Below are 57,671 nucleotides of genomic sequence, written 5' to 3'. Positions count from 1 at the left end.
CTGTGAGCTTTTTTAGCTGAGTGCCTAAACCAGTCCCGTAAAAAATATTATCGCCCAGTATCAATGCCACTTTATCATTGCCTATAAATTCAGCGCCAATTACAAAAGCCTGTGCTAATCCGTTGGGTACTTCCTGAACCGCGTATTCGAACCTGCAGCCAATGCGCGAACCATCGCCCAATAGTCTTTTAAAACTAGGGTTATCTTCCGGCGTAGTAATAATCAAAACTTCATTTATCCCTGCCATCATCAAAACAGACAACGGATAATAGATCATTGGCTTATCATAAATAGGCATTAACTGCTTACTTATTGCCTTAGTTATCGGATACAATCGTGTGCCGGAACCGCCGGCGAGAATAATGCCTTTCATTTTTTTAATCTAATTTTGCGAATGAAATACGAATTATTGCGAATGGTTGTCGCGGATGTTGGGGTTAATGATTCTTTTATAAACGAGTGATTTTTCACCAAAATTCACCAATAGTCCTAACCTTTTGTTTGATGCTTTCAGGTAATTTAACACTTGTCTTTCAAAGTCTTTTATCAGGAAACTAACTGCTTTAATTTCAAGTAAAATATCTTCATAACAAACAAAGTCTATCTTAAAATACTTATCCAACCATACATTTCCAAAAAGTATCCGCAGTTTCTTTTCTTTTTCAAACACGATGCCTGAACTTTCAAGTTCTTTTCCTAAAGCTTCTACATAAACCGATTCTAAAAACCCAGCACCTAATGCTGAATGAACACGCATACAAGCCCCGATTATAGCATGACTTTCTTCTTTATATATAATTTCGGAAGCCATTTCGCATTAATTCGTTTTAATTTGCTTCATTCGCATATTGTCCCTCATAATATTTCTGGTAATCGCCGCTTGTTACATTGTTGAGCCATTCCTTGTTCTCCAAAAACCAGTCGATAGTTTTGGAAAGGCCTTCTTCAAATGTTACTGATGGTGACCAGCCCAGTTCTTTATTTATTTTTGTAGCATCAATTGCGTATCTTAAATCATGCCCCGGACGGTCTTTTACAAAGGTGATCAACTTTTGGCTCTCGCCTGCTTCACGTCCCAGTTTTTCATCCATTTGCTTGCAAAGCAATTGCACCAGGTCAATATTCTTCCATTCATTAAATCCGCCAACATTATATTTTTCAGCATTTTTACCTTCATGAAAAACAAGATCGATCGCCCGCGCATGATCGATTACGTACAGCCAGTCGCGCGTATATTTTCCATCACCGTAAACGGGAAGTGGCTTGTGATTGATGATATTATGAATCATCAGCGGAATTAGTTTTTCCGGAAAATGATTCGGACCATAATTGTTAGAACAATTCGTCAGCACAATTGGCAACCCATAAGTATCAGCGTAAGCATATACAAAATGGTCTGACGACGCTTTGGATGCGGAATAAGGCGAATGTGGATCGTAAGCTGTCTCTTCAGTAAAAAAACCCGTATCGCCTAAAGCACCGTAAACCTCATCCGTTGAAACATGGTGAAATCTTTTGCCTTCAAAATTATCCTTCCATTGTTCTTTAGCAGCGTTGAGTAAATTTACGGTACCTATCACATTGGTGTAAACAAAATCCAAAGGAGATGTAATTGACCGGTCAACGTGGCTTTCAGCGGCCAGATGTATAATTCCATCCGGCTTATGTTTGTCAAACACAGCCTTTACAGCATCAGCATCTACAATATTTACTTTTTCAAAAGTATAATTCGGCTTGTCTTCAATATCTTTTAAATTTTCAAGATTGCCGGCATACGTAAGCGCATCCAGGTTTACTATCTTGTAATCAGGATATTTATTCACAAACAAACGGACAACATGGGAACCGATAAATCCAGCACCGCCGGTAATAAGAATGGTCTTGTTAGGCATAATATTAAACTAATTTTTATACAGGACAGGTTGCAAATATAATAGTAAGACACCTGTAATGTGCATATTTATGCAGCCTTAACCTCATTTTATTAAAATGAATCTTGCGTATATTTATAATCTGTCCTTTAATAGTAAAATAAACAAATGAAACGTCCATGATAAATTATTTCTCACACAGAAAAATGTATGTGACGTCATTCGACCAAAATCGCAGCGAAGCTGCAAACTAAAAAGTATACGAATGAAAGTACGTTACCGCTCTTTAGACATATTCAGAGGTGCAACCGTTTGCCTCATGATTTTGGTAAATAATCCGGGAAGCTGGTCGCATATATACGGCCCTTTAAAACATGCGCCCTGGCACGGATTAACCCCAACCGACCTCGTTTTCCCCTTTTTTCTTTTTGCTGTGGGAAACGCAATGGCATTTGTAATTCCGAAATTAAAAGAAGCCGGAGACTCCGTTTTTTGGAAAAAAATATTAAAAAGAACATTGCTCATTTTTGGCATAGGGCTTTTTTAAACTGGTATCCATTTATGCGATGGCATGAAGGAAGCCTTGAATTTATTGGATGGGTAAATCAACATAATCCCGAAAAGGGTGTGCGTATTTTTGGTGTGCTACAGCGTATTGCTGTCTGTTACTTTTTCGCATCGGTTATTGTGTATTATCTAAAACCAAAAGCCGCCTGGCTTTTTTCCCTTTTATTTCTTTTACTTTACTGGGTTATTTGTGTTTTAGGAAATCCTGCTGATCCCTTTAGCCTCAATAGCTGGATTGGAACTGATATTGATAAAGCGATTCTACACATTCCTCACATGTATAAAGGAGAAGGTATTCCGTTCGATCCCGAAGGCCTATTAAGCACCATTCCGGCTATTGTTGAAGTTGTGCTGGGTTTTTTCATCGGAACTTATATTAAAAACAACGCTGTTTTAGTTGAACCAAACGCTATTTACAAAATGCTTACCGGGTTGTTTATTACAGGAATCACTTTACTTATCACCGGCCTTTGCTGGGACATGGTTTTTCCTATCAATAAAAAATATGGACCAGCTCCTATACCATTTATACTATTGGACTTGCTGTTATTACTTTAGCAACGATGATCTATTTAATAGAAGTAAAAAATTATCGAGGCTTTCCAACCAGCTTTTTTGAAGTATTTGGCAAGAACCCATTATTCATTTTTGCCTTGAGTGCTTTTCTGCCGAAAACAGCAGCTTTGTTTACTTCGGATGATGGAGTCAATTTTTGGAACGGGCTTTATAAAAATGTATTCATACATATTCCTGGCGACCCACGGCTAGGCTCACTGGCCTACGCCCTAACGATCATTGTTTTTATGTGGGCTATTTGCTGGTGGCTGGATAAAAAAGAATTTATATCAAAGTATAATTTTTCACACACTGATCAGCATATTCTGAAATTCCATTCTTCTGAGTATTTGCCAACTGCTAAATCCTTCCATCCTTTTCAGCAGCAACATTTCATTGGCTATATATGTGGCTGAAAACGATTTTCGTTCATACACTTTCCAGCTTTTTGAAACCTGGAATGGCAGCAACCTTTTTGCAAGGGTGATGCGCGGATGTGGATTAAAGCGTGCGTCCTGAACATAGGAAAGATTATCTTTTATCTGTCCGATAAGCATTTTCAATGCGGCTTGTTCTTCAACTTCTATAAATATCTCCCCGCTTTCAATGTGTCCAAAATTTTTCAAATGCATTTTAAAGGGCATAAATCCCAGCGCAATCTTATTTAAAATATCAACCACCGAATCCTCTTTTGATTCAGTTTGTGCAAAGGATGCCAAATAAACAAAAGGATCTCCACCAGGTATTACTAACCCTTTATAATCAGCATCAAACTCAACTTTAATATCAGCGATTTTCCTTTTAACCGACGCTGGCAAATCAACTATCAAGCGATAATCATTCAAGCTGTCATATGTGTTAATAATATTTTTCACAACCAATTACATATAAGTATATAACAATACGTATGCCATTTAGTAGTTAAAAAATGCTAAAAAACCTTCCTAAACATTGCTACACTTATTTTTGCAAAACTTATGCTTAGTAAAAAAATAATTATGAACCCAACAGCAGTACTACTATTGGGCAATCTTGCGTCGCACTCTTCAACAGCAGTAATTCTTATCAGCAGAAAAAGAGCATCAGGCTCTTAAAGTTCTTTGCAATTATGATTGTAATTGCCGGCTTTACATCCTGTATGCAGAACGACGTAAAGGAAGACGACGTTCCTAAAAAATATTTCGATGAAAATAAACTGAATGGCTGCTTTGCACTCTATAATAACGGCACGGGTGTATTTACTGTTTACAACCTGAAAAGGTATCGCGACAGTGCTTTTTTACCTGCATCTACATTTAAAATCGTTAATTCACTTATTGGCTTGCAAACCGGGAAAATCTCCAGCGATAGCATGGTAATTGCCTGGGATGGTGTTAAACGCCCAATTGAAGCATGGAATAAAGACCTGAACATGTACCAGGCGTTTCGCGCATCGGCAGTTCCCTATTATCAGGAAGTAGCTCGCCGAATAGGAAAAGATACGATGCAGTTTTGGCTTGATTCTCTTCAATACGGCGCAGGAAAAGATAAAAAGAATTATAAAATATCAACTATCGACACTTTCTGGCTCGATAATTCCTTAAAAATAACTCCAGATCAAAACCTTGGCGTTGTAAAACAATTATATTTTGATGAGCTTCCTTTTTCAAAGTGTATCAGCAAAAAGTAAAGCATATGCTATGCTGTTCGAAGATAATTCCAACTACAAATTATCTTATAAAACAGGTTGGGCGCAAACAGAAAAAGGCCATGCATTGGGATGGATTGTTGGGTGGATAGAGGAAAATAAACATCCCTATTTTTTCGTTTTAAATGTAGAATCTCCTGATCCGGATTTTGACATGTCAACAGTACGGTTAAAAATGCTGAAAGACATTTTAAAAGAATATGGTTTTTTTGAAGGAAGGATGTAGGAAGAGTCGATAGTCAATGGACAATGGTCGATGGACTATAAACCTATAATTTATGAACAACTTTCAATTCCAATACAGTTTTTTTATCTGGCTTTTACTGGCCGTTATCATTTTTTTATTGCTCTTCATCGGCATTAAAAAATGGAAGAGGCGTGTTGTTAAAAAGATAGGAACTCCGTCATTAGTAAAGGCTATGTTGCACCGTTATAGTCCCCGGCGTTTTACACTAAAGTTTGTTTTGATTTGTATCGCTTTCATCATGGGTGTTTTAGCAGTAATGAATTTACGAAAGCCCGGCGGCAGCGATGGTATTACACGCGAAGGCATTGATGTGGTTTTTGCGTTGGATGTGAGCAGAAGTATGCTGGCCGAAGATATTGAACCGAATCGTTTAGAACGGGCGAAACAACTTATCAGCAAGTTGATGGACGCGTTGCCCGAAAGCCGCGTGGGGCTTATTCTTTTTGCGGGGAAAGCTTATGTACAAATGCCGCTCAGTTCTGATCATGGCGCTGCGCAGATGTTTGTAAGCGAAGCTTCGCCGGATGCGGTGCCCATGAAAGGAACAGTAATAAGCGATGCGTTGCAGGAAAGCCTCAATGCTTTTGGCGAGCGTGATACAAAATACAGAGCCGTGGTTCTCATTTCCGACGGGGAAGATCATGATGAAGAAAGTCTTGATCTATCGAAAGAATTAGCACAGCGTGGATTGATGGTGAATACTGTTGGCATTGGTTCTCCAGCAGGAAGTTTTATACCAGACGATTCTACAAAAGGGCACAAAATAGATGAAGAAACAGGCGTGGAAATTATTTCTAAATTAAATGAACAAGAGCTAAAGCAGATAGCAAATAACACAAAAGGCATATATGTTCATTTGGAGAACAGCGATGATGCAGTAAAGCAAATAACGGCCAACCTTTCTCAAATAGATAAAAAAGTTACCGGCGACACGAGCCTGATGAGCTTCTCTTACTACTTCTGGATTTTTGTAGGTATCATGCTTGTATTATTAATTTGGGAACAATTATTGCCTGAAGGAAGAAGAAAGAAAAGTGGAAAGTTGAGCGTTGACAGATGACAGTTTTCAAGACCTCCGAGGTTTTAAAAACCTCGGAGGTCTAAGCAACAGAGAATGAATAGGATGCCATATATTCATCAGTACAAGGGAGTGACACAACAAAGATGAGTTATGTTCATTAGCCGGTTCAATAAAATATAATGCGAAAGAATTTACTATTCATATTGTTTTTATTTATTGCGAAGCTTTCATTGGCTCAAAACCAGGAAAGTTATATCAAAGAAGGAAATGAGTTTTTTAAAAAGGTCAACTGGCCGAAGCCATTTCCAGCTATGATAAAGTAACAAACGAACCCTTGAAATACACCGCGCTGATAAACAAAGGAACCGCCTTGTTTAAGCAAAAAAATTTGAGGAAGCAACAAAGGTTTATCAACAAATAAACGCGTCTAAAACAGCAAGTTCGGTTTTAAAATCGGGAGCTTATTATAATACAGGTGTTGTTTATAGCAATCAGACCAAAGTAGAAGAAAGTATTGAGGCTTATAAGGCAGCATTACGTCTAAATCCAAAAGACAATAAAGCCAGAGAAAATTTGCAAAAGGCTTTATCCGAACTCAAGAAAAGTGGCGGTGGCTCAGATAAACCTCAGCAAGCGCAAGAATCCAAATTAAATAAAGATCAGGCAAGACAACAACTGGACAGATTAGAACAGAAAGAAAAAAACACGCAAAGCAAAGTGGCGAACAAAAAAACGCCATTTGGCGGCAGCGTAGGAAAAGACTGGTAGAAACGGAAAATGTTTAATGTTGAATTTACAAGCGCTGATAAAAACTTATTGCACAGGCGGCTTTACTGCCTGACGCGCCAATAAAATCCATTTAGTTCCCTGCTTTTGCCACACGGTCATTACTTTTAAAGTAACGTGTCCGGGCTTATTGTTATCATTAGTATCCGCATCAAATAGGTGACGAATAATAGCTGTATTACCTGTAATATCAACTGTTTGATCGGTAATATTGATTTTTACAAAATCGGAAGCGCCCGTTTTAAATGTCTGTAAAAATTGTTCCTTATTTTCTATTTTCCCGCTGGAATGGCCATAAGTAAGTTTGGGAGACGCCATGCCGTTTAATGCTTTCAGGTCGCTATCTTCTAAAGCCTTTACAAATTGAGATACAGTTTTTTCAACCTGGCCTGCGTAACTATGTTGTGCATTGGTATTAATACAAAAGACAATTGCAATAATGAATAAGATATGTTTCATCTGTTCTGTTTTTAATTTTACCAATGAGCAATTTCTGTAATGCCGCCTACAGCAACATCGCCAATTTTTACCTTTATGTCTGCATTTAAAGGCAGCAATAAATCTACACGAGAACCAAATTTAATGAACCCCATTTCACCAGCCTGGGTCACTTTATCACCGACAGACAAATAATTTACAATACGTTTAGCTAGCGCTCCCGCAATTTGTTTGGTTAATACCTCCTTGTCACCTACGCGATAAACATTGCTGTGGCGCTCATTTTCGGTAGATGATTTAGGATGCCAGGCTACTAAATATTTCCCTTTGTGGTATTGATTATACACCACTTCGCCCGCCACCGGATTTCTGTTCACATGCACATTTAATGGACTCATAAAAATAGAAACCTGAATGCGTCTGTCACTAAAATATTCATCGGCCTGCACTTCTTCAATAACCACAACTTTGCCGTCGCATGGCGCAACAACTGCGCTTGGATTAATGGTGTAGTTTCTGTTGGGTATCCTGAAAAAGGAAATGACCAATCCTAAAACCACCAAAGTAACAATCAACAAAAAATAAAAAATAATGGGATAAGACGGGTATAAAAATTTATAAGTAAGAAAATTTATCAGCAGAAATAAAATCACTGCTATTATTATGGAACCTTTTCCTTCTCGATGCAACGTCATGTAATAATTTTTTTGTGTTGCAAATTTAAGTGATAATGCCACGAATACACGAATAAGAAAAAATATTCGTGCATTTGTGGCAAACTGTTTCGGCACAGCAAACCATGTTAATCTTATTGCTCTACCACCTGAAAAGTTATGGGTTGCTTTCGATAGGCTTTTACCTCGTGACTATTTTGAAAAGCAGGTTTCCATTTTCCTGATCTTTTGATAACACGCATGGCTTCTTGTTCCATACCAAATCCTTTATTAGTAAGAGGTTTAATGTTACTTACGTTTCCTTGTTTATCAACAATAAATTCTATAATAACCGTATAAAGCCCTGGCGCTGCACCATTGTCTACGGCCACCTCACCGGAAAGATTTCTTTCCAGAAAACGTCTCCAGTCGCCGATATATGAAGCTTCTATTTCTACTTTTATAAAAGTTTTATCATCGTCTTCTTTAGGCCTTGATGACGTTATTAAACCTCTGTCTCCGTCCAGCGATTCGGGAGGCACTACAATATTTGCGTTTGCAATACCATCCTGCGTAATATTACTGATTTTTGTATCGACAAGATCAGTCTGCGTAGGTGGCGGCTCTACGATTGGCTCGTTAGTTAAAACGGGCGTTGTATAATCAATTGTTTTAATTTTTGGTACTTCTACTTTCGGTGCTGGCGGCGGTGGTGGCGGTGGGGGAAGTTCTTCTTCAATGGGCTCAACATTTGATATGGTAACATCAGGAATAATCCTTAATACATCGCTTTCAACCGTTTTGGCAAAAGTGCTTTTTAACCAGGCTCCACCACCAATAGTAATGCAAATGCCTGCTGTAATTAAAAGTGCCTTCGTCATCCGTTGCCGATAATGCCTCCGTAGTTCGTAAGCGCCGTAACTTTTGTTTCGTCCATCAAATACAATGTCGAGTAAATCTGCTGTGAGAATTTTTGCTGTTTCCATGATTTTTTAATTTGTGATTTGAGATTTGTTGTTGAGATTTTATGTATTGTTGGTCAGCCGGAGACCGTCAGACCAGGTAGCGCTGTCATCTGCCATTTGTCAGCTATTTGCCGTGCATACCAATCCCGTTATCCTTTTGGATTTATTTTTTTAACCTTAAATGAATTGAATTTTTATTTTACGCTTTCCAATGCTGCCAGTTCTATTTCGTCAGGATCAACAAGTGCATATCGAGCGATCCGATTGATCGTCATTTCATCTAATAACGACACAATTGTTTGGTAATCTGCATTGATCGTTGGCTTAATTAAAATGGTAAGATTCTTTTGCCTGCAATCATCTATATCGGTTTTGTTAGCAACGGCCTTTGCTTCGCAAGCCTCATCTGTCCTATATTTGGCAACAACTTCCTTTTTTTATCTATGATCTTTTTCCTGATATCAGCTAATGAACTTTTCTTAAAGTTGCCGCCATCTGCCGAAGGTTTGCCTTCATAATAAAAAATCGATCCGCCTTTATCGGCAATAATACTAAGCGCGCCAGATTCAGAAGTAGGTGTAGGAGACCCATCGTCTTTTGGCATGAAAAGATCCATTGCTTTTGGCTCATTCATCGTGGCTGTAAATATGAAAAATGTGATTAGTAAAAATCCAAGGTCTACCATTGGTGTCATGTCAATTCGCAAAGCCGCTGTTTTTCGTCTGGTCGAAAATCCGCGCTGCGGGCGGGTTGCAGTTGGGTTTATATCTATGCTTGCCATAGCTGTGTATTTATTATTGAGAAACGCTGCACAGCTTTTTCCATAATCTAAATCGAAAAAACTTAAAAGCATATTGATGCTTTTTGCAAAATAGAAAGTACATTTAGATACAAAACCTTTGCTACTTATGACAGAACAGGAATATTCAGATGAGGATGATTTAGTACATCGCTATGATAACAAATCATCTAAGAATTTTACACCGGCTTTTGGAGATGAGGAAAATATCGAAGCTATTTCCAAACATATAGAAAAGCATGTTGGGAAAATTGATGTTGTTTTTCATGAAATCGTTTCTGATTTAGTGCATCTAGACGTTCATTGGGTAAAACCGTCAAAGCAATTCCCATTCCAAACACTTGTTACTTCCGGCATGAGTGATAAACCCATGTCTGTTCCTGCAGGCTTTGATTTGGAGGAATACAGATATGCAGAATTATGCATTTTACTTCCAGAAAACTGGATATTGGAAGGTCTGAATGATCAAACTAATAAAGATAATATTACGGATGAAAAGAATTATTGGCCCATACGCTGGTTAAAAACAATTGCCCGTTTTCCGCATGAATATAATACGTGGCTGGGATATGGACATACAATACCAAACGGAGAAGGAGCAGCGCCTTTTGCTGAAAACACAGCGTTCGGATGTATGATTTTAATGCCCAGCCTTAGCTTGGGAGGGAGATTTTACACATTAAAAATTAATAGAGAAAAAACTATCCATTTTCATTGCTTATACCCGCTTTATAAAGAAGAAATGGATTTTAAATTAAAAGAAGGATTTGACGCTTTACTACAAAAATTTGACTTATTTAATGTAACTGATATAGTTGATATAAAAAGACCCAACACCTGCTTGTAGCTCATTAAAAAGCCTCACAGAAATTTAATCTGTGAGGCTTTATGATCAGTTATATTCTACAGTACAAGAGTGCGACGCAAGACTGATGCCATATATTCTTCAGCCGGGAGCATTATTTCGTCCAAACGTTGTTAACGCGGTTCCAATCGGGCAACTTATTATCAGGGTCAATTTTAACTTCTTTGATTTCGCTGGTTGTTGGAAGCGTAAAGGTGTAAGTATTTCCACGTTGCCATATTTCAACAGGCAGGGTTATACGCTCTTCCTTACCATTCGCTTCTTTAACCAAAACAGTAACCGGCATAGGCATCTGTTCAAGATTTTCAATAGTTACAGCCGAACCGTTTGCCGGAAGATTTTCTTTGTAAGTTATTCCTTTTACAGCCTGATCAATCTTCCAGGTGTTTAATACCCATCCGCGCCAGAACCAGGAAAGATCCTCACCACCTACGTTTTCCATAGTGCGGAAGAAATCCCATGGCGAAGGATGTTTGAAGGCCCAACGGCTGACATACTCCCTGAAAGCAGCATCAAAACGATCTGCACCCAGCACGTTATCGCGCAAAGCATGCAGCATTTGAGATGGCTTATAATAAGCTGTTACGCCAAGGCTTCTTTGTTGTACCGCATCGGGTACCGTGTACAATCCATCAATTCTTTCCGAAAAAGATGCTTTGCCGGCATCGCCAGATTCAGGCTTAAAGAACTCTCCATTATTAAATGCTTCAGTAGAAAAGTCGTTGATGAACGTGTTAAAACCTTCGTCCATCCAGGCATATTTTCTTTCGTTACTGCCTACTATCATTGGAAACCATGAATGTCCAAACTCGTGATCGGTCACGCCCCACAGGCCGCGACCCTTCGCCTTGTAACCGCAAAATACAATACCCGGATACTCCATACCGCCAACAATGCCCGCTACGTTTGTTGCTGCCGGATAAGGAAACTCAAACCATTTTTTCGAGTAGTGTTCGATAGAAGCTTTCGTAAATTCAGTACTGCGCTCCCATCCATCATTGCCAATAGACTCAATAGGATACGCACTTAGCGCCATACATTTTTTGCCACTTGGTAAATTTATTTTAGCACCGTCAAACACAAATGCTTTTGATGCAGCCCAGGCAACATCACGTGTGTTTTGAATTTTGAACTTCCAGGTGTTGGTGGCTTTTGTAGTTTTAATTTTTTTATTTACTTCTTCTTCGCTACGTATCGTAACCGTTTTTTCGCTGTTCTTTGCTTCGGCATATCTTTTTGCTTCTGTAGCAGAAAGGCATTCCGTAGGATTCAATAATTCACCAGAACCAACAACAATCATATCTGAAGGAGCTGTTACTGAAAAATCAATATCGCCATATTCAAGATAAAACTCGCCCTGGCCTACATAAGGCAACACGTTCCAACCTTGCAGATCGTCGTACACACACATGCGAGGAAACCATTGTGCGATTTCATACACCCAACCATTTTTAGTTTGCAAACGACCCATACGGTCAGTGCCATAAACCGGAACTGTGAAGGACCATTCAATATTAAGTTTTGCTTTGCCTGCATTCTTTAGCCCATCCTGTAACCACACTTGCAAGCGCGTATCAGTAATGGTATATTTTGGTGTGTATTTTTTCCCATTTATTTCTACAGATACAGATTTAATTACAGCGCCATCTGTAAAACCGGTATTGGCCCAGCGTCCGCCAGCAGCAGTTGTTGTAGCAGATCCGCGCGAATCTTCACGATAAATATTTTGATCTAATTGTAGCCACAAAAATTTTAAATTGTCTGGGCTGTTATTCGTGTAAGTCAATTCTTCGCTTCCGGAAACCAGGTGTTTACTGGTATCAATAGCACAACTGATTTTATAATCGGCGCGGTTTTGCCAGTATTTTGGCCCCGGCTCACCGGAGGCGCTTCTAAATTCAGTACCCGGGTAAGGATAAAACTGAGGATTGAACGCTTCTTTAGCATTATACTTAGATTCTGTGGTTTGTGCAAATGATGACATCGCAAAAGCCATCAACAAAAAGGAAAAGAGTAATTTATGCCTCATGTAAAAAATTTAAAGCGATGAATTTACAGTAAATTTCGAAATACAGACAGTAATAATATGATGAGCGGTATGATCAGTATAATAAGGGAATAGCAAGGTAGCGAGTAGGTTGGCATTTTTTGCCTACTTGCTACACCCCAATTTTCTATTTGCTAACTTACTCAAAACGACACATTCACTTCCTTATCAGGATAAACTAACTTATTGCTTTTCCGTTTTCCATTATAAATGAAGTGAATGATGTTGACCTGGTCATCAAATAAATCATACAATACTGTTTTTTGTACATTGATTTTTTGAGGGTTGAAAGAAGGTGCGTTAGCAATGGAATAAACATATACCGCCTCATGATCAATTTCCCATCCATAAAGCTGAAGCGGTAAAATTTTCTGATCCGACTTAACGCTAAGGTGTGTAGAAATATATTTTTTGATCAATGCTGTCATTTGCGGACGAACCGATCGATCAGACAAATCCACTTTTTGCTTATATAATTTGTTTAATACGTTTTCAAAATCATCTGTAAATATTTTGGTGCTAATTTCGATCCTTTTAGTTTTGGCGTCGTACTCCATTTCAGTAGCACTTACATGATACGGATGTACATTTGTCAACAAAAACAACGATAGCAACCATTTATTTATTAATAATACCATTGACATATTTTGCAAAAATACTATTATGACAAAAGATTAGCTTTATTCGTTACATGAACGGTTCTTATTAACATGTAAACATTTCAACTTAACATGACCGACTTTGTTTTTTATTTCGTCGAAGGCTGGAAACACATTATCAGTGCAGACGCTTTGGATCATCAGCTGTTCATCCTGGCACTGGCCATTGTATATACTTTCACTGATTGGAAAAAAGTTTTGATTTTAGTAACGGCATTTACTATTGGTCATTCTTTAACCTTAGCGCTTAGTGTGCTTGATGTGATAAGCGTGTCATCTTCATGGGTTGAGTTTTTAATACCTGTAACCATTGTACTTACAGCGCTTTGGAACATGATAAATGGCAAGCCCGTAAAAATGTAAACGCCAATTATTTCCTGGCCCTCTTCTTCGGGTTGATACATGGTTTAGGCTTTGCCAACTCCATAAGAATGATGTTGGCAAGCGATCAATCATTAGGTTGGGGGCTGTTCGGATTTAATGTCGGACTGGAAGCGGGACAGGTCGTTGTTGTTTTTATCATCCTTCTTATCAGTAAATTGTTGCTGGATATTGCTAAGGTTCCTCAAAGAATTTATATTTTCGTGGTGTCGCTGGCAGTTTTTGCTTTCGCTGCAAAAATGGCAATTGAAAGAATTCCTGGTTAATTTTATGTCCCGGCTGAAGAATATGTGGCATCGGTCTTGCGTCGCACCTTTCAACCGCAGTACATAATTCATCCTATATATTCTCAAAAAATAATAATTACGATCAAAAAGAAAATATGTCAAAATTATCACTGTTTATTATCTCCATTTTTTGCTGCTCCGTTTCTATTGCACAAGACATTCAAAACAATCCCACCAGCAATCATGGTAATAAATTTGAGCAATTAGGTACTATTCTTCCCACCGCCAATGAATATAGAACAGCAAGCGGGGCACCAGGCCCAAAGTATTGGCAGCAGCGCTGTGATTATACTATTAAGTGCGAACTGGACGAGAAAAATAATGTGCTGACAGGCAGCGAAACCTTAAACTATTTTAATAATTCGCCAGATGTACTTACTTATATCTGGTTTCAGCTCGACGAAAATGAGCATAGCAATATTAACAACGCCAATTACCAAAATGCTTCACGCATGCCGCAGACCATGACCGACAATATGCTGAAAGGGCTTAAAGAAGAAAGTGGTGAGATTGACAATGGCAATGGCATTAAAATAAAAAAGCTCACAGACGCCAACGGTGCCGCATTAAAATACACCATCAATAAAACAATGATGCGCGTTGATTTACCGGCGCCTTTAAAACCAGGACAAAAATATATACTGAAAATTGATTGGTCTTATAAAGTAACTGACCGCATGAAATACGGCGGCGCGGAGGTTATGAACATTTTGAAGAAGATGGAAATAATTTGTACACAATGGCGCAGTGGTATCCGCGCGTGTGTGTTTACAGCGACTTTCAGGGATGGCAAAATCACCAATTTACCGGACGCGGAGAATTTGCATTAACCTTTGGAAATTTTGATGTAGAAATGACGGTGCCTGCCGACCATATTGTTGGCTCAACCGGAGAATGTCAAAACTATGCACAAGTATTAACATCCTCACAAATGGCTCGCTACAATCAGGCTAAAAATGCTAAAGAGCCAGTTGAAATTGTGACGCTTGCTGATGCAACTGCCGCAGAAAAAACAAAAGCACACAAAAGAAAACATGGAATTTTAAAGCAGATAACGTTCGTGATTTTGCATGGACCTCTTCCAGAAAATTTATTTGGGATGGCATGCCGCAACTCATCAATGGTAAAAAAATAATGTGTATGAGCTTTTATGGCAAAGAGGCTTATGCATTATACAGAAAATTTTCTACCCGCGCCGTAGCGCATACAATTAAAACCTATTCCGATTTCACATTCCCTTATCCATATCCTGTAGCGCAAAGTGTTGAAGCTGCCAACGGAATGGAATATCCGATGATCTGCTTTAATTATGGCCGAACCGACAAAGACGGAACGTATAGCGAAAGCACGAAAAACGGGATGCTTGGGGTTGTAATTCACGAAGTAGGTCATAACTTTTTTCCAATGATCGTGAATAGCGATGAACGCCAGTGGACATGGATGGATGAAGGCCTTAACAGTTTTGTAGAATATCTTACCGAAGAACTTTGGGATAATAAATTTCCTACTAAAAAAGGTTGGGCAGGCGCTATTGTAGATTATATGAAATTGCCAAAAGATCAATTGGAACCCGTAATGAGCAACTCGGAAAATATTATTGGATTTGGTCCAAATGCTTATACAAAACCTGCAACAGCGTTAAACATTCTTCGCGAAACCGTTATGGGGCGTGAGCTTTTCGACTTTGCTTTTAAAGAGTATGCACGTCGATGGGCCTTCAAACACCCCACTCCTGCCGACTTATTCAGAACAATGGAAGATGCGAGCGGCGAAGACTTAGACTGGTTTTGGAGAGGTTGGTTTTACGGCATTCAGCCGGTTGATATTTCTTTAGATACGGTAAAGTATGCCAAAGCAGATCTTAACAGCGAACTTCCAAAAGGGCGCCTGATAGAAAGAAAAGTTGATGCGCCTGCGCAAAATCCTTACGATGATATTTCAAAAATCCGCAATCGTGAAGACAAAAGCATAAAATTTTACACAGATTTAGATACGGATGCACGGGATTTTTACTGGCGTTATGCACGCGGCATGGAAAAGGTAGATACATCTGAAAGTTTTACGATAGACGTTCCCATGAGCGTAACGGCTTTAACACCCGAAGCGAAAGAAAAATTTGCCAATAGTTATTTTTATGAACTTAGCTTTAGTAACAAAGGTGGGTTGGTAATGCCGATTATTATTGAGTGGACTTACAAGGACGGCTCTAAAGAAATAGATCGCATACCAGCACAAATATGGAGGTATGACGAAACAGAAGTGAAAAAGTTTTTTGTAAAAAATAAAGAAGTAAGTTCTATTCAATTAGACCCATTACAAGAAACTGCGGATATAGATGTGACGAATAATACTTGGGGCAAAATGCCTGCGCCTACAAGGTTTAAGGCCTTTTCTCAAAAAACAGATGCCGGTCCACGCCGCGGCCAAAGTGTAGGAAGGAACCCGATGCAAGCAGCGAAGTAGATCCCTACCCCTAAAGGGGAATAAAACAAGAGTATTGAGATGTTTACCTCAAGATCGGCAATCACTTTATGGAAGAGTTACAGATGTATAGAAATGAGATTTCCGAGCTTGGATTTTCTATAATAGAAAACATTTATTCGCCGTGTGAAATTGAAAAGATTATTGGCTGCATTGATCAGGCGGCTTTATCAAATAGAGAAACATTTAGAAAATCCTCAGATTTGTTTGCAATCAGGCAGTTTCTGAAAGAGGTTCCTTCTGTTCAGCCATTGGTTTTTAATAACAAATTAAAAGAGATCATTCAAGAGCTTTTTGGGAAAGATTATTTCGTTGTAAAAAGTATCTATTTCGATAAGCCCGAAACTTCAAATTGGTATGTTTCTTATCATCAGGATTTAACTATATCAGTTGATAAAAAGATAGACCGAGAAGATTTTGGTCCATGGACAACCAAACAAAATCAATTTGCCGTTCAGCCTCCAATCAACATTTTGAAAAGTAATTTTACGATCAGAATACATTTGGATGAAACTGATGAAAACAATGGCGCTCTAAAGGTTATTGAAAAATCTCATTTGAAAGGAATTTACCGGCCCGAAACAATAGACTGGGCAATAGAAACTGAGAAAGTTTGCAAAGTTGCGAAGGGTGGAATTATGATCATGAAACCTTTGACGCTGCACGGTTCGAACCGGACGACAAATAAACAACGTCGCAGAGTCATCCATATCGAATTCTCAAATGCCAAACTACCTGAAGGATTGAATTGGTCGGAAAAATTAAATATTTCGATCGCGTAAATAAAGCTTATACCTACTTTTATACTAATCAAACATTGCTTCCGCAACCGCCACACTTTCCGGCTTACCCACATCCACCCATCGGTCTCCGCTGTGTTCAAAGCCAACTATTTTTTGTGTTTTAGCAAGGTCGAGATATAAATCAATCAAAGAAAATTTGCCATTCAGTTTAATCAAATCAAAGATGTCATATTCAAATATTACAACACAATCGTACGCCTTTGCAATTAGATTACCTTTTGGTACCGAAATTCTTTCTTCACCCGTTGTATTATTGCGCCAGCCACACAGTTGGTTATTTTCATCAAATAATAAATTGCGCGATGTTTTTCTATTGCTTACAGTAAACGTTATTAAGGCTTTTTCTTTTTTATGAAAATCAAGAAGAGCGCTAATATCAAGGTCCGTCAAAATATCTGCGTTGCAGGTAATAAACCTCTCGCCTGGCTTAAACAGATGCTTTGCGTGCAGTAATCCGCCGCCGGTTTCCAGCACGGTATCTCTTTCATCACTAATTATAATATTGCTTCCCCAGCCATCATTTTTTTGTATGGCTTCCTCAATTTGATCTGCAAAATGATGCACATTTACAATTACATCTTTAATACCATGTTGCTGTAAATATTCAACATTTCTTTGTAAAAGCGACTTGCCATTTATTACCGCTAAAGCCTTTGGATGCTTGTCTGTCCAGGGTTTGAAGCGGGTGCCTAGGCCAGCGCAAAAGATAAGTGAACCCCCAACCCTGAAGGGGAGGAATGTGCTACTTCTCCAGCTTCTGAAATTATGTTTTTGCTGTTTTCCATTCCGTTGTTTATATACTCTTCAATTGTGGCGATAACTTTTTCCAGATGCTTTTCAATTTCTTCATTGGTAAATCTAAGCACTTTCAAACCGTCGCTTTCCAATAAAGTTTGCCTTTGGGCATCATTTTCTTTTACATCATTTTTTAAATGAATACTGCCGTCAACTTCTATAGCAAGCTTCAAAGCATGGCAATAAAAATCCAAAATATAAATTGCATAAGGATGTTGCCGCCTAAATCTTAACCCCAAGGGCTTCGTTTTCAAATATTCCCAAAGAATTGTTTCCGCGTTTCCCTGTCACGTAACTCTCGCGCTCTTTGATATATTAATGGATTTGCTCCTGCGTGCATTTTCTTTTTCATCAGACATCAGTATTCTTTCGGAGTACAGCAAGCTCCCCTTTAGCGGTTGAGGTGTTGCGCCTGCATTCTTTGTTTCATAGCTGTGATTATTTTATTACTGAGGCTGTGCGCTGGTCTCCCCTTCAGGGGTCGGGGGTTGTGTGTTGATCCAATTCTTCGCATCCTGTACACAGTGCTGTAGCTCAACCTTCACTTTAAACTTATTTCTTAGATGCCTTGCAAGCGCGTCGGCAGCATACACGCTGCGGTGCTGTCCACCCGTGCAGCCGAAACTCACATACAAACTCTCAAAACCTCGTTTAATATAATCTTCTACGCTAATATCTACCACGTCAAAAACACTATGCAGAAATACCGGCATTTTTGTTTGCTGCTCTAAATATAGTATCACTTCTTTATCCCGGCCTGTCTGGCATTTCATACTTTCCACCCGACCCGGATTTAAAATTCCCCGACAATCAAATACAAAACCTCCGCCATTTTCGTTATCAACAATTGGCAATCCTTGTTTAAACGAAAAGCTGCAAACCTTTACTACAAGCGGTGTTGTTTCGCTTGCCTGAACTGGTGTAAACTGCTGTACAATTTCATCATCAACACATAATCTTAGCACTTTCTCAAATTCGGGAAGCGCTATGCCCATTGGATTTGTAGCCACAAATGACCTCAGATTTTTTAGTGCCAGCGGAATGCTGGTAAGAAAATGTGCTTTTCTTTCAAACAATCCTCTAAATCCGTAAGCGCCTAACACCTGTAACAACCTGATCAACACATATCCGTTATACTGGCTTGCAAAGCTCAGTTTGTTTAAAGGCTTGTCCAGCAATGGTTCCAGAGCGGTGATGTAATCTGCCAGTAAATTCATTTTCCAGTCGTCGGGCAATGCTGCGCGGGCTTGCCAAAGCAATGATGCTACATCATATTGAGGCGCACCATTCATTCCACCTTGGTAATCTATAAAATGAACGGCCTCCCCAGCCCCCTCCGGAAGAGGGGGAGACAGATTCTTTTACCTGTATATTCCTGCTTTGAAAATCGCGAAACATAAAAAATTTATAGTCAGTGTGCGTGAGGTAATTGCTTAAAGCTTCGAAATCATCGATCAATTTCTGTTTATCATAAGGTTTACGAAGTGCGTCTAAAAAATAATATTTGAAATATAGCAAATCAGCCATAATGGCTTGCTTGCCAAATTCACTATTAGTAAGGCATTTGCTATAATCTAATCCCTTGTCTCCTTCTACCTGTAAACGAGCCAGTTGTTCCAGGCTTTGCTTGTAAAGATTGTACACTTCTGGTGTATATCCTTCATTTTCCAGCCGATTAATGAGCGAGACATCTCCAAAATCTTCCTGTAAATAATATTGCCGGTCTTCACTTACAGCATATATATTAGCGGTCGGTAAATTTTTTGCAGCAAAATGTTCGGAGAAATATAAAAACGAATTATTCTCCGGAACGTTAGCGCCATAAGTCCCTATTACGGATGTGCCGTTATTATCCCAAATTCTGAAATACCGGCGCTCACTGCCCGCTTGTTGTAAAACATCAATGGAGGTTGGTTCGCTTCCGCTCCAACTTTTATATAAATTTTCTATTGCTTCGATTTTTTCCTGCATCGGGCAAACGTACAGAAAAATTTTCACCCGAATTTTAAGCCATCAGGGTAAAATTTTTCTGTTAAGTTCTATTCGACAAAAAAGGCAGCGAAGCCGTAAACTAAAAAATATACGAACGAAATGTAATTAATTGTCTGAACCTTGATTTATAGGATTAACAGATTATTTTGATTTTATTAAACCACGAAATGGGAAACGTATGTATAATCCCATATAAAGATGCTTATGATTCGCAATAAAGTGAGCGCCTATAAGTTTCGCGCCATCTCTTGTATTAAGCCATTCTTCCTTTTATTGTTGTCAGCACTAATTAGGATTTTAACCACGATAGTTGCGAATTTCAAAATATCAGACATGCAGGCGGCTCAAATAGCAAAAAACAAAATCCCTGCGTTGACACGTAGGGATTAAACCAAAACTAACTGCTTATGAGAAAAACTTGTTATTGTACTTCTAATAATTAGACGGCATATTGATTTAATACGTTCGCTATATAAAAGGCTTTAACATTTTTTTAAACGTTAACGTTTGAAATAAAATATGTTATTATAATTGATATTGATTTACAATGTTTTAGAATAGTAATACTTCTTAAATATCTACTGTTTTAACTCTTCAACAATATATTCGTCTTCCAACGGCGGTAATTTTTTTATAAAACTATTATTTAAAGAAACGACAGAAGATGCTGAATAAATGCCAATTAACTGATTGCTATAACTATAATCTATGAGTGTAAGTTTTACGAGGCCGTCAATAGCAAGTTCAATATAATTCCCAAATCGTATCAGTTTAAAATGATAATTGTAGGCCTTATTAATTGCAAAAATATTGTCCTGTAATACGGTGAATTTGAAATTTGATCTGTTGTCAGCATCGTTAAATCCCCAGGCACGCACTTCTACATGCCCGTTTACTACATCAAAGGAATAATAATAACCCGACCCGTCTTCGTCCATGTCTGTTACCAATCCAAGTTTACCCATTCCTTCAACAGACAAGACTCCTTCCCAAATAAAATCATCAGCTGGCTTTTCAAATACAAATATTTCATAGCCACTTTTTGATCCTACCACCCAACGATTGTCTTCAATTTCAAGATTTGCAGTTGGATTGCCAAATAGTCGGCGTACTTCTTTAAAGTGATTTTGGTCGATTGGGTCATACGCAATATCCTCCCAATGATCAAAACTTTTTAACAACAATCTGCCTTTGTCATCAGTATCTAATTGCTTTGGAGGTAAAAATACCCGGTGCGAGTTGATCAGTCCTGAAGTGTAGAAAAACGCATAGATCAAAAGTTTGCCATTTGTGCTTTCAACAACCCGTGCTGCATAATTTCCCTGAGGCAACAACACGTTAGCATGAAAAGCATGGTACTCACCCTGAAATTGATCGCTAAACCAGTATCTCACTTTTACATCTTCTCTAATTGAGGCAATAGAATAGAATCTTCCGTTGAGTTCAAACGCACATGGACATTCCAGGTCATCATAAACCATTGGATAGTGTAGTGGTGGCAAATAAGTTATCGAATCATTTTCCTGCTTCAGCAAACCGATGCAACCACGTCGTGAAATAGGTCCCTTTGCCGATCTTGCACATATTAAATAGTAAACTTCACCGTCATAATCAAGACGGAAGGGGTCTCTGAAGCTTAGCCATTTTCTTGGGCTGTCTTCCATGCTTTCATAAAAAGGGCCCTTTGATTCGATAGGAAAGATTGCTTCATTTTTCTTCTCCCAGCTGTACAGGTCGTACGACACGGCGAGGCCAATTAACGAATTGGTGCCGCGAAGCTTACGCTGAAGGCCTGTATAATACATTTCAAACCGTTCGCCAACTTTACATACATGCATAGTCCACAACATATCATCATCCCATTCGCCAGGATCACCAACAAAAAGTGCGTTCTTTACACGTTTCCATGAAATACAGTCTTTGGATACAGCATGGGCTATATAGTCGTGATTTGGTATGATCAAATGGAATAAATGATATATCCCATCATGTAAAATAATGGTTACATCGCCTATCTCCCAGTCGCTGAAACCTGAACCCGTGTAGAATCTCCTTTGTATATTTTGCATTTCGCTAAAAATAGTTATATTTCGATTATCTCAAAAACCACACCTTTGAAAATGAAAAATTATTATATTCAGTTATTTAGCCCTCATGGTTTAATTAGATTTAAAAATGCAGAGGTAGGTCGGGATAAAGATACAGGCGGACAGGTAAAATATGTTTTAGAACTGTTGGAAGCTTTAGCAAATCATCCTAATATAAGAAAAGTAGATCTGTTTACCCGTCGGATAACAGACAAAAGAGTATCAGATACCTACAGCCAGCCTATCGAGATCGTTAATGAAAAAGCGCGTATTATAAGGGTCGATTGTGGCGGACAGCTTTACAAAGAAAAAGAACAATTATGGGAACATTTGGATGAATTTATCAATAATACCATTCGCTTTAATGAAGATGAGGATGATTACCCTGACATATTACACGGCCATTATGCTGATGGTAATTATATAGCCTGCGAACTAAGCAAAATCTTCGCGCTTCCCTTCTTTGCTACAGGCCATTCGCTTGGGCGTAATAAAAGAAATATATTACTAAGCCAGGGTTGGGATGAAAAAAACTCAACGACAGGTTTAATATGCAAAGGCGCATAGACGAGGAAGAAAAGGTAATTGCTAATGCTGATGTTGTAATAGTAAGCACCCAGCACGAAATTGAAACGCAATATAAAGACTATATACATAAGTCAAAGGCTAAGTTTAAGGTGATACCGCCCGGTATTAACAGCGAAATATTCTATCCTTACTATCGGCTTGAGATGCCGTCCTTTACTATGACAATTGAGCAGGAACAGGCTCTTTATAAGATGAATTCAGAAATAGAGCGGTTTCTTTTTAATGCTGATAAACCGCTTATACTTTCAATAGGAAGAGCTGATAAAAGAAAGAATTTTGAAGCCATTATCAATAGTTATGGAGAGGATAAAGAACTACAAGCAATGGCCAACCTTGCTATTTTTGCCGGCGTAAGAAAAGACATTTCGCAAATGCCCGATGACGAAAAAGAGATATTGACCAACTTACTTTTATTAATGGATAAATATGATTTGTATGGTAAGATGGCATTGCCTAAGAAGAATGATCCGGGCGTAGAAGTACCCGAAATATATCGTATTGCTGCGCAGAAGAAAGGTGTTTTTGTTAATGCCACGCCGGGAGAGAATTTTGGACTAACAATTGTAGAAGCCGCAGCTTGTGGTTTACCAATTGTTGCGTCGCCAACAGGCGGCCCAAAAGAAATTGTTGGGAATGCACAAAATGGTTTGTTAGTTGATGTGGAAGACACGGCAGCCATTGCAGAGGCGCTCAAAAAAATAATAGCTGACCGTTCGCTTTGGGATCAGTATTCTACAAATGGTATCAAAGCCGGTGCCGAAGATTACGCCTGGAATAAGCACGCTGAAAAATACATGGAAACCGTTGAACAGATCTTCAACGAAAAATCAAAAACATTGCAGGCACAAACTTCTTTTGGCCGCAAACTAGCTGATGCACAATTATTTTTAATTAGTGATCTGGATGGAACTCTTGTAGAAGGGGATGATTTAAATGGTCTCGACCATTTAATGAAATGGTTAAAGAAAAACTCGAATGTGGTGTTTGGTATTTCAAGTGGCAGAAATAAGCAATTGGTGACAGAAGCACTCGAAAAATATCCCTTTGTAGATCCCGATATTATTATCTGTTCGGCAGGAACAGAATTATATTATACCAAAGATTTTGTACCAGATACTGGGTGGGAAAAACATATTAATCATCAGTGGAAACGCCAGGCTATTGTAAATGCAATGGAAACGCTTACCAATATTACACCGCAACAGGACAGTGCACAATGGCCATTTAAAATTAGCTATTACGCTAACGAAAGTTTTTCAAGTGACGATCTGGCTAATATAAATAAGCAATTATACGATAGCAAACTTCCGGCGAAAGTGTTGCTTACAGACAATAAATACCTCGACATTATTCCGCGTAGAGCAGGGAAGGGCAATGTTGTAAGATATTTAAGTTATAAGTGGAAAATACCTGTTGAACAATTTATAACAGCCGGCAATGGTGGTAACGACATTGATATGCTACAGGGTCAGGCGAGGGGAATTGTTGTAGCTAACTACAGTAAAGAACTGGATGTACTAAAAGGAAAGCGTAGTGTTTATTTTGCAAAGCAGCCTCTTTCAGCAGGAATATGGGAAGGAATAGAACACTATTTAAAAACTGGCAAAAGCAGGCTGAAGCCATGATTTTAATAAAGTATAGACTGTTGTATAAACATTTCTTGCCTTAATTAATTTGTTGGCAAGGCATTTGCGCGCATTAATTATCACCGAAAAATTTTAATAATGAGAGCCCTGTTATTTCTTGCATTAATAAGTATTGTGTCCTGCACCAGTCCTACCGGAAAGGATACAGAAAACGAACCTAAAATTGAAAATGTAAGTGTAGAACCCAAAGCAATAGCCGGAGGTGAACAATGTTATTTATTTATAGCAGTAAAAGATACTTATGCTTTAAAACTGAATATCATTGATAATACTGTTAAAGGCACTGCTGTTTATAAGAACTACGAGAAGGATAGCAGCCATGGCGCTGTAGAGGGAGAAGTTGATGGAGATATTATTCATCTGTGGTACAGTTTTCAGTCAGAAGGGATGAACAGTGTTAGGGAATTGTATTTTAAAAAAAATGGCGACCAATTGACCACTGGTATTGCCGAGGAGCAAGTTAAAGGTGACTCAGCGTATGTGCCTGATAAAAATAGCGTGAAGTATTCAGGCCCTGTTTATGCAGAAGGAGATTGTAATTCGGTACCAGTTTTAAAGTAATAAGAAATTCAGCATTTTTTTATAAACTTTGTGCATGGCACGAAAGTGTATTCACTAAAAATGCTAACACTATTTTCTTTTTAATGCTTTAAAACAAATTCTTGCACCATCTTTTCGAATTAATTGAATATACGAACCGAAGCATATTTCTAACTGGCAGGGCAGGTACCGGAAAAACAACTTTTCTTCAGAATTTCGTACAAAAAACTGCCAAGAAGTTTGCAATAGTTGCACCCACCGGCATTGCAGCTATTAACGCTGGTGGCATTACCATTCATTCTATGTTTGGACTGCCGCTGACTACGTTTGCTCCTACCGCAGAATTTATCGACAGGAATGAGGCGATCAATATTCCTAATTTACTACCCCATTTTAAATACAGGCGCGATAAGCTAAAACTGTTGCGAACCCTGGAGATACTTATTATTGATGAAGTATCTATGCTACGTTGTGATGTGCTGGATATGATGGACCTGGCTTTGAGAAGCGCAAGAAAATCGCAGCAACGATTTGGAGGACTGCAAATACTTTTTATTGGAGACCTGCATCAGTTACCTCCCGTGGTTAAATCTGAAAGCGAAACCATACTTTATAGTTATTATAATTCACCTTTTTTCTTTGAAGCAAAAGCTTTGGAAGGGTTAAGCCTGTTAACGGTTTCGCTCACAAAAGTTTATCGGCAAACCGATGCTGTTTTTTTACAAATGCTAAATGCTATTCGTGATAATGATCTGCAAAATATAAACTTTGATCTTCTGCATAGCCGTTATCAGCCTGAGTTTGAGCCTGAGGAGTTTTATGTCCATCTTGTGTCTCATAATTACATGGCGGATGCCATCAACAAACAACAATTAAAAGCCTTACCTGGGAAAAGTCGTATATATCGGGCCAATATTCAGGGCGAATTTAAACCACATCTTTTCCCTAATGAGGAAGAACTGGAACTGAAAGAAGGTGCACAGATCATGTTTATTCGAAATGACAAAGAAGAAAAAAGATTTTATAACGGGAAACTGGCCACTGTTGTGGAATTAAAAGACGATGAAATAAAAGTATTACCGCAGGATGAAACCCGGGAACTTACTATCGTCCGTGAAAAATGGGAAAATAAAAAATATTTTATTGATCAGGAAAATAATGTAGCGGAAGATGTAATAGGAAGTTATGAGCAATTTCCTTTTAAGCTTGCCTGGGCTGTAACCATTCATAAAAGCCAGGGGCTGACCTTTGATAAAGTTATTATTGATGCGGGCCGGTCATTTACCAGCGGTCAGGTTTATGTGGCTTTAAGCCGATGCCGAACTTTGGAAGGAATTGTGCTAAAGTCTAAAATTCCCGCAAATGCTATTATAAATGACGATCGGATACATCGCTTTCAACAAGAAACCGACGCCGGCGATCAAATCGCAGCTATTGTTGCCGCCGAACAATATAACTACGCGGGTAATAAGTTGCTGCAAAAGCTAAACCTACAGCAGTTATCGGCAGAAGCCGAAGAATGGGAAAAGGCGATCGGCGAAAGCGCTGTATTGGATAGTGAAGAAGTAATGCGAGTAGCATCCGAAGTTGCTATTCAAATTAAAGAGCTGGAAGATGTATTGGAAAAATTTTCAAATTATCTAAATCAAAAGCTGAAGCTGTATACACAAACACAGGAAGACTGGAAGGCTATTGAAGATAAAAGTAAAGGTGCCGTTAATTTCTTTTTTAAGAAGATGAATGAGAACGTGTTTGATGTTATCAAAGAATGCTACGCTGAAACCAAAGGCGCTAAGGGTTTGAAAGGATATAACGATGTATTGAAAAATTTTATAGATGTTACAGCAGCTTACCTTTCGTCTTTAAAAGAAGCAAAGCTTTTTGATACTGTATTATACGAAGGAGAGATGGCTAAAATCATTACAGTAGTCGCAAAGAAGCCAACACATATTATTTCGTATCAGCTTTTTGATGAGGGAAAATCACCGAAGGAAATTGCTGAGCTGAGAAGTATTACTGAAGGCACTGTGCTGGGGCATTTGGCAAAAATGGCTGCGGTTGGCGTACTCGATATTCATGGATTATTTACGGCCGAGCAGATAAAATTATTTGAGGATCGTTTTAGAAAGCAACCTTTCAAAACTGTCACCGAATGGAAAAATGCCTTACCAGATTCTTTTGACTATAATGAAATAAGAATATTGTTGAATCATTTTACTTATCAGTTTGGAAAACAGGCATCATCTTAATCGCCTGAATTGGTTATAATAATAATGCTGCCGATGCCATAACTTAGTATCAGAAAAAGATGCTCATGAACTTCTTAAAAAACCTGATGGCCCTGGTTTTAATTTTTATTGTTACGGGGATCAATGCGCAAACTGAAACAGAGTTTACAAAAGGATGGCTGTTTAACCTAAAACTTACCAATGGAGTTGCTACTAATTTTAAATCAGGTAGTCCGGATATGTATACCGGAGGTTTAGGAATAAACCCCCAGGTTACTATGGTACCCGGCCTTTTAAGGATCGGTATTAATGCTTCGGCTGTTTATAATGACAAAAAATTTAGCGGGTTGTTTGGGCCAATGGCCGCATTAAAACTTAAAACCTTCGGCACAGAAAATTTTGGAAGTTTTGCCAACATGCATTTAATAGCAGAAGCGAATTGGGGAACGAATCATCAACAAATGATAGGCGGAGGACTTGGCTTTGAAATATTGTCCTTAGCGCATATTGGCCTTACTGCTCAACGCGATTATAAACTTAATAATTGGTGGTTACAATCTTTTATTGCGATCAGGCTTAATAAGATCAAACAAGAAGAAGACCGGTATGCAAGGTAATATCCAAATTCATATTCTATAAAAATATACGGATGAAACAGGCTCTCGTTATAAGTGGCGGTGGTTCTAAAGGAGCTTTCGCGGTTGGTGTTGTCAAAGACTTGATGAATATTTATCAATTGGATTTCAACACACTTATTGGAACCAGCACGGGCGCTTTAATAGTACCATTGGTGGCGTTGGGAGAACTGGAAAAGTTAGAAGATTTATATACGTCCGTAACTGATGATCAGATATTGGTGAAATATAATTTAGGAAAAAGGCTTAATTCTAATTCTATTTTTACAGCGGGCCCTTTAAGCGATAAGATCGATGCTTTATATACAGATGAGTACTTTGAGAAAGTACTCAAATCAGAGAAAGAAATTTATTTAACTACAACTTGCCTGCAAACGGAGGAATTGGTGGTATTTACTACAGCAAAACATCCGGTAGAGAATAGCTATTATAATGTTCGGAAAATTGTGAGCGCTGATCAGTTTCGACGTGCCATATTAGCATCTGCCAGTCAACCCGTTTTTATGCCACCCGTTAAGGTAAATAAGACCGTCCCTAATGAAACGTTTCCAGAAAATCAGTTTGTTGATGGTGGTGTACGGGAATATGCTGGTATTGGAATGGCGGTAGATGCAGGAGCGGAAGAAATTTTCACTATCATTCATTCAGCAAAAAAATTACGCATACAAACGAGCAATTGACGAATTTGTTTGCAGTGCTTGAGAAAACGATTTCTATTTTTATTACCGATGTAGGTGATAATGATCTATATCTACCCAATCAATATAATGCAGGACTCTTATACATTAGCAAAGTAAAAGAGCGGATGCGGTCATTAGGTGTGAGTGAGAGTGTGATAGGCCAATATTTTGATATTGAAGATGCTGGTGACCTTTATCAGAATAAAAAGCCGATCAAAATACATTTGATACAGCCGGAAAATAATTTGGGAGGAGGACCCGGTGGTCTTGTATTCGATCCTGCTGAAATGAAAAATATGCTGCTCCAGGGACAGTTGGCTTTGCAGTCTTACGTTGCTGGTATAAACACCGGAGATGTAGACTGGGCTTGATTTGTAGGCTTTGGGTTCAGAAACTTCATTATAAGTTTTGCATTTGCTACTTAAAAGCTGTTACTTTGGAGGGTATGTAAAAACTGCTAACTACTCGATAATGAAGTTTTTTCAATCTGGTTTTTTCAATTACTTTAAAGAACTCGGTAAACGCATTTTTGATAATATCAAAAGTGAGCGTGTAAAGAATAATTTGCTAACAGCCATCCCATTTTGGTTGGGATCTATTATTGTAGGTTGTGCAGCAGTATTTTATGCGCAACTTTTTCTTTTAGGGGAAAACCTTTTAGTCAAAATGATTCATAATCGCATTTGGCTATTGTTTATTATTATGCCAGTTGCCTTTATTGTATCATGGTGGCTGGTTAAGAGATTCTCTCCTTACGCTCGTGGTAGCGGTATTCCCCAGGTAATGGCTGCTATTGAATTTGCCAACCCTAAAGATTACGATAAAGTAAAACGTTTGCTAAGCGTAAAAATCATCTTTTATAAAGTTGTATCCAGTTTTATTTTGGTATTGGGCGGCGGAGCCATTGGCCGTGAAGGACCAACCATTCAAATATCCGGCGCTATTTTTAATAAAATTTACGAGATACTCCCAGGTTGGTGGCCGCGCATATCGCGTAAAAGTATGATTGTAACTGGTGCCGCTGCTGGACTGTCAGCAGCATTCAACACACCACTTGGTGGGGTTGTTTTTGCAGTAGAAGAACTTACCAAAATACATTTTAATCATTTTAAGACGGCTGTTTTTACGGCGGTAATTATTGCAGGTTTAACCGCGCAACAATTAGCCGGGACTTATTTATACCTTGGGTTTCCAAAGACAACAGCCGTGTCATTCAGTGGGTTAATGGCTATAGTGTTACTGGGCTTACTTGCAGGTGCTGCGGCCTCTTATCTAAGCAAAACAATACTGTTGCTTCAGCGCTGGCGCAATAGCTTCAATGCTACATGGAAGCATCTTCTTTTTTGGTATTAAGCGCGTGGATCATCGCATCGTTAGCTTATTTTGTAAGTGAGCATGTATTGGGTTCTGGTAAAGAGTTAATGGAACAGTATTTATTTACTTCTCAAAAACATGCAAAGTGGTATGATCCTGTTCTTAGGCTCGTTGGCCCTGCATTATCATTTGCAAGCGGCGGTGCCGGTGGTATTTTTGCACCAGCATTAAGCGGAGGTGCCACAATCGGAAGTTTGTTTTCGGGATGGTTTGGTTTTACGGCTACAGAAACCAATGTAATGATTTTAGCAGGCATGGTTGCTTTTTTAACCGGTATTACAAGAGCGCCGTTTACTTCAGCCATTCTGGTATTGGAAATGACGGACAGACATAGCCTGATCCTACATTTAATGCTGGCAGCTATTGTGGCAAATGTTGTGGCAAGATCATTAACAAACATTCTTTTTACGACTATTTGAAAAACGATTATATGGCAGAACTTTCGGGGCATAAAAAGTTGGGAAAATAAGATGCTACGTTCTAAAAAGAATATGCGAAAAATTCTTATTCTAATATGCTGCTTCCTGTTTTTTGTATCTATCATAATCCCAGTTGCGTTTTTAGGCTACAAGTATTATAAAGACATGCCTGTCAGCCACAGCGACAAACACGGTTTTGTGAATGATGCAAGTCATTTAAATGAAATGTCTGTCGATTCTATTATTAGCGTAAAGCGCGATTCAACTGACGCAATCCTACAACTTATTGCTTTAATAAAAGAGGCTAAAGATAATGGGCGGAAAATTTCTATTGCAGGCGCACAACATTCTATGGGGGACATACTATTTACAAAGGCGGCTTGTTTTTAAGTATGCTTGATTTCAATTATAAGCAATTGGATACATCGACAAACTTCCTAACTGTGGGAGCAGGCGCATTATGGGCAGATATAATTCCATATTTAGATAAATACAATCGCTCCGTTTATGTAATGCAAACCAATAACTCTTTTACAGTTGGAGGATCGGTTAGTGCAAACTGCCATGGATGGCAACCTAACACACAACCCATCGCTTCAACCGTCGAGTCTTTTAGATTGATAAATGCTAACGGAGAACTACTGACATGCAGCAGATATGAAAATCAACAACTATTTTCTCTTGTGTTAGGTGGATATGGATTGTTCGGTATTATTTTAGACCTGAAACTTAAAACCGTACCGAACGAGTTGTATAAATGCAAACAATATATCATTAATAGCAGTGATTATGTGAATGAATTTTTAAGAGTAACGACTGATAAAAATGTGAGGATGGCTTATGGACGTATTAATATTAATCCTCAAAACTTTATGAATGAAAGTATCATATCAACTTTCGTTATTGATACAAATATTAAAAAGGAAGATATTAGCAAGACTTCATTTACAAAACTTAGGCGTACTGTTTTTAGAAGTTCGGTTAACAGCAATTATGGCAAAAATTTGAGGTGGAGAGCAGAAAAAATAACGGCTCGATTGATTTCGAAAAAAGTTTTTTCTAGAAACCAGCTTTTGAACGAAAGTGTTGAAGTATTTCAAAATACAGATCCTCGTTATACGGATATTTTGCATGAATATTTTATTCCAAAGGATTCTGTAAATCAGTTTATAGAGTTGCTAAAAACAGTAATTCCTAAATATGATGTTGATCTTCTCAATATAACAGTGCGAAATGTGATGAAGGATGAAAGTACTTTTTTAAAATATGCGAATACTGATGTGTTTGGTTTTGTTATGCTCTTTAGCCAGCAACGAACTGCCGCGGCCGAAAAGGAAATGGAAAGACTTACAAAAACACTTATTAATGAAGCGGTTTCGTTAAAAGGTACCTACTACTTACCATACAGGCTTCATGCTAGCAAAGAGCAGTTTAATATAGCTTATCCACAAGCCGCTGCATTTTTTTCATTAAAATTAAAGTACGATCCGCAAGAAATATTTCAAAACAGTTTTTATCTAAAGTACAAGTAGTATAGAGTTTGCTAAATCACACCAATTTCCTTCGCTTTATTTTGAAGAAATTCCAGCGCAGCATCTCTGTTGTTTTCTATTGCTCCATCCAGAATGGCATCTTTCAAACTGTCTTTTAGAATGCCGACTGGCTTTGAAGGAGCCAGATTAAATATTTGCATGATTTCAAGTCCGTCAATGGGCGGTTGCCAGCTGCGGATCTGATCTTTTTCTTCAACTTCTTTACAGCGTTCACGAACCAGTTTAAAGTTCTCTAAATAGCGCTTTACCTTGTATTTATTTTTACTGGTAATATCTGCTTCACACAAGGTCATTAATGCGTCAAAGTCTTCTCCTGCATCAAACAGCAAACGACGGATCGCCGAGTCGGTAATATTTTCTTTGGTTAAACTAATCGGGCGTAAATGAAGCTCAACCAACTTTTTTACGAAACGCATTTTTTCGTTTCCCGGCAATTTCATTTCATTGAAGATCTTTGGAACCATGCGGCCTCCCACAACTTCATGGCCATGAAATGTCCAGCCATGGCCTTCTTCAAATCTTTTGGTAGCCGGTTTCGCAATGTCATGTAGAATCGCAGCCCATCTTAACCACAAGTCAGTTGAGTATTTCGCAACATTATCCAAAACCTGAAGCGTATGATAGAAATTATCTTTGTGCCCGTATCCGTCAACATATTCAGCGCCAGCAAGCGCTACCATTTTAGGGAATATAATTTTTAGCAAACCGGTTTTATACAATAGACCAAAACCGATTGAAGGTTTTACAGATAAAATGATCTTGTTCAGTTCATCGGTAATCCGCTCGCGCGAAATAATTTTTATTCTTTCGGCTTGCTCGGTAATAGCCAGCAATGTTTCGCTTGCAATATTGAAATTAAGCTGCGTAGCAAAGCGTATAGCGCGCATCATGCGTAGCGGATCGTCGCTAAAAGTTTGTTCAGGTTCAAGCGGTGTGATAATTATTTTTTCTTCAAGATGCTGAACACCATTAAATGGATCAACCAATTTGCCATAATCTTTTTTATTTAAAGAAATAGCTAAGGCGTTAATGGTAAAGTCACGGCGTTTTTGGTCATCATCTAATGTACCGGGTTGTACTTTAGGTTTGCGGCTATCACGCTGATAACTTTCTTTTCGTGCGCCAACGAATTCAATATCAAAAAACGGGGTTTCTTTCTCCCCCTCTTCCGGAGGGTTGGGGGAGGCTTTTACTCGGATATGCGCCGTTCCAAAATTCTTAAAATAATTTACATGTGGTACGGGATTAAATTTTTTGCGACTGCAGAAGCCAATTCGATGCCATCGCCCACACAAACAATATCGGCGTCTTTGGTTGGGCGGTTCAATAATTTATCACGTACAAATCCTCCTACCAGATAGCTTTCCATGTTCAGCTCCTGTGCGGCTTCTGCAATTTTATCAATAATAAACTTATCCTGTTCGTTTAATTCAATTCCCATTCGCCGCAAAGATAATCGAGTTTGGATTTGCTGGTATTAGAATTAGCTTCTTATCACTTCTACTTTCCCATCTTTCCATCGGATAATCGATGATGGTTGGGCGGCTGTATTATCGGTTTGTTTGTATTCAACTACATAATCAACGCCCGTTTTTATTTCATCGCTAATTGAAGAAAAATTAGGCGCGGCAGGTTCACCCGAAATATTTGCAGAGGTAGACACAATAGGCTTCCCAAATCTTTTTATTAGTGCCCTGCAAAAATCTTCATTACAGATCCTGATGCCGATACTGCCATCTTGAGCTAGTAAATTTTCAGCAAAGCCTAGCCCGTTTTCATAAATAACAGTTGTTGGCTTTGTGGCTGTGTCTAAATAATCAAACAAGCTTAAATCAACGGCTGCGGTGTATTGCATAATTTCTCGTTCTGTAGCAACCAAAACAATCAGCGCTTTGCTATCATCTCTTTTTTCAGCGCATATACTTTTTGTACAGCGTTTGCATTTGTGGCATCGCAGCCAATGCCCCAAACGGTATCTGTTGGATAAAGAATGGTGCCGCCTGCATTTAATACATCAACACATCTTTTAATGTCGTCTTCAAAGTTTATCATAATCTATAAAGCGGAGGTATAAATGTTCATTACTGATTGTACGTAGGCTTCAGAGGTAAAACGTTTCGCGTTTTCAAAACCTTTTTGAATTGCGTGTGCGCGAAAATCTTCATCACTATAATATTTTTCAAATCCTTTAGCCATTTGTTCAGGGCTGTTGGGATCTGCATAAAAAGCGGCATCGCCGCCAATTTCCGGCATGCAGGATGTTGTGGAAGTGATAACCGGCACACCGCCAGACATTGCTTCAATGATGGGCATTCCAAATCCTTCGTAAAACGAAGGGTAAATCATCGCGGTAGACAACTGATAAAGCGCAGGGAAATCTTCCGTATCAACAAATGGTTTTTTCCCTTCCGCCGCCAGTTGATCTGATAGAAAAATAACTTTGTCCTGCATGTTATTTTCAATAAGGTATTCTTTCACTTTGTCTTTATAGGCGCTTCCTTTTCCTACAACCACAAGTGGTAATTCTATTTCATTTTTAATAAGATTCATTGCTCTACAAATATTGAGCAGGTTCTTCCTTTCGATGATAGTACCCACATGCAAAAAAAACTGTCGGGGTAAATTGTATTTAATGCGAACAGCTTCTCTTTTTCTTCTGTTTCAATAACATTAAATATCGGATCACAACTTTGATAAGCTACATCAATTTTGGCAGGATCAGTTTGGTAGTATTTGATAATATGTTTTTTTGTTTCCTCGCTGATGGACATTATTTTATTGGCATTGCGACAGGCATACCGCAATTTGGTCCTGTATATTTTTACATCGATAGGCTTAAAATCTTGCGGGTACAGCTCTGGAAAAAGATCATGAATAGTAACTACAGAGGCAATACCTGTTTTCGGAATGCCAACAGGGATTTCCTGGCTGGGCCCATGATACAGATCGATTTTTAGCTTTTTGAGATCCTCAGTTACCCAATTGCTTCGCCATGCGCTGCTAAGCAATTGATGCAAAATTTTTTTCGGCAACACTTCTTTAACATGAGATGCCGGAGGCGTAAAAAACATGCCAGGCTTTGGATTGAAAAGATAATACTCGTGTTGAGGAAAATAGGACGCCAACAATTTTATGAGCACGCGGCTGAAAAACCCCAACCCGTTCCATTATGGTAAGCTCTTTTCGCATCAAGACCTATTTTCATGCGGCAAAGATAATAATAGTCAATTGTCGATAGTCGATTGTTCATAGATATATAGGTTGAGCATTGTACCGCAGTTGAAGGGAGTGACACAAGATCGATCAGATATATTTATAGATTGTCAAAAAAATATTTATTGCTTTTCCCCGCTCGCTACTCGCCATTTCCCTACTTGCTATTCATCATCCATCGTTATCTTTGCCGACACAAAATTTTTTTATGCAAGATTTAATTGTAGAAGCCTGGGGCAACCGGGAATTACTGAAAGACAAAAAATATAGCGATGCCATACGCGAGATAATTGAAGCGTTGGATAAAGGAAATTTACGGGTAGCAGAAAAACAAGGTGCAAAATGGGAAGTGAACGAATGGGTAAAACAAGCAATATTGATGTACTTTGCCATACAACCTATGCAAACATGGGATGTGGCTCCATTCGAGTTTTACGATAAAATGTTACTGAAAAAAGATTATGAGAAACAAGGCGTACGTGCGGTGCCTCATGCGGTAGCGCGATACGGTGCTTTTTTAGGAAAGAACGTGGTTCTTATGCCGTCCTATGTAAATATTGGCGCTTATGTTGATGAAGGTACAATGGTGGATACCTGGGCAACAGTAGGCAGTTGCGCACAGGTTGGCAAAGGCGTACACCTTAGTGGCGGTGTGGGTATCGGCGGCGTGTTGGAGCCTTTGCAGGCAACGCCGGTTATTTTGAAGACGGATGTTTTTTAGGTAGCCGCTCCATTGTTGTGGAAGGCGTGGTTGTAGAAAAAGAAGCAGTATTGGGCGCAAATGTAGTGCTGACAAAAAGCACCCGCATTATTGATGTAAGCAAAGAAGTGGCTATTGAAACCAAAGGCCGCATACCTGCACGTAGCGTGGTAATTCCCGGAACGTATAAAAAGAAATTTCCGGCAGGCGAATACCAGGTGCCTTGTGCGTTAATTATTGGTAAACGCAAAGCGAGCACCGATTTGAAAACGAGTTTGAATGACGCGCTTAGAGATTTTAATGTAGCGGTGTAGAAACAGTTCATGGTTCATAGTTGATAGCTTATGGCGTTCGCTATGAACCATGAACTATCAACTATTTTAGTTAGGCAATGCGTACGCTTTTCTGTACATTTGTATGTACTAAAAATAATATCATGCAAGCTGTATCCGTAACTCAGTTAAGAAGTAACATGAAGAAGTATTTAGACGATGTGTCAAAGTCTTCTGATATTATTGTTGTGTCAAGAGCTTCCGAAGAAGAGGCTGTTGTTATTTTGTCTATGAAAGAATATAATGCACTTAATGAAACGGGGCATTTATTATCAACGTCGGCAAACAGGCAAAGATTGCATGAATCGATAAAGCAGGTTACTGATAAGAAGACCCGGAAGTTCAAACTATAAAATAATCTTATAGTATGAATTTCGAGTTTACCGAAAACGGATGGAGCGATTTTGAATATTGGATAGAAACGGACAGTTCTGTTGTTGATAAAATTAAAGGCTTGCTTCACGAAATTAAAAAAACGCCATTTCAGGGGACGGGTAAACCTGAGCCGCTTCGGTATGATTTGAAGGGTTATTGGTCAAGAAGAATTACAGGAGAACACAGGCTTGTTTACAAAGTAGAGGGAAGGAAAGGTGTAGATCAAAAATGCTATATCTTACAGTGCCGTTTTCATTATGATTAAAAAAGAACGGCGGCAATATTCTATTGACTATTAACTATTGACTATTTGAAAGCGCTTGTATATAGATCCACCGGAAGCTGGTACATTGTAAAAGATGAGCAGGGCAAAATACACAATGCCCGCATGAAAGGGGTTTTTAAACTAGATGATATTACCAGCACCAACCCCATTGCTGTTGGCGATGAAGTGGAGATAGAAGTAGAAAATGAATTGGAATCATCGGCTACGATTACTGAAATTCTGCCGCGCAGAAATCATATCAACCGGCAGTCTCCAAGGGTTAAACATCATCAACATATTATTGCAGCCAATCTCGATCAATCTTTATTAATTGCTACATTAAAAGATCCACGCACTTCGCAAGGTTTTATCGACCGTTTTTTAGTTGTTTCCGAAATGTATCATGTACCGGCCATTATCATTTTTAATAAAATTGATATTTACCGTCAAAAGGAAGAAAAGAAGTTGGCGGAACTTTCTGAAATGTACCGATCACTTAACTATGGAGTTTATGCAATAAGTGTAGAGAAAAATCAGGGTATTGCGGAGCTACATCAGCTGTTAGAAAATAAAACTACATTGGTAAGTGGGCATAGCGGTGTAGGAAAATCTACTTTAGTAAATAATCTGTTACCCGGACAAGCAATTAAAACGCAGGATGTAAGCGGCTGGAGCGGCAAAGGAATGCACACCACTACTTTTGCTAATATGTACGATTTGCCAAGTGGAGGCCGGATTATTGATACGCCCGGCATTAGGGAGTTGGCCGCTTCCGGATTAGATAAAGAAGAGCTTTCGCATTATTTTCCTGAAATGCGCCAAAGGCTGAATAATTGTCACTACAATAATTGTATGCATATCAACGAACCAGACTGCGCCATCAAGCAGGCTGTAATTGATAAAGAAATTTCCGAAGACAGGTACGTGAGTTACGTGAATATTTTGGATAGTATTGAGAACAAAAATTATTAATGCTGTTCGAGGTGTCCTCGCTTCGAACTTCTATGCTGTCGCCTCCTGGCGATATTGCCTGATGCTTCAATGTATGCAACTCCCATTTACTTCGGCGCTTCATTCACTTCGTCAAACCAACTACTGTATTTCACATAATTATCAGCGATCCTGTTTATCTGCCCGTTTACCAATGCTTCCGAAATACTTTTTACCTTTTTAGCAGGCACTCCTGCGTAAATGCTTCCAGCTTCGCAAATCGTATTTTCTAAAACCACAGCGCCGGCTGCAATAATCGTGTTGCTATTTACAACAGCGTTATCCATTACGATAGCCCCCATCCCAATCAGTACATTATCATGAACCGTGCAGCCGTGCACAATGGCGTTATGTCCAATCGAAACATTATTGCCAATAGTTGTTGCTGCTCCCTCATACGTACAATGAATACAAGCTCCATCCTGCACATTTACCTTGTTGCCCATTTTTATAAAGTTCACATCGCCCCGCAACACCGCATTAAACCACACGCTACATTGCTCGCCCATCACCACATCGCCAACAATCGTGGCGTTCGGAGCTATAAAACAATTTTCGCCAAATACAGGCGCTTTCCCTTCAACTGATAAAATAACAGGCATAACTATAGTTTCGGCTAAGATAATAAAAGCACCAATAGAATCTATATTTGACCAGCTGTAAACACAGTTCATCACTCTTGTGTATTCAAAGGTATTATCCATCTTTTAAGCGGCTATTCTTATTCATACAGAGTTAATCTTTTATTAACGGTAAATATTTTTTATAATTTTGCTCTTATTATCTTAAGTGCATACACTTTGGCTTTACCTTCTTTGGTTGCTTAATCAGGCGGCCCGATATCTTTATCATAGTTTCAGGAGGTTCTTTTACGCATAAATATTTGTGGAAGAAAGATGAGCAAAATACATCCCACATTTATATAATTTCATGGTAATTTAGAGCATTCTTGCTTTGTAAACATTACATTTTTAATATTCTGAAAGAGCCAGCAATAAATGAAAAGAACTGCATTTTACATTATCTGTTTTACGATTCTCTTAATATTCCATCTTTCTGCCACAGCAGTAAATGCCCAGGAAAACTCTTCAAAAAAGGAATCTGTATGGAAAGGGTTTAAACGTATAGACTTTCAATTTCAAAACCGAAACGCCCGGATCATTTTCCCTAAAAAAGCTGAAAATGGAAACCCCTGGCTTTGGCGTGCTCGTTTTCCCGATTGGCATACTGACGCTGACAGCATTTTAGTTGCGTGTGGTTTTCATCTTGTATATATTAATACAGACGAATTATTGGGAAGCCCGCAAGCCATGCAGGTTTGGGATGATTTTTATGAGCATATCCGCTCACAATACAGCCTGCAACAAAAAGTAGCTTTGGTTGGTGTAAGCAGGGGCGGTTTGTATGTTTACAATTGGGCAAAGCGAAATCCCGAAAAGGTTTCATGCATTTATACAGAAGCACCTGTTTGTGATTTTAAGAGTTGGCCTGGTGGCTTTGGTAAAGGAGCGGGAAGCAAGGAAGACTGGGAGCTATTAAAAAAGGTGTATGATTTTAAAAATGATGCAGAAGCACTGAAATATGAAAACAATCCTGTTGACAACCTGGAAGCATTAGCAAAAGCTAAAGTTCCGATTATGCATATGATCGGCTTGGAAGATAGCATTGTTCCTTACGCTGAAAACACCAAAAGACTGGTTGAAAGATACCTGGAATTAGGCGGCCCGGCAACTGTTGTTCCCTGTGATGATTATGTAACTGGTGCACATGGCCATCATTTTGCAATAGAAACACCTGAACTTGTGGCTGATTATATTGCATATCATGCTGTCGATCACAGTAAGCTGCGCTCAGAGGATTTTCATACTTTTAAAAGTGGACTCAAAAATGCTCAGCTCAGCTTTCAGCAAAATAAATTTGGACGCATTGCTTTTTTAGGCGGATCCATCACTTATAACAATGGATGGCGCGATAGCCTGATGGCCTACTTTAAGACAAAATTCCCTCAAACAGCATTTGAGTTTATCAACGCAGGCATTCCCTCAATGGGCAGCACACCTGGTGCATTTAGGTTAGATAACGACGTGTTGTCAAAAGGTAAAATTGATTTGTTGTTTGTAGAAGCTGCAGTAAATGATGCAACCAACGAATATAGCAATACCGAGCAAATACGGGCGATGGAAGGAATTGTGCGCCATTTTAAAAAAGTTAATCCAACCGGAAATATTGTAATGATGCACTTTGTTGATCCGGAAAAAATAACAGAATATAATAATGGCAAAACCCCCGAAGTTATCAGCAACCATAATAAAGTAGCAGCGCATTATAAAGTTCCGGTTATCAATTTGGCTAAAGAAGTAACCGAACGTATCAACAATGACGAATTTACCTGGGACAATGATTTTAAAAATCTTCACCCCTCTCCTTTTGGGCAGGGTGTGTATGCACACTCCATGATTACTTTCTTAGAAAATGCTTTTTTAAAATATGTGAATGAAGATGATAAAATTGAAACAGAGGTCTTACCGGAAAAATTAGATGCTGATGCTTACGATAAAGGATATTTAATAGAACCCACTCAAAAATTATCTGCAAAAAGCTGGAAATATGAACCCAACTGGCAGCCAACAGATAATGTGGGAACACGGCCTAATTATACAAATGTGCCAATGTTAATTGGATCATATCCTGGTGGTGTTTTGCATTATGCATTTTCGGGAAAGGCTATTGGCATTGCTGTTGCGGCTGGGCCTGATGCGGGTTTGATTGAATACCGTGTCGATGGTGGCAAATGGCAAAAACTAAACCTCTTTACCAAATGGAGTAATTCGCTACATCTGCCCTGGTATTTTACATTATCCGGCGATCTTTCTGACAAGAAGCATATACTGGAATTAAAAATGGCTGCGGAAAAAGATGAAAGGAGTTTAGGTCGCACTTGTCGCATTCGTTACTTTTATGTAAATGGCGAAAAGTTATAACCTCCCCACGCTATATATAATTACGTTTTAGTAGTATATAACGTGAATTTTGGGTCTTTATTTCTTTATAAAAATACTATAGAACCATCGATAACAGTCATTCCGACCGTAGCGAAGCGGAGTGGAGGAATCTCACTGAAATGATGGAGATGCCTCGGCTGCGCTCGGCATGACGACGCTTAGCATGGAGCATCAAAAACAAAGAGCCAAAACTCAGGTTATATAAACTCTGCAGAAATTATTAAAATGAATCAAATAATAATTGTTAAAGGCGATATCACAAAATTAGAGGCAGACGCTATTGTTAACGCTGCAAACACTTCCCTTCTTGGTGGCGGTGGCGTTTACGGTGCGATTCACAGAGCGGGAGGAAAAGAGATTCTTGACGAATGTAAAAAAATTGTTGCCAGACAAGGTGGATGCAAAGTAGGCGAAGCGGTTATCACTATTGCAGGAAATCTGCCAGCTAAATTTGTTATTCATACCGTTGGACCAGTTTGGAACGGAGGAGTGAATAATGAAAATGAAAAACTGGAGCGCTGTTATTTAAACTCGCTACAACTGGCAACGGAAAACAAATGCAAAACAATTGCCTTCCCAAGCATCAGTACCGGCGTTTATAGATTTCCGAAAGATAAAGCTGCTAAAATAGCCATAACTGCTGTCAGGAAGTTTTTAAATATATCCGATCAAATTGAAAAGGTTTTTCTGATAAGTTTCGATGAAGAAAATTATTCCATTTTACAAAGTGAGCTAGAAGCTAGTGAAACTTAATACATCTCTGCTATACAGAATAATATTAAAAACCTATTTGTAATCCCAGGTTAATAACACGTTGATTCATGTAAGCATCGCCGGCTGTATTACTTGTCACTTCAGGATCTTGCTGATATAAATTATAATTGTTAAATGTTAGCAGATTGTAGCCGCTTACATAAAACCGGGCATTATTTATTTTAAATGGCAATAGCTTATTAGGCAATTGATATCCCAGGTCCACTGTTTTCAAACGAACATACCTTGCATCTATCAGCCAGAAAGAAGACTCATAAGAGCTTGGGCTATTTATAGAATTTGAATTCGTTGTTAGTCTTGGAAATTTTGCATCATTAGCATTATCTGGCGTCCATCTTAGCTGATGAATTGGCTGAAACTGGCTCTGCAAAGGCTCTATACCTGTTCCTTTAACAGAAAAACTATAGTTAAACGAGCCTTGGAAAAGTACGCTAAGGCTGAAACCTTTGTAGCTACAACCTAATGTTAAGCCAGCCGTGGTATTTGGTAAATTAGGTTTTCCTATCGGCGCTATATCATTTTCATCAATAACACCATCGCCATTAAGATCCTGATACTTTAAATCCCCGGGCTGAACTGGTATCAATGGTTTAGCGCTGTTCGCTATATCATTTTCATCCTGATAAAATCCTAAAAATGTGTAGCCGAAAGTTTGTCCTATAGAATGTCCGGTACGTAAAAGCCAGGGAAATGCAGGCGTTGCTTCATCCTGGAAAAGAATTTTATTTTTTGCATACGAGAATACACCCGTTATATTATATTGAAAATCCCTGATATTATTTCTATAAGATATCTGCCCGTCAAAACCACTATTCAATACACGGCCGATATTAAACCTTGCAGTTCCAACACCCAGTATTTGAGAAATAGATCCACGCGTTATAAGCTGGTCATATCGGATATCTCTGAAATAATCAATGGTCATTGATATCTTATCATTAAGCATATTCAAGTCAATCCCTATATCTAACTTTTTGGCCTTTTCCCATGTAACATTGCTGTTACCTAAATCTCCTTCAAAAATAGAAGGATAATTTACAACACTGCTCTCTCCAAATGGGTAACCATCGCCATCCTCATATTGTTGTGTATATAAATACCTGTTACCAACCACAACATCGGAGCCAACCACACCATAAGAGCCTCTTAATTTCAAAAGATTAATACTTTTAACGTTGAAAAATTTCTCGTTACTGATATTCCACCCCAATCCTAATGCAGGAAAGAGGCCATATCGTTCGCCAGATTGAAACCTGTCCGAACCATTGTAACCAAGGTTAAAATCCAGCAAATATTTTTGAAGATAATCGTATCCTATCTTAAAACTATATCCTTGAAATTTATTAGGTACAGCAGCACTTTTCTGATCGGTAAAACTTTGTCGATTAAAAAGTAGCAATGAAGAAAAATGATGAGCATTGAAAGTACGGTCGTAATTCAAAAACCCCTGCAAATTAATATTTTTATTATACGCATCAGTTACACCAACCAATGTATATCCTGATAACTGATACTGGCCTCTTGGATCTAAAGTATAACTACCGTCTTCAGGATTATAGTAATATGATGGCGGCGAGTATCCGTCAAACACGCCACCTCTGAATAACTGGCGGGAAGCCAACTCTGTACTTGCATAAGCAATACGCCCATTAAATGATAACCCTTTTGTTATCATATCAAGCTTTTCTATTACTCCGAACAACACATTAAAGTCGCTGCGTTTGTCTCTTTGATATCCGCTGTTTGCCAATCGTGCATTCAGTGTTGAAAGATTTCCTGGATTGTAACGATCGTAAGCGTAGCTTCCATTAGGGTTTAGAAATGGAGCAGAATAAGGCCTTATTTTTTGAAAATTGTAAATTTCCGATACAATGTTTTGCGCATGAGGCTGGTTAATATCGCCGAACCTGGTTGTCACATCCAGCCTAACCGAAAGGCTTTTTGATGCTTTTATATCAAGATTGCTTCTAAAATTATAACGTCTGAAATAATAGTTATTATTTACCTCATTTCTCGGATCAGAGAAGTCTCTTAATGCTCCGTTTTGAACAAGAGCTCCACCCGATACAAAATATCTAACGACATCATTTCCGCCTGATACATCAATATTATTATTGGTTTGAAGTGAATAAGATTTAAAAATTGCTTCGTACCAATTTACATCGGGATGCCCATAAGGATCATCTCCTGTTCTGAAATGTTCCAGGTCGTCCTGCGAAAAAGGAGCGTTAAGTCCATCGTTTGTATATGCCTCATTTTCTAACAAAACACTATTGTAAGCATTTAAAAAATTGAGTTTTCGTACAGGACTCTGCAACCCACCTTCAATTCTTGCATTGATCTTTGGTTTTCCGCTGGCGCCTCTTCGGGTAGTTACAATGAGTACACCATTGGCTCCTTTTATACCATACACAGCAGTTGTAGAGGCATCTTTAAGAATAGTGATGTTTTCGATTTCGTTAACGTTGATCTGGGATAACTGCTCGTAAGTATATTCTATATCATCTACAATGATCAAAGGTTTATTACCATCAGGATTTAATGAACTGATACCTCTGATAAAAAAATCAGAAGCATCTTTACCTGGCTGACCTGATCTTTGTTGCGAAAAGAAACCCGGCAATCTTCCGGTTAACGCATTTTGAACATTGGCAGTAGGAACCGTTCTGATAGCTTCAGCAGAAATAGCACTTGTGGCGCCGGTATTTGTTACGCGCTTCTTGGTTCCGTAACCAACAATCACTACTTCATCCATCCCCTGCGCATTTGATTGCATAGTAATTTCCAGGGCGGTGTCTTGTTCTGGCTTTATCTCAAAATTAAGATACCCTACCAACGAAAACACGAGCGTGTTATTTATATCTGCTAATATTGAAAAACGGCCGGCCTCATCAGTTGTTGATCCGCCAGAAGCCTCCTTAACGGTAACAGAAACACCTCGCAACGGACCCATGTTATCCTTTACGATCCCAGAGATCTCTCTTTGCTGTGCCCAAAGTGAGCCAGCAAAAAGTAAGCATATCACTAACAAATAAATACGATGCATAAGAAAAGCTATTAACCAGTTTTAATTATATATTTCGATCCGAATCCAAATATTACCATCCCGGGTTTTGAACCATATTGGGATTTTTTACTACTTCGTCGTAAGGTATAGGGTATAAGTATTGTCTTGTTGCAAACATTGGAGTAAACACTTCTGAAACAGTATAACTAAGCCTTCCAGACGATCCTTTAATAATACTCATTCCATGAAGCGCGGTATTTACAGCGGTTTCGGCAATTTTCCACCGTCTTAAATCCCAGTATCGATGCTCCTCGAATGCAAGTTCAATTCGTCTTTCATTTCTAATAGCCTGCCGCATTTCTTCTTTGCTCATGCCTGCAGAAACACCATACATTCCATCAGCACCTTCTTCTATGCCAGCACGTTTTCTAAGGTTGATCAGCACTTGGTAAACATCATTATCAGGGCCAGAAAATTCATTGCGTGCTTCTGCAAAATTTAAAAGCACTTCAGCATATCTAAAAAGAATAAAATCATGAAATTGATCGGAAAAATTATTTTGAGCTTCAAAAGGCCCCATGAACTTTCTCATGTAGTAACCAGTTTTTGTTTCTACATTTAAATTGCCTGGGTGGCTTCTTCCTCCTTCAAACGTCTCAAGACTCGTATTCAACCATTGATGCCCATTATAGAGGATCGTCATGTCCAACCTGGGATCACGGTTTGTGTAAGGATTGCCAATATCGTATCCTGAAGCTGGGTCATTAATATTTAGACCATTTTTCATAGGAAAAGCATCCACCAACTCCTGCGTCGGACTTGTTATTCCATTAGCCGTACCAGGCGAAAAACCAACAGGGCCATTATTTACTTCTATCGCAGTGCTTCTACTATCAAGTCTGGCCAAAATAACTTCCTTGTTTGTTTTACCATTAACACCATCAACCGTGATAAAAATGTCCGAAAACAAAGTTGGTACCAGGTCATATTCGTTTCTATCAATTAATTCCTTTGCAGCGTCTGCGGCCAATTTCCAACGGTTATTATCAACATCTGTATAACCGGTTTTATCATTTCCTGATTCTATATTTCCTCCATTAAAGAGCGGGCTTGCGGCATATAGCAATACGCGAGACTTTAATGCCATACCAGCGCCGCGCGTAATGGAATGATATTCGCCGGTTGCTTTTGTTTGTGTAATGGTTCGCAAACTATCTTCAATCGCATCGCACTCGCTTACTATATAATCCACACATTGCTTAAAACTATTGCGTGGTATTTTTACATCGTCGCCCAGCACCCAGACATTATCCCCCGTGATTGGTACACCGCCATAACGCTTTATTAATTCGAAATACAACAACGAACGTACAAACCTTGCTTCTGCTTTATAAGCATGCTTTTTAGGGAACCCCGGAACTACGATTTTATTAAGCGGAACTCTGTCTATATTATTGATAAATATGTTTGCTTTCCTGATGCCTGCATAACAGATGCCCCACATGTTTTCGGGTGCTGGCAATGTTGAAGAATTATAACCGCCTGTAGCCAACTTGAATACATCTGAACTGCCTGTTCCTGATGAAACCGCATCATCCGAAGCTGCATCCAATAAGTCAGGACCTACCCGATTATACCCCTTTGGCAAAGTGTTGTAAATGCCGCTTAAATATCTTTCAGCATTAACGCCTAAAGAATCCGCACTGTCAAATATGTAATCTATCGTAGTCAACTCCAGCGGGATTTTTTCAATATTCTTGGCACAAGAACATATCAACACCGCGCTACCGATCAGGCTTTTATAGAAAATGTTCTTCATCATAATGATTTATATTTTGAATTGAGCTGATCTAAAATTTTACGTTGATGCCTATATTATATACTCTTTGTATAGGGTAAGCACCATACCCCACTTCAGGATCGACACGGTCATAAGCCGACCATGTAAACAGGTTTTGCGCATTGGCAAAAGCAGTTAATCCTGCTACTTTAAATCTTGAAGTCCACTTGTACGGAAATGTATATTGAAGATTGATGTTTTTAATGCGCCAGTAATCACCCGAATGCATCCAGAATGTACTACTGCTTAAAGTGTACGCATCGCCGAAACCTCCGTTTGCCTTTAACCTCGGATAAGTAGCAGTAGCAGCGGTTTCAGGTGTCCATCTGTTCAAAAGCTGCTCATACATTTGCCCATATACCTGGCCGTTGGCGCGTAAAATCTCTGTATCCCAACTGTCTATATAAAGGTTTCTATTTTTAACTCCTTGAAAAAGGATACTAAAGCCAACACCTTTGTAATTAAAGCCAGTTGTTAATCCATAATATAATAATGGCTTAGTACTACCAATAGCAGTCAAATCAAACTGATCTATGACGCCGTCATTATTAAGATCCCGATATTTTATATCGCCCGGGGCCACCTCGTAGCCTGCTATAATAGCACTGTTGGCAACTTCCTCTTCTGTTTGAAAAAATCCGTCAGCTATATATCCAAACCTTTGCCCTACCGGAACGCCGGTCCTTTCATTCCAGGAATATTCGCGCATTTGTTCATCCATAAACAAAGCTTTGCTTTGTTCCAAAGAAGCATTGGCAGTAACGTAGTAGTTAAAAGAACGTATGTTGTTCTGATAGGTCACTAAAAGTTCAGAACCTGTGTAAAGATTTTTACCAATGTTTTCTGCCGGGTAGGCGGTTCCCAACAACTCAATATTTCCTCCTCTTACCTGCAGCAAATTGAAATACATATCTCTATAGAAATCTGCATTGATCACTAAATGGTTTTTAAATAATCCGATGTCCAGGCCCACATTAAACTTGTTTCCTTCTTCCCAGCTAATAGTTGAGTTAGCCAATCCATTCTCTACCATTGCTATTTGTGCCCTGATGTGATCAATACCTGATATACCCGTCTGATCATTGTTCTGAGAATATGATTGACGCCAGATAAAATAACCGGAATTATCAACTCCATTACCTGTGTGAGCATAGGTTGCTCTTAGTTTAAGTTGATTAAGCCAACTTACATTATCCTTTATAAAATTTTCCTTTGCGATGTTCCATCCCGCGCCAGCGGAATAAAACATTCCATATTGTTTGCCCGGTGGATACCTGTCGTAGCCGCTATAATTTGCTGCGGCTTCTAGTATATATTTTTCAAGATAATTATACTCACCCTTAAGCATGTAATTGGTTGCTGTACCTGGCAAATCAAAGTTCAGCGTTGACCTCCGCATGTCAGCCATCAAATAGCCAGTGAATGAATGGCCCGTTGGTAATGATTTTGAATAACCGACCTGCCCCTGCGCATACCAGTACCTTGCATTTGATATAGCATAGAAGTTATTTGCCTGCGCGTTAGCGTTACCATAGCGGGCATATGTAATATCAGATTCGTCAGCACCTACCTGCATTTGAAATACAGGAACTCTTAAGCTTCTATCAGTTAAGGTGGCAGATTGAACAGACAAATTACCATTAAACTTCGCCCATAAACCCTTTAGCCATGCATCAAAATTATATTTAAGATCAAGGTTTGCCATAATATCCCGATCATTATTCATCATGTATCCTGAATTATCAAGTGATGCCTTCAGGTTTGTCTGAAAGGAATTATTTCCTCCAAAAGAACCATCGGGATTGTAGATCGGATACCCATTATTTGGCGTACGCAACAGGTTTTCAAGTATGCTACTTACGGTTGCACCGGGCTGGTTACCATCTTGTATACGGCCAAATAATTGAACACCAACCTGGAAATATTTGGTAACATCAATCTCTACTTTGGAGTTGATAAGATAACGTTGAAGCTGTAACGTTGCATCAGGATTGGATGTATTCAGTAAACCCTCCTGGTTCATATAATTTAACGATACCATATACCGGGCAACGTTCCCGCCGCCGCCAAGATTAAGGTTATACCTGTAAAGCGGCGCTCTTCGTTCTTTCATTACCTTATCATACCAATTTACATCCGGATACCTGTATGGATTATCTCCCCTTTTAAAAGCTTCCAGATCAGAAACGTTATACACTGTCTTTCTACCTTCATTTTGCAATGCTTCATTTACCAGGTATGCGTAATCGAAAGCACTTACCGGCTTAGGTAACTTCATAGGTTCCTGTATGCCCACCTGCGCTGAAAAGGATAATTGCGGCGGACCAAGCTGCGGCTTTTTAGTAGTAACTAACATTACACCTCTTGAACTTCGCTGACCTAATGCAATCGATGACATCCCATCTTTTAACACAGATATGCTTTCGATACTCTCTGGATCAAGTGAAAAAATATTCCTTTGAATTCCATCAACTACAATTACCGGAGCCTGCCCCCGTAACCTTAATCCAATTTCGTTATTATCGCTAAAGGCATTCAGCCCAGTTCTGGCAAGTGTTCCAGCCAGATCGCTTACCGAATTAGCCTCATTGGTAGCTGAAAACGACCTGAATCCCTGGGTTTGTTGCGTGTAAAGGCCTGGTAACCGTCCAGGTAATGCATATGCATAAAGTGTGGCTGGAGTTGTTGCTAATTGAGATGTATAAACTGTGGAAATGGCACCTACAGAAAGATCAAGCTTTTTTTGATCGTATAATAAATCAACGCTATCTGTTTGCACCAAAAACTTTTTCCTAAGCTGAATGGAGATATTTTTATCGCCTATTTTAGCGTGGTAGTAAGCCACATCGAAACCTTTCCCCGAAAAAATAAGCGTTGCATTGGTTGCAGCCTGAATTTCAAAAGCACCGTTCTCATTACTTAAAACGTTTTGCCCTGTCGCCTCTTCCCGAACTTCAACACCCTGGAGCCCGTGCCCAAATTCGTCAACTACCTTGCCCTTAAGAAGCTGATTGTTTTGAGCAGCACTTATATTGTAAAGCAAGAGGCTTATGAAGAAAACAACCACCCGCCTGTAATTAGAATTAAACCGCAGCATAAATGTATTTCAGTTTATATATTGAAATGGTATCAACGATCGAATGACCTACTGACAATTAAATGTGTATTTAAACGGATCTGAAGGAGACGAGCTTCCGCCGTATCCAACCTTTATCGTGCCTGTCGCATTCGTTAAGAAATATTCCATTCTGGTAAGTGTCTGATTTTCGGTTAAACCGAAAAAGACCGTGGCCAAAAATCAAATCGATACTTTTTAATGCCGGGTGCAGGTTTAAACTCGCTCTTCTCATTTGGCGTACACAACTCAATTGTTTGGCCATCACTTGTGTATCCCTTCGCACATAGAAAGATCCGCTTTCATCGCTTAGTGGTGTGGGCAAAAGATCTCCATCATAAAATATGGTTTGAATATCATTATCTGTGGACTTGGCAAGTTCCATCATTGCGATCTGTGGATTCACAAAATCGATCAGGTCGCCTGTTCCGTTTTCAACGGTCAATCTTGCATATTTACCGTCATGATATTTATCATTTCCCGGTGCTTCTAAGCCGTTGGAAGTATTACCTACAAAATAGGCCAGGTTCACCAACATGTTTTGTTCACCAACTTTAGTGACTACTTTTACTTCAAATGTGATGCTTTGATTTACATCATAAGTTTTTGTAGAACGAAAAACCACCCATTCCAGATCATTGATCAGGTTTCCCATCAAAGCATAACGTTTGTCCTGCATCAGAGCATCAGCCCAGGGTAGCTGTGAAGTAGTTTCCCTTTCTGAAGCAGGCATCAGGCTCATCTTTTCGTTATTGGCGCTTAGAGCAGTACAGGTATAAAAAACCGATGTATTTTTAGAAGCCTGCCAGGATTTGGGAACCAAAAAACCTATAACCAGCGTTTTATTGGGATTAGTTCCGCCCACGTCAATTTTGCAATTCATAATACTGGTAAGTGTTTCATTTGCATTAATAGAAGCAGGTTGATCGATGCTAACAATATCTGTACTACAGGCAACAATAAGCGCAAGCAGAACCACTACGCTAAAAAACTTCCAAAAATTCCTTCTCTTGAAAAATTTGACTCTCATATATCAGGTTGAAAAGTGATCGGTTTATTTTACTTCTACTAGCGAATATTGGTACGTATTCAAACTGCATCCGGGCGATCCTGTTAAAATAATTCGACGGCTTTCGCCAACAACAGGATAGTTAAATTCATTTGTAAAAGTTTCTGCCGACCCGGCCTGACTGAATGAAATACGCAACGGATGCGTTGGATCATCTAATGACCAGGAGCCATTTTTAGATACCACAAATGGAACCTGATTATTGATGACATAAGTGCCATTGTCTTTAAATTCTATACTAAATGGCGTGAAGTCGAAAAAGCTGGTTATATCTACACCGTTTCTCGTAACGCCGGAAATTTTCCATGTGCCTATGACATTTTTGTTCGACTCGGAAACAGACTTAGTAGATTCTTTTGTGCAGGAACTGGCACAAAACAGCGCCAGTAAAATACAGAGCGTTAAAATATAAGATTGAACAGGTTTCATCATTTTTCAGTTTGGCAGTTGACAATTTCTTGGCCGCGTTACATTAATTACTGGTAGTGCTCCAGTAAGGATTCTGTAATAAAAATTCTGATTTAGCTACTTCGCTTTGAGGAACAGGAAATAAATACATAGCGTTTCTAAAATTCCTTTTACGCACATTAAATACTTCGAATAACGGAGCTGAACCAGAATTTCTGGTAACCTTCATACCATGCATTGTGGTATTTTCCGTATTGGCTGCAATCATCCATCTACGCACATCCCAAAACCAATGCTCTTCAAAAGCCAGTTCAACTCTTCTTTCATTCCTTATGATTTCCCTCATCTCATCTTTGGACAAGCCCACAGTTAAACCATACAGATTATCAGATCCTGGCAAAATACCAGCACGTTTTCTTAGAGCGATTATTGCATCATACACTTCCTGCGTCGGGCCCAGGTACTCGTTTTCTGCTTCAGCAAAATCTAAATACATTTCCCCGAGTCTTAACAAAGGCCAGCACCGTTCTGCCCCGTGTATACTATTTCCCGCAAGATCCGGCTTCAACATTTTGTTTACGTAATATCCCGTTGTGGTTCTTTTAAAAACTGCATCTGCACCGGCGTCTACATATAACTTTAATGGCTGCCCCATAATGGGTTGAATAAAATCTGTGTATAAAACGATCAGCGACGAATCGTGCATAATGGTATGCTCCAACCGTGGGTCACGATTATCATAAGGCCTACTTGCATTGTAGCCCGAATTAGCATCTGTTATCAGCTTTCCATCTATCATAGGAAAAGCATCTACCAACTCCTGATAAGGGTAAGCGCCGTGGCCATCACCGCCCCTGCTGGGAGGCATCCATACACTTTCAAAATCTCGTGTACCATTTTGCATCCTTGCAAAAATGTATTCACTATTTACGCGGCGATAGAACATATCCCTGAATGGCGGAATTGTAACGCCAGAAACCTGATTGGAAGTATTATATAATGTAAATGTTCCTAAAGAAATTACCATTCTTGCCGCATCAGCAGCCAGTTTCCATCTTTCATTGCTTGCTGCATTATAGCCAACTATCGACCTCAATGGTTCACTAACACCCGTATTAAAGGCATTATTTCCATTAAATAATGGACTGGCTGCATATAGCAACACGCGCGCTTTTAAGGCGAGGCAGGCACCTGCACCAGCGCGGCCATATTCAAGCCCTTGCTGCCTTACAGGCAAATCAGTAGCGGCAGCGTTACATTCAGCAACAATGTAATTGACACATTCTTCAAAACTGTTTCGGCTGGCTGTGATCTGCTGATTATCTGAAAATATACTGTCGCCCACTAACGGAACGCCACCATAATGTTTTAAAAGGGTAAAGTAATACCAAGCCCTTAAAAAGCGTGCTTCAGCAGCAGTTCGCTTCCTTAGAAACTCTGCAAAGGGAAGTGTTGTACTATGTTTAAGATAAAGGTTGACTGCCCTGATTTGCGAATAGCATGTTTTCCAGGCATCATCCATTACTGTGGCTGGTGTAATGGAACCATCCGCAAAACCTGTTGAAGTAGCAGCTACCCCAACCCTGGGCACGTCAGCTTCAGAAGAAGCAGCATCGAGCCCACCGTTATCATTGAATCTAACCGGATTAAAACTAAACCCGACCTTTGAATAAATATTACTCAAAAAGCTCATAACGTAAGCACTGTCGCTAAAAACCGTTTGCTCGTTAAGATTAGTAGTGGTTGTTTCTTCCAAAAATTTACTTTTTGAACAGCTTGTTACCAGTAACAACACGGCAACAACCAATACAGTCAGTTTGCCTAACAGCTTTGCATGGTTAAATATCTTCATATTAAAGAATCGTTTATCGTTCCTATATATTAAGTAACCTTACCATAACAATACCTCCATCCTCATTTTTTTATTCTTAACATCTTTTAGTTAGTGGTATTCCATTTCAAATGTGTCCAATATTGCAAAGTTGAAAGTGACTGAGGCCATAGTATAAATAGAAGTATATTCACCTGGTAAAACGGTAGCTAAAAGTGTATCCTGATCTATATTATTTATTCAGAGAAGTATTGGGCTTAGAGTGGCCTTTTCTTCATCATATTACCACATTTGGCTTTTCAATAGCGCTTTCTTTTATAGTTGGACTTTATTTTTTAAAGAAATATCTTTTAGAAAAAGAAGCAGCAGGATACTTTATCACAAAAAAGCTTGCCTGGTTGATCCAACTAAACCGGCAAAAGTATTACCCAGTAAAAGTGTTGCCTCCTGGTCGTTGTTAGCAACAATTGCCGGAATTATTGGCGGCAAAGTTTTTTATATACTGGAAAATTATAGCCGCTCGCAATCCACATCGGAAGTATTTTCTTTTGCCGGTATCAATTTTTATGGCTCGTTAATTTCAGCTTTATTAGTTACCTGCGTTTTTTCTATGTAAACAATATCAAACCTCTTTATTTATTGGATGCAACTGCGCCGGGATTTATGATTGCTTATTGCATTGGGAGGCTGGGTTGTCATGTTTCGGGCGATGGCGATTGGGGACGCATCAATAATGTGGAAAAGCCATTTGCCTGGATACCTGACGGATTTTGGGCATACCAATACCCGCATAATCTTATAAGAGAAGGCAGCATCATGCTCCGATGTGACTGGGGTAATTATTGTTATCAACTTGATCAAGCTGTCTTTCCTACATCTTTATGGGAAGCCATCATTTGTTTTTTATTATTCTTACTTCTTTGGAGTTGGCGAAAAAAATAATCGTACCAGGCCTCTTGTTAAGCTTCTATTTAATCCTCAGCGGTATTGAGCGCTTCCTAGTAGAAATGATACGCGTAAACCCAGTTATTGATGCACTCAATATAACTCAGGCTCAACTGGTAAGTATTATGATGATTTTGGCGGGAATAATCCTTATGGTCACTCGGAGTAAAGAACCTTTGTCCTGATCAACTTATTTATATTAGCCAATTAATTTGCATGCTTACAAATAATCAACATTCGATTTCAATATAGAATAAACTAAGTCAACTGCAATTAGTTTACTGCTATCTTCATCTAACTTTTATTTTATATTGAATTGCAAAAACCAATATATTTCAGCTTTTAAAGATTATTAACGCACAGACATAGCGGAAAAAAAATACTAAGGTGACAATACTAAGGAGCTATATCTATTATAAAATGAAATTGTGTACATCCGTCCTTACCCTCGTTATATGTTTTGTCGTTATCAGCAATATTACTTCAGCCCAAAACACCTATTTTATTGATGGTTATCATGGCGGCATATATGGCCATTATCCCAAAAATTTCACAGATTTTATTCTTAAAAATCTTGACAAAAAACCCGACTGGAATATTAACTTGGAAATTGAACCTGAAACATGGGATAGCGTTAAAGCCAGGTATCCTGAAGCATATACAAGGTTTAAAAGTTATTATGAAAAGCAATATCCCAAAAACAGCCGAATAGAATTTGTAAATCCTGCTTATGGACAGAGTTACTTTTTTAATGTTTCAGGTGAGAGCATTATCCGTCATTTTGAATATGGCATTAAAAAAATGAAGGAACATTTTCCAAATGCCACGTTTGATACTTATTCTTCGGAAGAGCCCTGTTTTACAAGCGCTTTACCTTTCATTCTAAAATCCTTCGGTTTCAAATATGCTTCGCTAAAAAACCCAAATACATGTTGGGGAGGTTACACAAGGGCTTTTGGTGGGGAGATCTTAAACTGGGTTGGGCCTGAAGGAACTAAAATCCCAACGGTTCCCAGGTATGGCTCAGAAAAATTAGTGAATTTCTCAACCTGGCAAACGCAAGCCTGGACCAACTCTGACGATTTTTTTCAGATGCTATGAAGCAAGGTATCAAAAATCCAATCGGTATGTGCCTTCAGGATGCGGGCTGGAAAACTGGTCCCTGGCTTAATGCCAAGCAAAGCAATACCCGATACATTACCTGGTATGACTATTTCAAGAATGTGGCGGCTAAGCCAACAACAGACTGGAATGTAACGCAGGAAGATATACAGGTTAGCCTGGTGTGGGGTTCTCAAAAACTACAGCAGATAGCGCAAAGAGTTCGATCAACTGAAAATAAATTAATACAAGTTGAAAAACTCAGCGCCATTGCACAACTGCATGGCGTTTACAACAGACCAGACGATCTGATTGATGAAGCCTGGCGAAATTTATTGTTGGCGCAACATCATGATTGCTGGATTGTACCAATCCATTGGTTTAAAAAAGCAATGCAATGGCTCGATAAAAGCGACCAGCTCGCTGAAGATATTATAGCAGACTGCAAAAAGCAATTAACAACTACTAATAATAAAGCAATAACGATAATCAATACGTCTGGCGTTCAACGAAAGGAAATAGTAAGAGTAAAGCTTCCATTAATAGCAGCAAATAAAAGTATTGCAATTGAAAAAGCAGATGGCACAAAGGTTCTATCACAAATAAACAAATCTTCGTCTATCGATTCGATAGAAGTAATCTTTCAAGCCGAAGTGCCTGCAACAGCCGCTTCAATATATAAGATTGTGGAGAAGAAGAACAACACCGCAGTAAAACAAAACAATCAACACAAGGAAAATAATTATTTATTAGAAACAGATCTTTACCGGCTTGGCTTAGATCCTGCAACCGGAGCTGTAAAAAGCCTGATCACAAAAAAGGATGATAAAGAATGGATCGATAAAACCACAAGTAAACGGTTTAATGAAATTGGCGGATACTTTTATAATCAACAGCGTTTTCTATCATCAATTGATCAGAAGAATGAAATTCGTATTTTGGAAAATGGGCCGCTCGAAAAAACTGCAGAAATAACAGGAAAAATCGGAGACCATAGCTTTGTGCAAAAGATCAGCCTTAAAACTGGCCAGCCAGCCATCGATTTTGAAACAACCATTCGCTGGAAAAACAGTGAGGGCGTTGGTGATGGCCATGCGCAGAGAGGTGGTTATGATAGTAAAGATGTTAAGAAAGCGTTTTATGTAGATACTTCAAAACTTTGTATATACTTTCCGACAAGCTTGCACGATATGAAGGTTTATAAAGATGCGCCTTTTGATGTAACCGAAAGCCGTCTTGATAATACATTTTTCAGTACCTGGGACAGTATTAAAAATAATATCATCTATCGTTGGGTGGATATTGCAGACAGGAAACAGAATAAAGGGTTAGCGTTGTTTTCAGACCATACAACCAGCTATTCACAGGGCAAAAATTTTCCTTTAGCGCTAACGATCGCATACAGTGGCATGGGTTTGTGGAATGGTAATTATCAGCTTCAGGATTCAACAGAAATCAATTACGCTGTCATACCGCATTCCGGTAAATGGGACGATGCAAAACTTAATACAGCCGCCAGTAATATTGCAGAACCATTAATTGTCATCCCCGGTAATATAAAAAGAGATTTAAAAAGCATAATCGATCTTTCAGAAACCGGCTACGAACTAACCTCTTTTAACTTAAAAAATAATAAGTTGATTGCAAGATTCTATAATGCGGAAGGAAAAACCACTCCTGTAAATATTAAAATTTTCAAACCTTTTGAAAAAGCAACATGGATAAATCTGGATGGCACGCCAAACACAAAAGCTAAGGTAAATGGCAAAGCAGTAATGACAGCATTACCAAAGCATGGCATTGCTACACTTGAAATTACATTGACAAACTAAAGTCATCAGGAAACGGCACCAACAATCATTGCATCTTCACCTAAGCTGGCAATTCTTACAGGAATAGAAATACCTTCATCGCGCAAGCGCTGCGACATTAATGGTAAAAAAGTTTATTTGCATTGGCAATGTTGCCGCCAATTATAACTGTTTCAGCTCCATCTTCTTTTACACAGGTTTGAACGAAAAGAGCCAGGTTTTTAGCAAATTCATCAAAGATCTCTGCAATCAATTTATTTGAAGTGTATTGCTCAACAAGGGCTTTTACATCTTTCACCATTTCACCGCAACGCTCAAAATAACGTTGTAGAAACCAGCGTGTCGATATATAATCTTCAGCAATACCTTCCAAAAAAGGCATACACCAACGATTCGCATCTTCAGCCAGATTATCTTTAAAACGCGCCGAACCAAGTCCTGTACCTAAGGTCAGGCCTACAACACGTTCGTACTTACAAGTATCATCAGAAACTATTTCGCCTTTTAAAAAACATGCGGCATCATTTGAAAAAGTGATTTGTTCAGGCGCAATTGACAATGCCTCTGACAATAATGTTTTTATATTGATGCCGTATAATGCTTCGTATTTATTGTTATCTTTTATCAAACTGATGCCGTTCTCATAATCAAATGGCCCAGGCATAGCTATTCCTATTCTTGTAACGGCATCAGTACAACAATTCAGCGACCTGTTGATCACGTCTAACCAAGCCTCGCTAATTTCGTTTACAGAACCTTTTGAATTAACAGCTCCCCGAAAGCGCGAGTCTTTTAAAATATAGTATTGATCAAGATCTACTAGCGCAGCAGTGATATGAGAACCTCCCACATCTATACCTAACCCAATATTTTTATTCATCATTTAACTTTCGGGATTTATTAGGCTTATCGCTCATTTTTAATTCAAGCGACCCTCCTTTCATAATATCAAAATAATCTATATAAGAATTATCATAGGGCTTTCCATTAAGCAACGCACTTTCAATATATATGTTTGAAGAACTATTATTTTTTGCAATGACAGAAAACTTTTTTCCATTAGGAAGCCGGATAGAAGCTCTTTTAAATAACGGGCTGGTTATTTCAAAACTCGTGCTTCCCGGACAAACCGGATGAATTCCAATAGAGGCTAATACATACCAGGCGCTCATCTGGCCAACGTCTTCATTGCCCACCAATCCTTCTACAGAATTATGATAAGCGCTGTCGCAAATAATACGTGT

Annotated in this window: 64 protein-coding genes and 3 pseudogenes (2 of these 67 cut by a window edge); 36 read left to right on the top strand and 31 right to left on the bottom strand. The window is 38.9% G+C overall.

Annotated features, from left to right (window positions below; translation table 11 throughout):
• The 3 genes in view from rfbA to rfbB are tightly spaced (at most 33 nt apart) and all read right to left on the bottom strand, a layout consistent with a single transcriptional unit that may run on beyond the window.
• A protein-coding gene (gene rfbA / locus MKP09_RS00585) for a glucose-1-phosphate thymidylyltransferase RfbA (RefSeq protein WP_240825563.1) crosses the window boundary here: on the bottom strand, nt 1–373 show its 5' portion. It extends 482 nt beyond the left edge of the window; only the first 373 of its 855 coding nucleotides appear in the window; the start codon lies at nt 371–373; the stop codon falls past the left edge of the window.
• Nucleotides 374–406: 33 nt separating this feature from the next.
• The gene (locus MKP09_RS00580; RefSeq protein ID WP_240825550.1) at nt 407–811 is read right to left on the bottom strand and encodes a GxxExxY protein; all 405 of its coding nucleotides are present in this window, start codon (nt 809–811) and stop codon (nt 407–409) included.
• Between the two features lie 16 nt (nt 812–827).
• Complete coding sequence (rfbB, locus tag MKP09_RS00575) at nt 828–1,892, bottom strand: dTDP-glucose 4,6-dehydratase (protein ID WP_240825548.1); 1,065 nt, start codon at nt 1,890–1,892, stop codon at nt 828–830.
• A 244-nt stretch (nt 1,893–2,136) separates the two neighbouring features.
• Between rfbB and MKP09_RS00570 the strand changes: the two genes are divergently transcribed.
• Complete coding sequence (locus tag MKP09_RS00570) at nt 2,137–2,418, top strand: DUF5009 domain-containing protein (RefSeq protein WP_240825546.1); 282 nt, start codon at nt 2,137–2,139, stop codon at nt 2,416–2,418.
• A gap of 14 nt (nt 2,419–2,432) precedes the next feature.
• Nucleotides 2,433–2,996: a hypothetical protein gene (locus tag MKP09_RS00565; protein ID WP_240825544.1), complete on the top strand. Its 564-nt coding sequence runs from the start codon at nt 2,433–2,435 to the stop codon at nt 2,994–2,996.
• A 302-nt stretch (nt 2,997–3,298) separates the two neighbouring features.
• Here the strand turns inward: MKP09_RS00565 and MKP09_RS00560 are convergent, their stop codons facing one another.
• Nucleotides 3,299–3,868, bottom strand: coding sequence for a 2'-5' RNA ligase family protein (locus MKP09_RS00560; protein WP_240825542.1), 570 nt, complete (start codon nt 3,866–3,868; stop codon nt 3,299–3,301).
• Between the two features lie 233 nt (nt 3,869–4,101).
• Here MKP09_RS00560 and MKP09_RS00555 point away from each other — a divergent pair, with 233 nt between their 5' ends.
• The 5 genes and pseudogenes from MKP09_RS00555 (at nt 4,102) to MKP09_RS00545 (ending at nt 6,716) form a co-directional block, all read left to right on the top strand.
• Nucleotides 4,102–4,662 carry a penicillin-binding transpeptidase domain-containing protein gene (locus MKP09_RS00555; protein WP_262915049.1) on the top strand — a complete coding sequence of 187 codons (561 nt, stop codon included), beginning with the start codon at nt 4,102–4,104 and terminating at the stop codon, nt 4,660–4,662.
• A 10-nt stretch (nt 4,663–4,672) separates the two neighbouring features.
• Nucleotides 4,673–4,906, top strand: coding sequence for a penicillin-binding transpeptidase domain-containing protein (locus MKP09_RS25090; protein ID WP_262915048.1), 234 nt, complete (start codon nt 4,673–4,675; stop codon nt 4,904–4,906).
• 52 nt (nt 4,907–4,958) lie between these two features.
• On the top strand, nt 4,959–5,987 hold the full coding sequence (locus MKP09_RS00550) for a VWA domain-containing protein (RefSeq protein ID WP_240825540.1): 1,029 nt from the start codon (nt 4,959–4,961) through the stop codon (nt 5,985–5,987).
• 378 nt (nt 5,988–6,365) lie between these two features.
• Nucleotides 6,366–6,458: pseudogene (locus tag MKP09_RS27735) on the top strand (tetratricopeptide repeat protein); the annotation flags it as partial.
• A 63-nt stretch (nt 6,459–6,521) separates the two neighbouring features.
• On the top strand, nt 6,522–6,716 hold the full coding sequence (locus MKP09_RS00545; protein ID WP_240825539.1) for a hypothetical protein: 195 nt from the start codon (nt 6,522–6,524) through the stop codon (nt 6,714–6,716).
• Between the two features lie 45 nt (nt 6,717–6,761).
• Here the strand turns inward: MKP09_RS00545 and MKP09_RS00540 are convergent, their stop codons facing one another.
• From MKP09_RS00540 to MKP09_RS00525, 4 genes are all read right to left on the bottom strand, one after another.
• Nucleotides 6,762–7,193: a nuclear transport factor 2 family protein gene (locus MKP09_RS00540; RefSeq protein ID WP_240825538.1), complete on the bottom strand. Its 432-nt coding sequence runs from the start codon at nt 7,191–7,193 to the stop codon at nt 6,762–6,764.
• 17 nt (nt 7,194–7,210) lie between these two features.
• Nucleotides 7,211–7,867 (bottom strand): phosphatidylserine decarboxylase family protein, encoded by a 657-nt coding sequence (locus tag MKP09_RS00535; RefSeq protein WP_240825536.1) that lies wholly within the window; start codon nt 7,865–7,867, stop codon nt 7,211–7,213.
• A 113-nt stretch (nt 7,868–7,980) separates the two neighbouring features.
• Nucleotides 7,981–8,811, bottom strand: coding sequence for an energy transducer TonB (locus MKP09_RS00530; protein ID WP_240825528.1), 831 nt, complete (start codon nt 8,809–8,811; stop codon nt 7,981–7,983).
• 340 nt (nt 8,812–9,151) lie between these two features.
• Nucleotides 9,152–9,643, bottom strand: coding sequence for an ExbD/TolR family protein (locus MKP09_RS00525; protein ID WP_240825501.1), 492 nt, complete (start codon nt 9,641–9,643; stop codon nt 9,152–9,154).
• 55 nt (nt 9,644–9,698) lie between these two features.
• Here MKP09_RS00525 and MKP09_RS00520 point away from each other — a divergent pair, with 55 nt between their 5' ends.
• Nucleotides 9,699–10,436: a suppressor of fused domain protein gene (locus tag MKP09_RS00520; RefSeq protein ID WP_240825499.1), complete on the top strand. Its 738-nt coding sequence runs from the start codon at nt 9,699–9,701 to the stop codon at nt 10,434–10,436.
• A 112-nt stretch (nt 10,437–10,548) separates the two neighbouring features.
• Here the strand turns inward: MKP09_RS00520 and MKP09_RS00515 are convergent, their stop codons facing one another.
• Nucleotides 10,549–12,483, bottom strand: a complete 1,935-nt coding sequence (locus MKP09_RS00515; RefSeq protein WP_240825497.1) for a M1 family metallopeptidase — start codon at nt 12,481–12,483, stop codon at nt 10,549–10,551.
• A gap of 161 nt (nt 12,484–12,644) precedes the next feature.
• Nucleotides 12,645–13,139, bottom strand: a complete 495-nt coding sequence (locus MKP09_RS00510; RefSeq protein ID WP_240825495.1) for a DUF6702 family protein — start codon at nt 13,137–13,139, stop codon at nt 12,645–12,647.
• A 93-nt stretch (nt 13,140–13,232) separates the two neighbouring features.
• Here MKP09_RS00510 and MKP09_RS28810 point away from each other — a divergent pair, with 93 nt between their 5' ends.
• The 6 genes from MKP09_RS28810 (at nt 13,233) to MKP09_RS00480 (ending at nt 17,091) form a co-directional block, all read left to right on the top strand.
• Nucleotides 13,233–13,523, top strand: a complete 291-nt coding sequence (locus MKP09_RS28810) for a HupE/UreJ family protein (RefSeq protein ID WP_240825493.1) — start codon at nt 13,233–13,235, stop codon at nt 13,521–13,523.
• Nucleotides 13,487–13,807, top strand: coding sequence for a HupE/UreJ family protein (locus MKP09_RS28805; protein ID WP_240825489.1), 321 nt, complete (start codon nt 13,487–13,489; stop codon nt 13,805–13,807). The genes MKP09_RS28810 and MKP09_RS28805 overlap by 37 nt, the downstream gene beginning before the upstream one ends.
• A gap of 116 nt (nt 13,808–13,923) precedes the next feature.
• On the top strand, nt 13,924–14,658 hold the full coding sequence (locus MKP09_RS00495; protein ID WP_240825486.1) for a gluzincin family metallopeptidase: 735 nt from the start codon (nt 13,924–13,926) through the stop codon (nt 14,656–14,658).
• Nucleotides 14,568–14,963, top strand: coding sequence for a hypothetical protein (locus MKP09_RS00490; protein WP_240825483.1), 396 nt, complete (start codon nt 14,568–14,570; stop codon nt 14,961–14,963). The genes MKP09_RS00495 and MKP09_RS00490 overlap by 91 nt, the downstream gene beginning before the upstream one ends.
• 5 nt (nt 14,964–14,968) lie before the next feature.
• Nucleotides 14,969–16,291: a M1 family aminopeptidase gene (locus MKP09_RS00485; RefSeq protein ID WP_240825480.1), complete on the top strand. Its 1,323-nt coding sequence runs from the start codon at nt 14,969–14,971 to the stop codon at nt 16,289–16,291.
• 68 nt (nt 16,292–16,359) lie between these two features.
• Nucleotides 16,360–17,091, top strand: coding sequence for a phytanoyl-CoA dioxygenase family protein (locus MKP09_RS00480; RefSeq protein ID WP_240825477.1), 732 nt, complete (start codon nt 16,360–16,362; stop codon nt 17,089–17,091).
• A gap of 24 nt (nt 17,092–17,115) precedes the next feature.
• Here the strand turns inward: MKP09_RS00480 and MKP09_RS00475 are convergent, their stop codons facing one another.
• From MKP09_RS00475 to MKP09_RS00455, 5 genes are all read right to left on the bottom strand, one after another.
• Nucleotides 17,116–17,820 carry a nucleotidyltransferase family protein gene (locus tag MKP09_RS00475; RefSeq protein ID WP_240829007.1) on the bottom strand — a complete coding sequence of 235 codons (705 nt, stop codon included), beginning with the start codon at nt 17,818–17,820 and terminating at the stop codon, nt 17,116–17,118.
• Complete coding sequence (locus MKP09_RS00470) at nt 17,802–18,176, bottom strand: endonuclease domain-containing protein (RefSeq protein ID WP_317235220.1); 375 nt, start codon at nt 18,174–18,176, stop codon at nt 17,802–17,804. The genes MKP09_RS00475 and MKP09_RS00470 overlap by 19 nt, the downstream gene beginning before the upstream one ends.
• Before the next feature lie 177 nt (nt 18,177–18,353).
• Entirely contained in the window at nt 18,354–19,199 is an 846-nt protein-coding gene (locus tag MKP09_RS00465; RefSeq protein WP_240825473.1) for a RapZ C-terminal domain-containing protein, read from the bottom strand.
• Nucleotides 19,177–19,905, bottom strand: coding sequence for a hypothetical protein (locus MKP09_RS00460; RefSeq protein ID WP_240825470.1), 729 nt, complete (start codon nt 19,903–19,905; stop codon nt 19,177–19,179). The genes MKP09_RS00465 and MKP09_RS00460 overlap by 23 nt, the downstream gene beginning before the upstream one ends.
• Before the next feature lie 572 nt (nt 19,906–20,477).
• Nucleotides 20,478–21,968, bottom strand: coding sequence for a glycoside hydrolase family protein (locus tag MKP09_RS00455; protein WP_240825468.1), 1,491 nt, complete (start codon nt 21,966–21,968; stop codon nt 20,478–20,480).
• Between the two features lie 51 nt (nt 21,969–22,019).
• Here MKP09_RS00455 and MKP09_RS00450 point away from each other — a divergent pair, with 51 nt between their 5' ends.
• The 11 genes from MKP09_RS00450 to MKP09_RS00400 all read left to right on the top strand — a co-directional run bounded on the left by MKP09_RS00450 (nt 22,020) and on the right by MKP09_RS00400 (nt 31,628).
• Nucleotides 22,020–22,553 (top strand): hypothetical protein, encoded by a 534-nt coding sequence (locus tag MKP09_RS00450; RefSeq protein ID WP_240825466.1) that lies wholly within the window; start codon nt 22,020–22,022, stop codon nt 22,551–22,553.
• Nucleotides 22,538–24,199, top strand: coding sequence for an HAD-IIB family hydrolase (locus MKP09_RS00445; RefSeq protein WP_240825465.1), 1,662 nt, complete (start codon nt 22,538–22,540; stop codon nt 24,197–24,199). Before MKP09_RS00450 ends, MKP09_RS00445 begins: the two co-directional genes overlap by 16 nt.
• Nucleotides 24,200–24,298: 99 nt before the next feature.
• A complete protein-coding gene (locus tag MKP09_RS00440; RefSeq protein WP_240825463.1) occupies nt 24,299–24,781 on the top strand; it encodes a hypothetical protein in 483 nt (160 codons plus the stop codon).
• Between the two features lie 101 nt (nt 24,782–24,882).
• Entirely contained in the window at nt 24,883–27,009 is a 2,127-nt protein-coding gene (locus MKP09_RS00435; RefSeq protein ID WP_240825461.1) for a helix-turn-helix domain-containing protein, read from the top strand.
• A gap of 65 nt (nt 27,010–27,074) precedes the next feature.
• Entirely contained in the window at nt 27,075–27,605 is a 531-nt protein-coding gene (locus tag MKP09_RS00430) for a hypothetical protein (protein ID WP_240825459.1), read from the top strand.
• 32 nt (nt 27,606–27,637) lie between these two features.
• Nucleotides 27,638–28,303, top strand: a complete 666-nt coding sequence (locus MKP09_RS00425) for a patatin-like phospholipase family protein (protein WP_240825457.1) — start codon at nt 27,638–27,640, stop codon at nt 28,301–28,303.
• Nucleotides 28,300–28,674 carry a hypothetical protein gene (locus MKP09_RS00420; protein ID WP_240825455.1) on the top strand — a complete coding sequence of 125 codons (375 nt, stop codon included), beginning with the start codon at nt 28,300–28,302 and terminating at the stop codon, nt 28,672–28,674. Before MKP09_RS00425 ends, MKP09_RS00420 begins: the two co-directional genes overlap by 4 nt.
• 100 nt (nt 28,675–28,774) lie before the next feature.
• Nucleotides 28,775–29,656, top strand: coding sequence for a chloride channel protein (locus MKP09_RS00415; RefSeq protein ID WP_240825453.1), 882 nt, complete (start codon nt 28,775–28,777; stop codon nt 29,654–29,656).
• Nucleotides 29,629–30,096, top strand: a complete 468-nt coding sequence (locus MKP09_RS00410; protein ID WP_240825438.1) for a chloride channel protein — start codon at nt 29,629–29,631, stop codon at nt 30,094–30,096. The genes MKP09_RS00415 and MKP09_RS00410 overlap by 28 nt, the downstream gene beginning before the upstream one ends.
• 51 nt (nt 30,097–30,147) lie before the next feature.
• Nucleotides 30,148–30,486 (top strand): hypothetical protein, encoded by a 339-nt coding sequence (locus tag MKP09_RS00405; protein WP_240825428.1) that lies wholly within the window; start codon nt 30,148–30,150, stop codon nt 30,484–30,486.
• A 2-nt stretch (nt 30,487–30,488) separates the two neighbouring features.
• Entirely contained in the window at nt 30,489–31,628 is a 1,140-nt protein-coding gene (locus MKP09_RS00400) for an FAD-binding protein (RefSeq protein ID WP_240825426.1), read from the top strand.
• Between the two features lie 11 nt (nt 31,629–31,639).
• Here MKP09_RS00400 and MKP09_RS25085 read toward each other — a convergent pair whose 3' ends face one another.
• From MKP09_RS25085 to MKP09_RS00375, 6 genes are read right to left on the bottom strand one after another with little or no spacing between them, the layout of a single operon-like run.
• Entirely contained in the window at nt 31,640–32,944 is a 1,305-nt protein-coding gene (locus tag MKP09_RS25085; protein ID WP_262915047.1) for a CCA tRNA nucleotidyltransferase, read from the bottom strand.
• Nucleotides 32,878–33,090 carry a hypothetical protein gene (locus MKP09_RS25080; protein ID WP_262915046.1) on the bottom strand — a complete coding sequence of 71 codons (213 nt, stop codon included), beginning with the start codon at nt 33,088–33,090 and terminating at the stop codon, nt 32,878–32,880. The genes MKP09_RS25085 and MKP09_RS25080 overlap by 67 nt, the downstream gene beginning before the upstream one ends.
• A gap of 42 nt (nt 33,091–33,132) precedes the next feature.
• Nucleotides 33,133–33,528: an L-threonylcarbamoyladenylate synthase gene (locus tag MKP09_RS00385; protein WP_262915045.1), complete on the bottom strand. Its 396-nt coding sequence runs from the start codon at nt 33,526–33,528 to the stop codon at nt 33,133–33,135.
• 5 nt (nt 33,529–33,533) lie between these two features.
• Entirely contained in the window at nt 33,534–33,701 is a 168-nt protein-coding gene (locus tag MKP09_RS25075; RefSeq protein ID WP_262915044.1) for an L-threonylcarbamoyladenylate synthase, read from the bottom strand.
• A 3-nt stretch (nt 33,702–33,704) separates the two neighbouring features.
• Complete coding sequence (locus MKP09_RS00380) at nt 33,705–34,247, bottom strand: glycosyltransferase family 4 protein (RefSeq protein ID WP_240825424.1); 543 nt, start codon at nt 34,245–34,247, stop codon at nt 33,705–33,707.
• Nucleotides 34,196–34,777 carry a glycosyltransferase gene (locus MKP09_RS00375; RefSeq protein WP_240825422.1) on the bottom strand — a complete coding sequence of 194 codons (582 nt, stop codon included), beginning with the start codon at nt 34,775–34,777 and terminating at the stop codon, nt 34,196–34,198. The genes MKP09_RS00380 and MKP09_RS00375 overlap by 52 nt, the downstream gene beginning before the upstream one ends.
• Nucleotides 34,778–35,070: 293 nt before the next feature.
• Between MKP09_RS00375 and MKP09_RS00370 the strand changes: the two genes are divergently transcribed.
• The 5 genes from MKP09_RS00370 (at nt 35,071) to rsgA (ending at nt 37,506) form a co-directional block, all read left to right on the top strand.
• Nucleotides 35,071–35,583 carry a 2,3,4,5-tetrahydropyridine-2,6-dicarboxylate N-succinyltransferase gene (locus MKP09_RS00370; protein ID WP_240825421.1) on the top strand — a complete coding sequence of 171 codons (513 nt, stop codon included), beginning with the start codon at nt 35,071–35,073 and terminating at the stop codon, nt 35,581–35,583.
• Between the two features lie 17 nt (nt 35,584–35,600).
• A complete protein-coding gene (locus MKP09_RS00365; RefSeq protein WP_240825419.1) occupies nt 35,601–35,876 on the top strand; it encodes a 2,3,4,5-tetrahydropyridine-2,6-dicarboxylate N-succinyltransferase in 276 nt (91 codons plus the stop codon).
• A gap of 122 nt (nt 35,877–35,998) precedes the next feature.
• Entirely contained in the window at nt 35,999–36,247 is a 249-nt protein-coding gene (locus tag MKP09_RS00360) for a type II toxin-antitoxin system Phd/YefM family antitoxin (protein WP_240825417.1), read from the top strand.
• Between the two features lie 14 nt (nt 36,248–36,261).
• Nucleotides 36,262–36,534: a Txe/YoeB family addiction module toxin gene (locus tag MKP09_RS00355; protein WP_240825415.1), complete on the top strand. Its 273-nt coding sequence runs from the start codon at nt 36,262–36,264 to the stop codon at nt 36,532–36,534.
• Between the two features lie 45 nt (nt 36,535–36,579).
• The gene (rsgA, locus tag MKP09_RS00350) at nt 36,580–37,506 is read left to right on the top strand and encodes a ribosome small subunit-dependent GTPase A (RefSeq protein WP_240825414.1); all 927 of its coding nucleotides are present in this window, start codon (nt 36,580–36,582) and stop codon (nt 37,504–37,506) included.
• An 86-nt stretch (nt 37,507–37,592) separates the two neighbouring features.
• Here rsgA and MKP09_RS00345 read toward each other — a convergent pair whose 3' ends face one another.
• A complete protein-coding gene (locus MKP09_RS00345; protein WP_240825403.1) occupies nt 37,593–38,228 on the bottom strand; it encodes a gamma carbonic anhydrase family protein in 636 nt (211 codons plus the stop codon).
• A gap of 294 nt (nt 38,229–38,522) precedes the next feature.
• Between MKP09_RS00345 and MKP09_RS00340 the strand changes: the two genes are divergently transcribed.
• Complete coding sequence (locus tag MKP09_RS00340) at nt 38,523–40,505, top strand: SGNH/GDSL hydrolase family protein (protein ID WP_240825401.1); 1,983 nt, start codon at nt 38,523–38,525, stop codon at nt 40,503–40,505.
• A 246-nt stretch (nt 40,506–40,751) separates the two neighbouring features.
• On the top strand, nt 40,752–41,279 hold the full coding sequence (locus tag MKP09_RS00335) for an O-acetyl-ADP-ribose deacetylase (protein ID WP_240825385.1): 528 nt from the start codon (nt 40,752–40,754) through the stop codon (nt 41,277–41,279).
• 25 nt (nt 41,280–41,304) lie between these two features.
• On the opposite strand, the gene MKP09_RS00330 is transcribed toward MKP09_RS00335, so the two are convergent.
• The 7 genes and pseudogenes from MKP09_RS00330 to MKP09_RS00305 all read right to left on the bottom strand — a co-directional run bounded on the left by MKP09_RS00330 (nt 41,305) and on the right by MKP09_RS00305 (nt 52,591).
• The gene (locus MKP09_RS00330) at nt 41,305–44,346 is read right to left on the bottom strand and encodes a SusC/RagA family TonB-linked outer membrane protein (protein ID WP_240825383.1); all 3,042 of its coding nucleotides are present in this window, start codon (nt 44,344–44,346) and stop codon (nt 41,305–41,307) included.
• A gap of 52 nt (nt 44,347–44,398) precedes the next feature.
• Nucleotides 44,399–46,129, bottom strand: coding sequence for a RagB/SusD family nutrient uptake outer membrane protein (locus MKP09_RS00325; RefSeq protein WP_240825369.1), 1,731 nt, complete (start codon nt 46,127–46,129; stop codon nt 44,399–44,401).
• A 28-nt stretch (nt 46,130–46,157) separates the two neighbouring features.
• Nucleotides 46,158–49,244 carry a SusC/RagA family TonB-linked outer membrane protein gene (locus tag MKP09_RS00320; RefSeq protein WP_240825359.1) on the bottom strand — a complete coding sequence of 1,029 codons (3,087 nt, stop codon included), beginning with the start codon at nt 49,242–49,244 and terminating at the stop codon, nt 46,158–46,160.
• Between the two features lie 48 nt (nt 49,245–49,292).
• A complete protein-coding gene (locus MKP09_RS28525) occupies nt 49,293–49,442 on the bottom strand; it encodes a DUF8578 domain-containing protein (protein WP_449586398.1) in 150 nt (49 codons plus the stop codon).
• 226 nt (nt 49,443–49,668) lie between these two features.
• Nucleotides 49,669–50,292, bottom strand: a pseudogene (locus MKP09_RS00315) (DUF4961 domain-containing protein); the annotation flags it as partial.
• A gap of 24 nt (nt 50,293–50,316) precedes the next feature.
• Nucleotides 50,317–50,763: a DUF5004 domain-containing protein gene (locus MKP09_RS00310; RefSeq protein WP_240825340.1), complete on the bottom strand. Its 447-nt coding sequence runs from the start codon at nt 50,761–50,763 to the stop codon at nt 50,317–50,319.
• A 40-nt stretch (nt 50,764–50,803) separates the two neighbouring features.
• A complete protein-coding gene (locus tag MKP09_RS00305; protein ID WP_240825338.1) occupies nt 50,804–52,591 on the bottom strand; it encodes a RagB/SusD family nutrient uptake outer membrane protein in 1,788 nt (595 codons plus the stop codon).
• A gap of 194 nt (nt 52,592–52,785) precedes the next feature.
• Here MKP09_RS00305 and MKP09_RS00300 point away from each other — a divergent pair, with 194 nt between their 5' ends.
• The 4 genes and pseudogenes from MKP09_RS00300 to MKP09_RS00285 all read left to right on the top strand — a co-directional run bounded on the left by MKP09_RS00300 (nt 52,786) and on the right by MKP09_RS00285 (nt 56,448).
• Nucleotides 52,786–53,031, top strand: coding sequence for a hypothetical protein (locus MKP09_RS00300; RefSeq protein WP_240825336.1), 246 nt, complete (start codon nt 52,786–52,788; stop codon nt 53,029–53,031).
• Nucleotides 53,025–53,700: pseudogene (locus tag MKP09_RS27725) on the top strand (prolipoprotein diacylglyceryl transferase). The gene MKP09_RS00300 and the pseudogene MKP09_RS27725 overlap by 7 nt, the downstream one beginning before the upstream one ends.
• A gap of 202 nt (nt 53,701–53,902) precedes the next feature.
• Nucleotides 53,903–54,616, top strand: a complete 714-nt coding sequence (locus tag MKP09_RS00290; protein WP_240825323.1) for a glycoside hydrolase family 38 N-terminal domain-containing protein — start codon at nt 53,903–53,905, stop codon at nt 54,614–54,616.
• A complete protein-coding gene (locus MKP09_RS00285) occupies nt 54,613–56,448 on the top strand; it encodes a glycoside hydrolase family 38 C-terminal domain-containing protein (RefSeq protein ID WP_240825321.1) in 1,836 nt (611 codons plus the stop codon). Before MKP09_RS00290 ends, MKP09_RS00285 begins: the two co-directional genes overlap by 4 nt.
• A 97-nt stretch (nt 56,449–56,545) precedes the next feature.
• On the opposite strand, the gene MKP09_RS00280 is transcribed toward MKP09_RS00285, so the two are convergent.
• Both MKP09_RS00280 and MKP09_RS00275 read right to left on the bottom strand, forming a co-directional pair.
• Nucleotides 56,546–57,310: an ROK family protein gene (locus MKP09_RS00280; RefSeq protein ID WP_240825319.1), complete on the bottom strand. Its 765-nt coding sequence runs from the start codon at nt 57,308–57,310 to the stop codon at nt 56,546–56,548.
• Nucleotides 57,300–57,671, bottom strand: partial view of a GH92 family glycosyl hydrolase gene (locus tag MKP09_RS00275; RefSeq protein ID WP_317235218.1) — the end only. 1,902 nt of this gene lie beyond the right edge of the window; the window shows 372 of its 2,274 coding nt (coding positions 1,903–2,274); the start codon falls outside the window, past its right edge; it ends in the stop codon at nt 57,300–57,302. The genes MKP09_RS00280 and MKP09_RS00275 overlap by 11 nt, the downstream gene beginning before the upstream one ends.

The sequence above is a fragment of the Paraniabella ginsengisoli genome, from assembly GCF_022513635.1.
Lineage (GTDB): Bacteria > Bacteroidota > Bacteroidia > Chitinophagales > Chitinophagaceae > Niabella > Niabella ginsengisoli.
Note: the sequence above shows the minus strand (reverse complement) of the source record. Positions and strands in the feature narration are given on the sequence as shown.

Coding starts and splice junctions, on each gene's coding strand:
- MKP09_RS00305 (WP_240825338.1), bottom strand. CDS start 52,591: ATGAAGATATTTAACCATGCAAAGCTGTTAGGCAAACTGACTGTATTG.
- MKP09_RS00340 (WP_240825401.1), top strand. CDS start 38,523: ATGAAAAGAACTGCATTTTACATTATCTGTTTTACGATTCTCTTAATA.
- MKP09_RS25075 (WP_262915044.1), bottom strand. CDS start 33,701: ATGATAAACTTTGAAGACGACATTAAAAGATGTGTTGATGTATTAAAT.
- MKP09_RS25080 (WP_262915046.1), bottom strand. CDS start 33,090: ATGGGAATTGAATTAAACGAACAGGATAAGTTTATTATTGATAAAATT.
- MKP09_RS00450 (WP_240825466.1), top strand. CDS start 22,020: ATGAAAAATTATTATATTCAGTTATTTAGCCCTCATGGTTTAATTAGA.
- MKP09_RS00485 (WP_240825480.1), top strand. CDS start 14,969: ATGAGCTTTTATGGCAAAGAGGCTTATGCATTATACAGAAAATTTTCT.
- MKP09_RS00530 (WP_240825528.1), bottom strand. CDS start 8,811: ATGGAAACAGCAAAAATTCTCACAGCAGATTTACTCGACATTGTATTT.
- MKP09_RS00330 (WP_240825383.1), bottom strand. CDS start 44,346: ATGCATCGTATTTATTTGTTAGTGATATGCTTACTTTTTGCTGGCTCA.
- MKP09_RS00310 (WP_240825340.1), bottom strand. CDS start 50,763: ATGATGAAACCTGTTCAATCTTATATTTTAACGCTCTGTATTTTACTG.
- MKP09_RS00440 (WP_240825463.1), top strand. CDS start 24,299: ATGAGAGCCCTGTTATTTCTTGCATTAATAAGTATTGTGTCCTGCACC.
- MKP09_RS00425 (WP_240825457.1), top strand. CDS start 27,638: ATGAAACAGGCTCTCGTTATAAGTGGCGGTGGTTCTAAAGGAGCTTTC.
- MKP09_RS00430 (WP_240825459.1), top strand. CDS start 27,075: ATGAACTTCTTAAAAAACCTGATGGCCCTGGTTTTAATTTTTATTGTT.
- MKP09_RS00455 (WP_240825468.1), bottom strand. CDS start 21,968: ATGCAAAATATACAAAGGAGATTCTACACGGGTTCAGGTTTCAGCGAC.
- MKP09_RS00495 (WP_240825486.1), top strand. CDS start 13,924: ATGTCAAAATTATCACTGTTTATTATCTCCATTTTTTGCTGCTCCGTT.
- MKP09_RS00335 (WP_240825385.1), top strand. CDS start 40,752: ATGAATCAAATAATAATTGTTAAAGGCGATATCACAAAATTAGAGGCA.
- MKP09_RS00280 (WP_240825319.1), bottom strand. CDS start 57,310: ATGATGAATAAAAATATTGGGTTAGGTATAGATGTGGGAGGTTCTCAT.
- MKP09_RS00445 (WP_240825465.1), top strand. CDS start 22,538: ATGCAAAGGCGCATAGACGAGGAAGAAAAGGTAATTGCTAATGCTGAT.
- MKP09_RS00405 (WP_240825428.1), top strand. CDS start 30,148: ATGCTACGTTCTAAAAAGAATATGCGAAAAATTCTTATTCTAATATGC.
- MKP09_RS00525 (WP_240825501.1), bottom strand. CDS start 9,643: ATGCTTTTAAGTTTTTTCGATTTAGATTATGGAAAAAGCTGTGCAGCG.
- MKP09_RS00285 (WP_240825321.1), top strand. CDS start 54,613: ATGAAGCAAGGTATCAAAAATCCAATCGGTATGTGCCTTCAGGATGCG.
- MKP09_RS00400 (WP_240825426.1), top strand. CDS start 30,489: ATGCTTGATTTCAATTATAAGCAATTGGATACATCGACAAACTTCCTA.
- MKP09_RS00510 (WP_240825495.1), bottom strand. CDS start 13,139: ATGGTATTATTAATAAATAAATGGTTGCTATCGTTGTTTTTGTTGACA.
- MKP09_RS00490 (WP_240825483.1), top strand. CDS start 14,568: ATGGCGCAGTGGTATCCGCGCGTGTGTGTTTACAGCGACTTTCAGGGA.
- MKP09_RS00355 (WP_240825415.1), top strand. CDS start 36,262: ATGAATTTCGAGTTTACCGAAAACGGATGGAGCGATTTTGAATATTGG.
- MKP09_RS00570 (WP_240825546.1), top strand. CDS start 2,137: ATGAAAGTACGTTACCGCTCTTTAGACATATTCAGAGGTGCAACCGTT.
- MKP09_RS00345 (WP_240825403.1), bottom strand. CDS start 38,228: ATGGATAATACCTTTGAATACACAAGAGTGATGAACTGTGTTTACAGC.
- MKP09_RS00480 (WP_240825477.1), top strand. CDS start 16,360: ATGGAAGAGTTACAGATGTATAGAAATGAGATTTCCGAGCTTGGATTT.
- MKP09_RS00555 (WP_262915049.1), top strand. CDS start 4,102: ATGATTGTAATTGCCGGCTTTACATCCTGTATGCAGAACGACGTAAAG.
- MKP09_RS00520 (WP_240825499.1), top strand. CDS start 9,699: ATGACAGAACAGGAATATTCAGATGAGGATGATTTAGTACATCGCTAT.
- MKP09_RS00325 (WP_240825369.1), bottom strand. CDS start 46,129: ATGATGAAGAACATTTTCTATAAAAGCCTGATCGGTAGCGCGGTGTTG.
- MKP09_RS00410 (WP_240825438.1), top strand. CDS start 29,629: ATGGAAGCATCTTCTTTTTTGGTATTAAGCGCGTGGATCATCGCATCG.
- MKP09_RS00580 (WP_240825550.1), bottom strand. CDS start 811: ATGGCTTCCGAAATTATATATAAAGAAGAAAGTCATGCTATAATCGGG.
- MKP09_RS00535 (WP_240825536.1), bottom strand. CDS start 7,867: ATGACGTTGCATCGAGAAGGAAAAGGTTCCATAATAATAGCAGTGATT.
- MKP09_RS00320 (WP_240825359.1), bottom strand. CDS start 49,244: ATGCTGCGGTTTAATTCTAATTACAGGCGGGTGGTTGTTTTCTTCATA.
- MKP09_RS00370 (WP_240825421.1), top strand. CDS start 35,071: ATGCAAGATTTAATTGTAGAAGCCTGGGGCAACCGGGAATTACTGAAA.
- MKP09_RS00540 (WP_240825538.1), bottom strand. CDS start 7,193: ATGAAACATATCTTATTCATTATTGCAATTGTCTTTTGTATTAATACC.
- MKP09_RS00515 (WP_240825497.1), bottom strand. CDS start 12,483: ATGAGGCATAAATTACTCTTTTCCTTTTTGTTGATGGCTTTTGCGATG.
- MKP09_RS00360 (WP_240825417.1), top strand. CDS start 35,999: ATGCAAGCTGTATCCGTAACTCAGTTAAGAAGTAACATGAAGAAGTAT.
- MKP09_RS00465 (WP_240825473.1), bottom strand. CDS start 19,199: ATGAATGGTGCGCCTCAATATGATGTAGCATCATTGCTTTGGCAAGCC.
- rfbB (WP_240825548.1), bottom strand. CDS start 1,892: ATGCCTAACAAGACCATTCTTATTACCGGCGGTGCTGGATTTATCGGT.
- MKP09_RS00415 (WP_240825453.1), top strand. CDS start 28,775: ATGAAGTTTTTTCAATCTGGTTTTTTCAATTACTTTAAAGAACTCGGT.
- MKP09_RS00565 (WP_240825544.1), top strand. CDS start 2,433: ATGCGATGGCATGAAGGAAGCCTTGAATTTATTGGATGGGTAAATCAA.
- MKP09_RS00550 (WP_240825540.1), top strand. CDS start 4,959: ATGAACAACTTTCAATTCCAATACAGTTTTTTTATCTGGCTTTTACTG.
- MKP09_RS28810 (WP_240825493.1), top strand. CDS start 13,233: ATGACCGACTTTGTTTTTTATTTCGTCGAAGGCTGGAAACACATTATC.
- MKP09_RS25090 (WP_262915048.1), top strand. CDS start 4,673: ATGCTGTTCGAAGATAATTCCAACTACAAATTATCTTATAAAACAGGT.